The following is a 57,671-nucleotide window of genomic DNA, read 5'->3' as shown; positions in this document are numbered from 1 at the left end:
AGTGTGGCTAAAGTGGTGGGCAAATAAATCAAATCTTCCCTGGAAAGGAAAATTAAGATGAGCCGCTGGCACCTTTTTCCCATTTGGGGGAAAAGTAGAAAGTAAAATTCCTTCACTTTTCACCCATTCTGGGCTGTTACTGTTAAACATCGGCACTTTATCCAGTTGTCCGGGTAAAGGCAAAACTGGGTGGGGTTGCACAATCTCTTGAGGAGCGGGCTTAGGTGGCGGTGCTGGTGTCTGGGCAAGGGGTAAAATCGGCAAGAATGGCAGCATTGGAAGATTGATAAAAAATGATAACGACCCTATCCAAAAAAATAGTTAGTCAGACTGTCATCCTGAACAACAGCAAAATATTTCCGAGATTTTAGCTATTGCTGAGAATGCCATCCTAATACTTTCCGGATGGGTGCTAAGACATAAAGGACTTTAAGAAAGTGCCAGGTTCTTAAGAATACATAAAAAATCTCCCATGACTTCCGAAGAATTTTCGGGAGTTAGGATGGGAACGTGAACGAAAATACAGCGGCTGTTGAGTTGGCGTTCTTGCAAGTAGTTTAATACTGAGTAATACAGCCCTTCGCAGACAAATTTACCAGCATCATGGCTAATTTCTGTTGCCGTTGAGCCTGTTAATAGTTTTTCTAGATTCACTGATGTTTTCAGAAGCGTGGTTCCACAAGCTGCACAGGATTCCACGCTTAATTGAGTGCGAGACTCTGCCATTCCGCAGCAGATAATCGCATCGGGCTGTAGTTCGTTGATTTTGGCAAAGACGCGATCGCTTGCTTGAGCAACATCAACGGGTAGCTGTCTTAAAAAATTTAATGATAGCGATAAAGAATCGAGTTTGGCAACTTCCAGCAATAGATCGTCGGAAGCATTAGATTTTTGATGGGGAAGCCAAGTCGTAAATGACGTTAGCAGGAGCTGTTGCATAAAGAATCTTGTCGAATGCACGGATTAGCTCAATTCTAAGTTAGCCGTCTGAAAGCAACAAATGTTTCGCTAGCTACGTCTTTCATCTAATAGAAGCCAATGTAAAAAATGCTGATATGAGATTGAGGTGGAAAATGAGACGATTGTTTCCTCTTTTAATAGTAGTGTTTATGGTATCGGGATGCAACTTAGAAAAAGCTGCCCAAACTCAGACACTTAACTCTCTTGGTTCTCAGGATAACATTTCACCGCAAGCAAAGAAGTTACTGGTGCAGTTAAAGAAAGATAAGTCGTTAAAAGTAATTGAATGTTTTCCCAGCGGCAATTCGATGAGCCTTTCTGAAAACAACGAAACTAAGTCCTTGTTGAGTTGGGTATTCAAGTTAAAACAAGGAAATATGGGAGCAAAGAAAGCTTGTATTACTCCAGAGGGGGATGCCGTCACAGAATACATAATTGTTGAAAATGATAAAATAAAGGTAGTTTTAGATTCTTCTGAAGATAAATTTGGCGCAAGGGATGTAGAAGTATACAATCCCACTCAAATTTATCGGGGATACTTTGAGGAAGATGGCAAAGAATCAAAAACTTTCAAGATTTCGGAATTACAACTGCCTGAAGGAAAAGAAATATTCATTCAGTATGAATTGCCGAACGGTGAAAAGAGATATTTTTGAAATTTTAAGCAAAAGAATGTAAAGTTAAAAGAAGGGAACTGGATACCCAACACAAACAACAAAAGTCAGCAAAGGCGCATATTAATGTCAGTCATTGCAGTCATAGACTACGACATGGGAAATCTGCACTCTGCCTGTAAGGGATTGGAAAAAGCGGGTGCAACCCCTAAAATCACGGATTCACCGATAGACATTGCACGGGCGGATGCTGTAGTTCTGCCTGGTGTGGGATCTTTCGATCCAGCAGTGCAACACTTGCGATCGCGGCACCTAGTCGAACCCATTAAAGAAGCGATCGCATCCGGCAAACCTTTCTTAGGGATCTGTCTGGGATTGCAAATTCTATTCGATTCCAGCGAAGAAGGCAAAGAACCCGGTTTAGGCATTATCCCCGGTGTGGTGCGACGATTTCGCCCCGAACCTGAGTTGACGATTCCCCATATGGGTTGGAATCAACTGGAAATTGCCCAACCAGATGCCCCAATATGGCAGCAGTTACCTTCTCAGCCTTGGGTTTATTTTGTCCATTCCTACTACGTCGATCCCGTCGATCCTCAAATCCGCGCCGCCACTATCACCCACGGAAGTCAAACGGTGACGGCTGCGATCGCGCGTGATAATTTGATGGCTGTGCAGTTCCACCCGGAAAAATCCTCCACCAGCGGACTGCAAATATTATCCAACTTTGTCGCCCAGGTACGAACCGAAGTTGCCGCATAGTAAAGTTGCGTTAGCGTAGCGGCACGTCTGACCTAATTATGAGCCTCAGAATCTACGGCAATCGCTTGCTTAAAACCTTACCAGGTCAAGAAACCCGACCCACTCTAGGGCGAGTGCGGGAAGCAGTATTTAATATTTGGCAGGGCAGCATCAGCGGCTGTCGCTGGCTGGATTTGTGTGCCGGTAGTGGTTCGATGGGCGCAGAGGCATTGTGTCGCGGTGCCAGCTACGTCGTCGGAATTGAACAGTGGAGTCGCGCCTGCGCCATTATCCAGGAAAACTGGCAGCAAGTCGCTCAAGATGACCAAAAATTTCAGGTGTTGCGAGGAGATGTCGTTCAGCGATTGAAAACCCTGACGGGTCAACAGTTCGACCGAATATATTTTGACCCGCCCTATGCGAGTGAATTATATCAGCCGGTGCTGGAAGCGATCGCGCAATATCAACTACTGGCTGAAGGCGGTGAATTCGCAGTAGAACATAGTCCTAACAACTGGACGGTTGAACCCGTTCCCGCACTGGAAATCTGTCGCCAAAAGGTTTACGGCAATACTGCCCTTACCTTCTATTGCCCAGCAATCATCTAAAACCTTGAAAAAGGTGGGCAGTGCCCACCCTACAAGAGGTAGAGACGCGAAATTATGGGGGACTGCGCGGTACTAACGTGCCGCTACGCCCAAGCGTCTCTACATTAACTTCTACAGCCCCAGTTGATTACCGCGCTTAAACTGCATATAAGCAGCGAAAAATAGTCCCGATAGGGTAACTAAGATCAAGCCAAGCACAATGCCAGAAAGCAGGGGTTCTACCACGTCAGTACTCCTTTGTTAATGTTTTTTGCCTGTTTCTCATCCTACAAGCTAGAGAGGAAGAACGGGTGAGCCTGTAGCGACACAATTTCAAGGCATCTCCGATTCCGGTAGCAAGCTGGAGGAAACTAAGCTTGCCTCGACTCTCTAGAAAATTTAAGCTATGTATATGAATCGAAATCTTTATCGATACACAACCACACATATCGCTATACTCGTTCATTGCATAGCGATCGCCTGCACCCAGATAAAAAACTGCCCTTACATCTCACCTTCAGAAACCTTTGGATAACCAGCTACCTAAACCTGAAACCCAGATGCAGCGCCTCAGCTTGATGGCATTGGCTGCTTTCCTGGTCATCCTCTTGGCACTTGTGGGGGTTAGCCTGTTTCACGTCTCCGATCCTTATGTCAAGACAGTTTTGAACCGAACTGGCGACCCTGTGAAGGGACACGCGATTTTTCAAATGAACTGTGCGGGGTGTCATGGATTGGAAGCACACGGTCGAGTGGGTCCCAGTCTAGAAGCCATCTCTAAGCGCAAATCTCGCGTAAGAATCATTCACCAAGTCATCAGTGGGGATACCCCGCCCATGCCCCAGTTCCAGCCCAGTACCCAAGAAATGGCGGATTTACTGCGTTATTTAGAGAAATTGTAGATGGGGGCGGACATGGATAATCGATCATTCATAATCAGCCTAGACCTGACTGACTAGACCTGACTGAACTGTTGTGCGTAAAACCGGGCATAGCGATCGCCTTTTTGCAGCAACTGTTCGTGGGTTCCCGATTCCATAATCTGCCCCTGTTCCACAACCAGAATTCGGTCAGCGCGGCGCACCGTGGCGAGGCGGTGGGCGATGATAAAAACAGTCCGGTCTTGCATAATCCGTTCTAGGGCTTCCTGCACCAAGGCTTCTGATTCCGAATCCAGGGCGGAGGTTGCTTCATCCAGGATGAGGATTCTAGGATTGAGCAAAACAGCACGGGCGATCGCAATTCTCTGCTTCTGCCCCCCCGATAAATTTACTCCTCTCTCCCCCACCCAGGTATGATAGCCCTGTGTAAATTGGGTAATGAACTGATGGGCGTTGGCTATTTCTGCCGCCACCTGCACGTCCTTGAGGTCAAACTCCGCTTGTCCAAAAGCAATATTTTGAGCAATCGTCCCAGAAAATAGAATCGTTTCCTGCGGGACAATCCCAATTTGCCGCCGCAGACTCCGCAGGGTCACATCCTGAATATTAATCCCATCAATCAGAATTTCACCCGCTTGGGTGTCATAAAAGCGGGGAAGAAGATTCACCAAAGTCGTTTTACCCGCACCCGACGCACCCACCAAGGCAATCATTTCTCCGGAGTGTGCCAGCAAATTCAAATTTTGCAGCACCGGAGTTCCTCCTTGCACCAACTTAGAAAGAGGTTGCACCCTATCTAAGTCATCCTCTAAGAAGGTAGGACTTGGGGAATTTAGTGGAGGATAGGCAAAGGTAACGTTAAAGTATTCCACTTTACCTGTGACCGCCGGGAGGTCAACGGCACCCGGCTTTTCCACCACAGTTGGCTGAATCGCCATCAGTTCAAAAATCCGATCGACCGATGCCTGACCCTGTTTAAATTCGTTGTAATTGCTGGTGAGATGGGCAATCGGGTCAATCAGTAACGCCACCGCTGCGATATAGCTTACAAATTCTGCCCCAGTCAGATTATTAATCGAAATTTGCCAGCCGCCGAGGAAAAACAGCAGTAAAACGCTCATCGCGTACAAGAATCCAACCACAGGGTTCTGAATCGCCTTTAGCCGTTCAGTTGCATACTTCGCTTTCCGGTTTTCTTCTGCTTCCTGGGCAAAACGGGCAATTTCATAATCTTGAGCGGCGAAAGCTTGTACCAGACGAATTCCGCTAAACACCTCTGTCAACAACGCCGATAAATTAGAGACGCGATTTTGGCTACGGCGAGAAAACTTCAACATCTGTTCGCCAAACCAGCCAATTAAAACGCCCATCAGCGGTGCAACGATAAACGTTGCCAGCGTCAGCTGCCAGTTGAGATAAATCATGTAACCCAGCACAACGATTAGCTGCAACACGCAGGGAATAAAGTCATGGAAAACTTTATTTACGACTTCCCCAACTCGGTCAATATCCTCGGTGAGACGGTAAGTTAAATCGCCGGTTTGTGCAGTTTCAAAGTAGCCAAAGTTGAGACGATGTAGGTGAGTATAAACTTGCTTGCGTAAGTTAAAGGCAACGAAAAGAGCGGCTTTCGCCATCAGCGAATCCTGTCCATACATCAGGATTTTCTGCACAAGAAAAACGACTGCCAGCACTCCTGCTAACTGGGCAAGTGCTGCCATATCGCCTTGTCCAATGAAATTGGCGATTTTGCCTGCAAGTGCCGCCTGGATGGGCCAGAATACTGTAACCCCTAACGTGCAAGCGAAAGCTTGCGCGATGGTTTTCCACTGAGGGCGGATGTATGGCAGTAGATGCCAGTAACTAGAGCGCGTTTTCAAACCTTAACGTCCTGTAATAATCTTCTCCTTTGTCTGACGCTACCAGTTTTCGGTTGTTTCTGAGCGATTATTCTTCAGCCTATTTTAAGGATAGGAAGCGATCGCTTCCCCCGTCGGCAAGGGAAACAAGGACAATCGCGCCTTCTGTCTGATAGCTGGGAGGTTTTCATTCCAGCTTGCGTGTATCGACGGGCTAGACGAAGTAGCGATCGCTCAAGGTCAGTACCCACAATGTCACTATTCAAAAGACCAACACTCACATACAATTTTTTTATGACTTTTGATTGCCAAACATCATCTTTTGTGATTTCTCCATCAAATCAGAAACCACAATCAATAAAGTTGCCAAAATCTCAAGAATTGCTAATCCTGAAATCGCTAATACTTTCAGGATTCCAAAAACGAATAGCCACATCAGTCCAATAATTTTTGACTCAGTTAATACAATTCTTAAAGCACGTAAAACTATCCTAGCAATCCTAATCTTTTGACTGAGCTTTAAATCGGAAGGTTGCGGATCTCGTTCTAGCAGATATTTCTTACTTTGTCTTACTATCGTATCCACTTCCGCTTCGGTAATTTCTACATCGCAGTATTGGTGTAACCAAGTAATCCCACAAATTCGACCTAATAAAAAATCATGGTCTCGATATCGTTTATCAAAAAAGCCACCAAACGCACCTAGAAAATCTGATGCAAGTAGTTCGGCGACACTTCCTTCTTGTAAAGAATTTTTAATATTTTTGGGTAGATTATCGTAAATTGGTTTCAGCTTGCTTATCGTATTACTACTTTCAGAATTAGCAATTTCACCCAAAATTGCTGGAGTAATGGGGCGAAGCTTTATGTGCCGATAAGGGATTGCTTCTTCGATAATTTGCTTAACTTGATTCATATCTTCAAGATTTTTCTTCTCAATGGCTTCTAGTAATTTTCTCTTGGCTAAGGCTAATTGATTTTGTTCTTGAATTTCTCTTAATCGGAGCGAGTCATGTTCGGCTTTCGGCAGTGTTAAGCCACTCAATCCAACTTCTAGTGTAGAAAATTGCCCTTGGGTTAACCGTTTTGCACTATTCAAATTTTCTACAGGAACTGGACGGATATACACGTGCAATCGTTCTGTATTAATTGATGGCTGTTGTGCCGTAAATTTTTCCTGAAACTGGCTTGAACGCTCGTTATTTGGTATTTGTTTAGAACGCAAATTATTTTCCAGTTCAATTCCTTTTAAGATGGGCAAACCATCTAGAATTCCTCCATCCGTATACAGAAATACTAAATGTGTATTATCTGCTATGCTTTCACGTACAGCGCCTAGCCCTTCTTCCTTCAGTTCTTGTTTTTTAGGAGTTTTAAAGTAGTCATCACTGAGGTCTTTAAGATTAATACTACTAATATCAGAATGATCCCAAATGGGTGGAAAAGCGACCGGGAAAGCACCAGAAGCACGACCTCCCATTACTGCCTTCCCCCACATCTTATTCATTTTTTCTTGAGGAATCCCTGCATGAAACAGAAACTGACGAGTTTCTGAACTGGTAATCGTTTCAATTTCTTGTTCTAAATTTCCTTGTGAGTCAGTGAGGTTTATTTCTTCCAGAATCCCTTGCAAGTTTGTAAGTGTCATTAAAAGCGCCAAGGGTTTCGTATTTTCTGTAATCTGAGGCGGCTTTATGACAAGTTCAGCAATTTTCTCAATTGCCTCACCAGAAAGAACACTTAGGGTGGTTTTCTTACGTTTTGCTTCGGGAGTAAGTTTAGAGGATATAGAACGATGCAAAAGCTTATGAATCCCTCTCCTAAGTGGATTAGAACTCCTTTTATACCTTTCAATTGTTGCCTCAAAGCTGTCGGTAAAACTTTCTATAGTTGCTTGAAATCCATCTTTAAAACTAGAGAACATGACGGAAAAGCTATCTATTTTTTGAATATCTGCTTGTTGAACCCATGCTTGATACAAAGGGCTTTTATGCTCTTCTTCTGCAAATTTGAGCAGTTGATTCGATTGAAAAGGTGGATCGACCTTTCCTTGAAGTAAGCAATAGGCGGCGATGACCCCAGACATTGCTCCGGCTGAAGATCCAGTAATAATATCAATAATAACTTTAGGTTCGCTTTTAACAGATTCTTTTGTTAATTCATAAAAAACTCCTGCCATATAAGCACCCAATGAAATGCCACCAGAGCAGTTGAGGGTGATGAGTTTGGGAGCTTGTGCAGATTGTGTTTCGGTTTTCATGACGATATACTTGGCGGTGAAAATACCTTGGAATCAAGTTCAATTCAGCGGAATTCTATTATGAGGGAGTTGACACAAGGGTGTTACTGAGGCTTGCATAAAAATTATTTTACTTGATAGCGGAAGGTAGAAAAGCTGGGATCTGGTTGTATGTAAGCATTGAGCAAACGAGTTAATATCACTAAGCGGCATTTTGAGCAAGCGTCTCGCTTCTCTAACGACAGCCATTCCGATAAATAGGCGGATGCTGCTCTAAGTCGCCACTCGTTTCTACGACAACTTTACTATTTTATAGTGGACAGAGAATAATTAACACTTTTTAGAAAAACAATTATCAGCAGCTTCCCTTCTGCTTGTAACTCAATATGGGTTTTGTTTCCGAGCTACCTATTTGACAGATAATTAAGTGAGCCTATTTAAGAGCAATGGCTTTCTTTAAGCGAACAATGTAATGAGCGATCGCTGTTTTATTTAATAATTAAGAAAAATTAAATTTCCCCTTTACTGCTTTTTACTACAGAATGTAAATCTATTAGTTTATAAATAATGGCATTTTAAAAGAAAGGTGGTTAGAATAAAAGAAAAATTACCAGATAAGTTTTTCCTGCATTCAAGAAGCTCTCCTCAAGTTAGTTTCAGCTTAGCCAGGAATAAAGATAAAGAAATAAAGACTTTTAGTCATTGCTCAAACTGCAATGGCTTCCTCACTAGGAAAAAATAAAGTTCAGAGCTTAAAATTCGGGCAGCAGCTTCAGAGAAAGCCTTGTTTCCGCCTGAAAATCCATGCGCCCAATTGCCGCCTATCGGTAGCGATCGCTAACGATCTTCTACTAACTTCCTGGCAAAATACAATACACTCACAAACCCAACATCTTTACAACAACCGATTTATACAGGCTAAATCTATGCAGACACTCAACATTCCTATCAACATTCCCCAACCACCGACCTTTGCTTCTATCGAAGAGGAACGCTGCAATCGCAAGCAACGCCTAGCTGCTGCATTTCGTCTGTTTGCCCGCTTCGGCTTTTCTGAAGGTATCGCCGGTCACATCACCGCCCGCGACCCCGAACACCCAGATCGCTTTTGGGTGAATCCTTTCGGGATGCACTTCAGTCTTATCCGAGCCAGCGACCTGCTTTTAGTCAATGAGCAAGGTGAGGTCATTGAGGGGAATAAGCCTGTCAATCAGGCAGCCTTTGCCATCCACTCCCGTATCCACGCCGCCCGTCCCGACGTTGTAGCAGCCGCACACTCCCATTCAACCTACGGCAAAAGCTGGTCAAGCCTGGGTCGCCTCCTCGACCCCCTCACGCAAGATGCTTGTAGCTTCTACGAAGACCACGGGCTGTTTGATGACTACACGGGCGTCGTTCTCAAACTAGAAGAGGGCAAGCGGATTGCTGAAGCTTTAGGCGACAAAAAAGCCCTCATCCTCCGCAACCACGGGCTGCTCACAGTCGGGCACTCAGTCGATGAAGCTGCCTGGTGGTTTATCACAATGGATCGCTCCTGTCAGGCACAGCTGATGGCAGAGGCAGCGGGTAAGCCTGTCCTGATTGACTCGGATATGGCTCGTTTGACGTCTCGCCAAGTGGGATCGCACCACATGGGATGGTTTAGCTTTCAACCTCTCTACGACATGATTGTGCGTCAACAACCGGATCTGCTGGAGTAAGTGTTTTCAAAAGTGTGGAAAGGTGAGGAAGCTTCTAATCAAGGCTGGAGTTGAAAACCAGCATCTACCGATTGTATTTAAGAAAAATTGAGGGTAGATAAATGACGAAATTAGAGCTGCATAAAGAAAAGTTCAATAGAACTTTGAACTCTAACCTAGACTCACCTTTTTGCGAAAAAGATGGCTTGCTGGAGTTCAAGGCGGAATTGATCGAGCCAGAGTTTTTTAAACACTGGTCATTTGTTACTAATGTGTATGGTGAACGAGTGCAAGTGGATCACTGCGTTCTGACCCTGCCTGATTTTCCACGTCTCAAAAATTACGCTGAAGCTTTGTGTCAATTGGGCGGTCGGATTGTTGAAGGACCAGGACTCTTCCCTATCGAATTTTGTCCCGAAACTTATGTAATTATCGACGATCTATGGTTGCATTTGTTGACCATATTGATGCCGTTAGGGGGGTTAGTGGTTCTGGCTGCGCCCCACGCACCAGACGATCAACTTGACCGATTTCTACATGAGCGGGGAAACACTGGCGTTCATCATGTTGCAATTCGCGTTGATGATGTGCATCGTGTTGGTTTAGTTTGGCAGAAAAAAGGTTTTCATCCATTGTCTCGCGAACCGCTGAATGGTGATTCCCTATGTCAATGGTTTTGGCAAAATTCGGCAGGACAAATTATCGAGCTGATTGGTCGTAGCGCTGAAAATAACGCAACCTTCTACTGCCAGAATATCGGCGGTCTTCGCCTCTCGGAGGTGACAGAGGTTAACTAAAAATGAGTGTGTTTGAATAGGGACAGGAGCGGCTGCTCCCCCTGTGCGTTCAGAAGTCCTCACTATAGATGATGATGCGATCGCTTTTAGGATGAAATTGCAGAAAAGCGATCGCTCATTCGCTTCCTGATGCCTGACTATGAAAACAAGAGCCGCCTAAGCCCATAATTCTCCTATCCAATCATCCTCCGCTTCCCAATCCCGGCAAGGTTCTTCTTTAGGACCAGAAGGATGAACAGCGCAGATAATTTCGCACTGTCCGTAATAGAAACGGCATCTCCGACAGGTTTGGAGAGCTTCTATATGGACAGTTTCAATGACTCCACCCACCGAGGGGATCGTGTCCCGAAGCTCTTGCTGACAGGAAAAGGTGGGTAGCCACACGCCAATCGAGAGTTGGTCGTTAATTCCCTCCGGTTCCCCGAAAAAGTGGTCGTTAATAGTGCCGGGTACGCATTGGCAACCCGTAATTTTACCTCCGACTCGACTAATAGCCTGACGAATGACCTTAAGAGTACCCTTAACTTCAACCGTAAAGTAACCACATATATCAATCCGTTGCGTTCCCGCCGTGGCTACGAGAGTCAGACTGGTGCGAACAAATCCTGCCTGAATAACCATCAACCTTAAGTGATGGTCGAGTTCTTCAAAAACTGGCTCAACCTCCGACATGATTTTGCCAGTTATTTCTTCAGTCAGACCAAGCGTTCTTTTTAACTGTTGCCAAAGTGCCTGTAGCGTTTTCAAAAGCCGTAATAATAGGGAATCTAACTTTTGATCAACGTGAATTGAATACTCTTTTATTACCTGGAATCCCTTTTCTAAATGGCGGGCTGTTTCTTGAATACTGGTGATTCCCAACATGGCTGCTCCGCTTTTGATGGAATGAGCAGCACAAAAGAGCTGATTAATTTCTTCTGAATTTTTAATAGTGCTTTTTCCAGACAGCAAACCTTGCTCAATTGTCTGGAGATATTCTTTCGTTCCCTCAATAAATAAATGATTGAGGTGATTGTTGAGTTCTTCAAAAACTGGCTCAACTTTCGACATAATCTTGTGAGTCAGCTCATCATTTAACCCCGAAGACCAAGCAAGCTGCTGCATCAGAGCTTTTAGGGTATCAAAAACTCGTTGCAAGAGTGACTCTAGTTTTTGATCGATCCTAATAGGACAAGCATTGAAAACTTGGAAACATCTTTCTATGCGGTAAGCGGTTTTCTGAATACTGAGGAATCCCAGCATTGCTGCACCACCTTTAATACAATGGGCAGCTCGAAAAACTTCATTTGTCTTTTCTGGGTCTTCAAGAGTGCTTTGTAGATCCAGGAGACCTTGCTCAAGTGTATTGAGGTGGTCGATTGCCTCTTCAATAAAGTAATCAATCATTCGCTGATGTTGTCCCGACATCATTCTCTTGTCTCCTTGTTTTCGCGTAGGGTAGGTTGTACCGCAACGCGCTAGGCTTCGCTCAAGGGTAAACTCCGGACGGGTCGCATACATTATGCGTTCTCTGTGCGGCTCTCCCCGGTTTTAACACAGCTTGAGGCTAATTGAGGATTTTTCAAGAATTGTTGTCAGCGATTTGGTGATCGCTTGCTTGTTTCTAAAGTTTTAACAATACCGGCTTTAGCTGTAAGCCAAAAATGCTCTCGATTGCACAGCATTAATAGGGCAATCTCGGCGCAAAAGTGCGAAAATTTTGTGGAAAGCGAGCTAGCATAGCTTCTTTCTTGCTTATAACAATCTTGGTATAGAGACAAGGTTTATCTCGTCTCTACAGGGGTTTGCGAATCATTTAGGATGGCGATATACCCTTTCACGTTATTAAAACTTACGCAGATATCCCCCTAAATTCTCTGATGAATCGGGGGATTTTTCCGATTCCCCCTAATAGATTGGTGGTTTAGGGGGATTCAGATATGTAGCATCAAAAAAGTGATTGGGATTAGGAAGTTTTTAATGTTCTTATAAAAAAATGCCGTTTGTAACGAAATTTCCCTGAGCGAGTGGATAAATAACCAATTTCTTCCTCCTCACACTTGCTTTTTACCTTTGTTTTTCTGCCTTTTTCTGAGTAGCCAGAGAACAAAAGCGACAATAAGCACCACAAACACGATTTTAGAAACAGGGCCAAGATACTTCTCTACAAGCTCATAGTTTTCGCCCAATGCGTATCCGGCATAAGTCAGCAAACTCACCCATAATGTAGTGCCAAGGGTTGAGTAGAGTAAAAAAGGCAGCAAAGGCATCCCGCTAATGCCTGCCGGAAGCGAAATTAAAGTGCGAACTCCAGGCACTAAACGACAGAAAAATACAGCTTTATCGCCGTGCTTATCAAACCAATTATCTGCCTTGTCAATATCCTTGCTGGATAACCCGATCCACCTACCATACTTATTCGCTAATCGCTTTAAGTTTTCTTCGCCTACGAGTTTACCCACGTAGTACCACGGCAATGCACCTAGCATCGTGCCGATTACTCCCGCTGCGATCGCTCCAAAAAATTGGATCTTGCTATTTGGTTGCGTTGAGACATACCCGGCTAAGGGCATAATCAGTTCTGAAGGGATGGGGGGAAAAAGATTTTCCAAAAACATCAGCAGTCCAATTCCCAAGTGACCGAGGGAATTCATGGTGTTCGTTATCCATTCCTGCATAAGTCAGTGTTGGGTATTAGGGGGCAGTTATTTTAATTGAAAATTCCAATACTTCTCGCGATCGCTCTGTCTTAACGTCACAATCAAACTGTTAAGTTTAGTGAACAAGCTAAGTTTGCTTAACTCTATCAGGTTTTCGAGAATCTGAGAATTGATTTATCTAAATCTTCATCGTAAATTTGTAATATCCAAATTTCTGTCGTAAAAGTTTTATTGGCGATTTGAAGTAGCAATCATTTTTCTATGCTCCTTTTTTACTAAAGACTGGTTTCAGTTTTTGGCAAGTTCAGCTTGACTACATTAAGTCTGAGGTTGAAAAGCTGTTGGGTAAACCTCCCGTTTCTCCGGGTCTATTTCTACAACTTAGACTTTCTTTGCAAAATTTTCGGTAACACAAACAAACAATCCGGATAAGCGGCAATCGTTACTTGTTACCGGATGATGACGAAGGGTGGGCAATGCCCACCCTTACCGATTTAGGTTCCAGAAGTCCAAGAGTTGATGTACTCGATTTGATCTGGGGTCAGACTATCAATTTGAACGCCCATTGCTTGCAACTTCAGCCGTGCAATTTCTTTGTCAACCTCGACTGGAATGGAGTGCAAACCGGGTTCTAGCTTGCCTTTGTTCTTGACGAGGTGTTCGCAAGCTAAAGCTTGGTTGGCAAAACTCATATCCATCACAGCGCTGGGATGTCCTTCCGCAGCTGCCAGATTAATCAAACGTCCTTCGCCCAGCACAATCACAGATTTACCATTCTGGAGGCGGTATTCCTGGGTGAAGTTCCGCGCTTCCTTGACTTCAGTCGCTTTGGCACCTAATGACTTTAGGTCAATTTCGATGTCGAAGTGACCGGAGTTGCAAACCATTGCCCCGTCTTTCATAACATCGAAATGTTCGGCGCGAATGACGTGCTTGTTGCCGGTGACAGTAATAAACAAATCGCCTAGGGGGGCGGCTTCTGCCATTGGCAGCACTCGGAAGCCATCCATCACCGCTTCAATTGCTTTGGTGGGGTCAATTTCGGTGACAATCACGTTGCCGCCCATTCCCCGCGCCCGGAGTGCCGTGCCTTTGCCACACCAGCCATAACCAGCAACGACAATCGTTTTACCAGCTAGCAGGACGTTGGTAGCGCGAATAATACCATCCAGGGTTGATTGCCCAGTGCCGTAGCGGTTATCAAAGAAGTGCTTGGTGTCAGCGTCGTTGACATTGATAGCGGGGAAAGTTAGAACGCCATCTTTGAACATGGCACGTAGGCGGACAATGCCCGTTGTGGTTTCTTCAGTGGTGCCGATCAAATCGGCAATCTGGTGTTGACGTTCCTGAATCAGGGTAGCAACCACATCGCTACCATCGTCAATGATGATGTTGGGTTTGTGATCGAGGGCGATTTGCACGTGGCGAGTGTAAGTCTCGGCGTCTTCGCCTTTGATGGCAAATACGGGGATGCCATGATCGGCAACGAGGCTAGCAGCCACGTCATCTTGAGTGGAGAGGGGGTTGCTGGCAATGAGGAGGGCGTCGGCACCCGCAGCTTTGAGGGCGATCGCTAAATGGGCAGTCTCGGTTGTGACGTGGCAGCACGCAACTAACCGGATACCGGCGAGGGGTTTTTCTTGGGCAAAGCGATCGCGTATTTGCTTCAACACGGGCATCTCTCTACCTGCCCATTCAATGCGTTGTTTGCCAGAGGGCGCGAGGGAGAGGTCTTTGATTTCGTGCTTGGGCTGAGTAACGGTTGCAGTCATGAGATTGCTTGCTCAACAAATATTTAAGTTGCAGGTTTTTACTAGGGTACTCGACTAGACCGCTAAAACGGTAGCCTCATTTTTTAGCCCCACGCCACCACCTATATACCACCACCTATATACAGGTTTGACAAGTTTGAGGTTGAAAGAAATTCGGAATCGAGTCAGAACCCCTACCCTGTCAAGTTGCTGCTTAACTTCTAGCTATGGCGTGAAGTTAGTTGAGAAAGGGGTTGTTAGGCTGGGTGGGGATTATTTGGGTAAGCAAATGTACTTAAGTTTACCCAAATACCTGTGTTTAATGCATTTCGGAGGTTTGAAATGCCTTCTCAATCTTCTTGGGCGATCGCTGGAACAATTCTATTGACTGGTTGGGTAGCATCTCCAATCCAAGCTCAAATTCCACTTCCGCAGAATTTGGAACTGCCTGCACTTAGCCTACCCAGTAGCGATGCACAAAGCAGAATGATGTCTGGGTGCATCCGCTTGGATGGTCGCTGTCTGTTTCAAGTAGCCGCACCCCAGTCGGAATTACCCGCGCGTATCCAAGATATTCAGCAGAGATTAGAAACGATTAGTAGCGAATATTTGCAGGAGGATGCCTCAAAACTCCAAATTGAAAGCAAAAAGCAAAATAATTTGCCAGTCATCTATGTCAATGACCAACCCCTGTTGACGGTGACGCGACCCGATGCCGATTTACAAGGGGGAGACTTAGATACAAGGGCAGAAAAGCTCAAAGAATCCTTGCAAGAAGGGCTGAAACGGGCGAAACGAGAACGACAACCCCAATTTTTAACTCGTCGAGGTGCGATCGCGGGTGGGATTTTGGTAGCAATGATTGTGAGTAGCTGCGCGATTCACAGTACTTCCAAGCGATCGCGACAACGGTTAACCGGCACCACCACTACACCGACAGGTCATCCGGTCACAACCCAGCTGGCTCAACAACAACAAGGAAATTTACAAGAAGTTCAACACCGCTTGTATCAAATGGCGCAAGCCAGTATTTGGGGCGGGGGAACCCTCATCGGGCTTGGTTTATTTCCCTACACCCGCATCCTACAGGTTTTGATGCTCAACGTTCTCCAAATCCCATTGCGACTGGGGATTGTAGGACTAGGGACTTATGTTGTCATTCGTTTGAGCTACGTCTTGATCGACCGCTTCGCTAGCGCTTTAGCCAGCAGTTATTTACTCACGCCGGAAGCCTCCCGCCGTTTGCAACTGCGAGTTTCGACAATTTCCGGTGTCACCAAAAGTATTACTACCCTAGTCTTCCTAGGAGTAGGTAGCTTGGTCGCCCTAACAACATTAGGCGTGGAGATTGCCCCCTTACTTGCCGGTGCTGGCTTGGTTGGCGTTGCGGTGTCTCTTGCCTCCCAAAACCTGATTAAGGACGCGATTAATGGGTTTTTAATCATTGTGGAAGACCAGTATGCGGTTGGCGATGTCATCAATGTGGGAGACGTAGGCGGTTTGGTGGAAAACATCAATCTGCGGATTACCCAGGTGCGCGATGCGGAAGGCCGATTGATTACGATCCCCAACAGCGAAATCAAAATTGTTGCTAATCTTTCCAGCAACTGGTCGCGGGCAGATTTAAATATACCTGTTGCTTACCATGCCGATGTCGATCAGGCACTGAAGCTGATTGATACGATTGCTCAAGAAATGAGCCGTGACGTGACATGGCAAGAGCAGATTCTGGAAAAACCCCAAGTTCTGGGAGTCGATAATTTTGGAGAACGGGGCGTCACAATTCGGGTATGGATTAAAACCCAGCCCTTGAAGCAATGGGACGTGGCGCGAGAGTTCCGCCGCCGTCTAAAAATCGCCTTTGATGACACGGGCGTGCCAATTCCGCTACCCCAGCAGGAGATTTGGTTTAACCGTTTGCCTGGAAAAGCTCAGATGGATGAACACGAATCAAAGCTCCCACTTTAGTACAGATGTACTATAATAGAGGGGTAGGCAAATTTAATCCTTGCATTCGCTCTAACCCCAGATGGAGTCAAGTATTTAAGCCATGACAAAGCACTACATTCTCAGCCTGAATCCGACCGCTCAGCATGACTGGGATCGTTGCACACTCAGAAATCCCATTACTGCTGAACGCCCAGACTTGGCGAGTTTGATTGCCGAAGCGGTGGGAGCGGATGCCGGGTCTTACCTGGTGGCTGTCCATATTGAAGTTCAAGTTTTGGAAAAAGCCGCAAATCTGCAACCAGAGCGCGTTCACTTGGATCTGTCAGTGACGCCGAAACAGCTCAAGGAATTAGTTGCCTAGGGGCGGAATCCTTCATTAGCTCGCCATTTTAGCCATCGTTATTGTCAATCCGCCCTCTGGTTTGAAGTCGATATCTGGTGAGGGTGGGTGACAAAACCACAGCCTCCTTTCATGAGGGCTAGTACAGATTTTTCTCTAGCTTCTCATGTCCAGAGGGTTGTGGAAGGCAGCACTGTGCCCTTACCGATGACACGAACGAAGTCCGTTTTCTGCGGGCTAGTACAGATTTTTTTACACCGAGTATTCTTCAAGAAGAAGATGCAAATGAAACTGAGTCAATATCCCTCTGCGATCGCCCAAGCTGCCCATACGGTGAATGAAGTGGATGCTCAGCTTGCCGCCGCACATCTGGTGATTAACCGCATGGAAGGCAATGCAGATAAAACGGTGGCATTTGAGCAAGATTTGAAAAATGACAATCAACGCAAGGCGCGTCGCTTTGAATTACTGATGGTGAATTTGGAGTATCAGCAGGCGCTGAATACGATGATGCGTTTAAGTGCTGAGAAAGCGAATGCGGTGGCTCACCTGGAGTATCTCCGCAACCAGTTTAGCGTTGCCAAGCTGGAAACACGTCTTGCGATCGCCCGACAGCTTGCCGGTTCGGAAGCCTTGGAACTGGTGGGTGTCTAAGCGAGAAAAGCTTCACCGATGACCAGAAGATGGGATAAGTCGGTGTTTCTACAAACAAGTGGGGGTGGGCAATGCCCACCCTTTTTTTGTCGCTCCACAATGGCAATGCTTTGGCACAATAGTTGTAATTGCCTATCTGAGTTCCAGATGGACTACCTTTAACAACAATCTCATGACTATCGTTACATCGGCAGAAATTGAAAATTTTCGCTCCGAATTGGCAGATTATCCAGACGCTCTGGCAGCTTTGGATGTAATCGAGGATTGTGAAGGAGATTTAGAAGATGCGGCGATGGTGCTGGCAATTCGAGTCGGACAGCAACCAGAGATAGCGAACGCCGAATGGTTGCCGATTCTAACTAAAAAATGCCGCGCTGTTATCTGCCAAGAAGAATTTCGCGACGATCTAATGAATGGAAAATTTGCCCCAATGATGGGACATTTGGCAGCAACAAAACTTTGCCCCAGTCTTTTGGTGACTCCCGTTTTGATGGATGTGGCTCAGCAGGGTGTGGAAAATTTTTGCGAACCTTTCGATCCGGTATCCTAGCCACACAAGCATGTTTTTAAGCGCAAAAAATTAAACGCAAAAAAACCAGAAGTTCATAACGCCAAGGTACGCAGAAGAAGGATTCTCTTGGCGCTATTGTTGACGTTTAAATAAAACTCTAGGAATGCGGTTTAAGGTTTTGGGGAATCTGGAAATTGACGCGATCGCACTTCGCTACTATAAGCCTGCACTGCCTGAGTAATCGTTTCTCGCAGATTGGCGTAAGATTTGGCAAAGGGCGGCTGTCGTTCGGAGAGTCCTAGCAAATCGGCGGTAACAAGTACCTGTCCATCGCAATGCACCCCCGCACCTATTCCTATTGTAGGAATCGATAATTTTTGGGTGATCTGCAATCCTAAATCCGGCGGGATATGCTCCAAAAGCATCGCAAAAGCACCCGCTTGTTCCAGCGCGATCGCTTCTTGTAAAATTTTCTCTGCCGCTTCTGGTGTTTTTCCCTGCTGTCGGTAGCCTAACTGATGTACCGATTGGGGAGTTAGACCCACATGACCCATTACTGGAATACCCGCTTGCACGACTCTGGTAATCGTTTCCACCATTGCCGGGTATCCTCCCTCCATTTTCACCGCCTGAGCGCCAGTTTCTTTTAATACTCTCCCGGCTGAGCGAATCGCTTGCTGGGGACTTTCTTGATAACTCAAGAAGGGTAAATCGCACACGACTAACGCCCGATTGGCACCGCGACGCACGGATGAGGCATGGTGTAGGATTTCATCAAGTGTCACTGGCAGCGTTGTCTGATAGCCGAGGGCTACCATTGCCAGAGAATCCCCCACCAGAATTACATCCACTCCAGCGGCGTCTAAAAGTTGCGCGATCGCATAATCCCAAGCTGTCAACACGACAATGGGACGCCCCTGTTGTTTCCACTGGATTAATTGCTGGGTGGTGACTGCCATTTTTTAGATGCGATTTTGAGAAGGTTGTTAATCATTAGTAGGGATAGGCACCGCCCACCCTACTTGTAAAAATTAACAACTATTTCAGCGCTCCGGTTTCATCGTTTGCACAAATCTTAGAAAATCCTCAGTTTCCCAGCCATCTTCAATATCTAGAGTCTCTACGTTAAAAACTCCTACAGAACCGTCAGTCAGTTCGACTTCCATTGGCACTGTTCCACCAAGACCATAGGTATTCACTACCTGTTCTACCAGAGTACAAGGCATATTGAACGTACCCATTTCAATTCTGCCGTTGTTGGCTCGGTAGTCCCAAACAACAACCTTTTCAATTCTGGCAGAGTAGGGTTGCTGACAGTAAAATCGATGACTCAAGGCGATCATCCGCGCCATGTGAACATCGTAGCGGCGCAACTCACCCCCAAAAGCAGAAACCGTTGTGTTTCGATCGGGAACTTCAAAGTAACCCAGTCGCACGTTAGCACTGGCATCCAGGGTATTTTCTAGCCGGATAGTATTGATCCGGATGTCTGATGGACGAGCAGCTTGAGCGATCGCAGAGAAAGCAGTAACAGCGATCGCTGCACTCACAACGGTTTGGGCAAATTTTTTCAGCATGGAAGTGTCAATCTGTTAATGACTCAAACAACCTGTAACAGACTTCAACTTCTGGCTGACTTATTCCGTCAAACTAGCGGTTGACCATTGTTCATTCTTCTCCCCGAACGAAAGCTAAGTGCGGGGTGACGCGCCCTGTAGTTAAGCTGATCCAAGCGAGTCCTTCGCTGGTTCCTACCCACAACTTATCGGCGACATCCGTGGATAAAGAAAGAATCCGACTGGAGGGGAGACCTGCAACTCGATCCAGCACCGCACCCGTCTCCGGATTTAATCTCAATAAACCATTATCCGTCCCTACCCAAACGCTGCGATCTTGGGCAAAGCGCACGGCGGTAACGTTGCTCCCCCTGAGTGGCGTCACCGACCGCAGTACGTCTCCGGTTTTGGGGTCAATTACTAACAAACTGCTAGGTGTTCCCGCCCAAACCCGTCCCTGTGGATCTAGGGCGAGGGCTTGCACTGTAGTACCAGGAATATCCCTCAGTCGCTTCATCACCAAGGCATTGGCGGTATTAATTCGCACTAATCCTTCTAGGGTTCCAACCCATAGCTGACCTTGTCGGTCGAGGGTGAGGGCATTCGCAGAGACTCCGGGAAGCTTTTGCACCGTTGTCATTAACAATCCCTGGTCGGGGCTGATCATGGCAAGACCGCGATCGCTCCCTACCCACAGATAACCCCGCTGGTCAGTCAATAGCGACAACACCCGGTTAGACGGTAAGGTGAAATTTTGCGCCGTCACTTCATTGCTGCGGGGGTCTACACGCAGCAGTCCTTCGTAAGTTCCCACCCAAACCCGTCCTACCCGGTCTTGGGCTAACGCGCCGATGGTGTAGTTGGGCAGAGCAATCCGAGCCAAAACGTTGCCTGTCCTCGGATTGATCCGCGCTAAACTCTGCCAGGAACCGACCCAAAGACTGCCGGTATAACCTGGTTGCAAGGAGGTGACGCGATAATCTGCGGGTAGGGGGGTGGCTTCTTGTCGTCGGCGTTCGGGAGGCAAGGGACGACCTCCTGGCGGCGGCGATGAGGGTGGATAGGTGCGGAGGTCATCTCCCCGGTCTATCTCAGTGGATTGTTGAGCCAGGACGCTGCCACTACTAGGGGTCTGCGGATCTGAGTTTTGGATGATTCCCCAGACGGGTACGCTCAAAGAAAGCAGTGTCGCACTAATAAACAAACCAATACGTGCACTCAAGAATGCCATCGCTAATCTCCTTAAAAGAGGCTTTGTTAACGCGCCTCTGGTCATTTAGCTGAAATATAAGATTTTCTTACTATATTTAAGCCTGTGTTCGCGACAGAGTGAAAAATTAGAACAAAAGGAGCGATCGCAGATTCGCTTAACTTGAGTATATGTACTCAAGAAATTAATCGCAAACACCAAATGTTTTGAGTTTGCCATCGACAAAGTAAAACGCATTTGAACAGTATGCAAGGGTGCCAATTTCTAAATATTGAGCTACACCTGCTGAATCAGTTGGTAGTGCTTTCCAGAGTTCAATTGCTGGTTTTGCTTTAAAAATTTGCTGTTCGGATGTTCCATATTTCAAAGGAGAATATTCGCGGGCGGCTGGTCCTAGCTCTCCGGGTGGTTTGAAGCTAATCGCTGTGTAAATAATACCTTCTGAGGACTCTGGAAGATGGCTGAAATCCTTAACCACGGCTGGGTTGAACTGCCCGTTTCTCTGGTTAATGGCAATAAAAAATCGGAAATTATTATTTTTAGGGTTGACTAATAATAGAGCGTAATCTTTTTGCCTATCTTCGTTAAAGTCAGCGGTGAAAATGCTACAAGTCGTTCGCTGTCCGGGATTTTCTCGCTCGTATGCCCGAATCGAAGCGACAAAGTCCGATTCTTGCGCCAAGCGATACTCGCTCAAGCTTGCTTTGAGGGATGGGGGGATTTCACCTTGGCACTGAGGTTCTGGTAGCGCTGCCACGGGTGGAAATGATTGAGTCTCCCTGGAAGCGGGATCGGGGCGAGAGGACGTCAAATCATTTAAGGTACTTACCGGCAGATGGTTGGATACAGCGATCGCACTACACGCTGCCAGCATCAAGGATGCGGCTAGGAGAGAAACTTTTTTTAGCATTCCCAACAAAAAACAACGACCCTATAACATTCGGTGCGCGATCGCTATTTTCAGGGATTTTTATTCGTTTACTAATTGTTTCCAAAAGTCAAGTCTTTATTTGTAACAAAACCTATAGATTTACAGGCAATAAGTAAAGCTTATGTTTACAAAAAGAAGATTAGAATATGAACTTATTACCTTGCTGGTATAGTTAAAAATTAATAAAGAAAAAAGTTATGGGATCGCTTAAACCCGTAACAACATTCAGGATTCCCTCAGGAAGGAAGACATGTCTTACTCTCAAACAAAAACTCAGACGAAGACTGGGTATAAGGCCGGAGTTCAAGATTACAAACTCACCTATTACACCCCAGACTATACCCCCAAAGATACTGATGTCTTGGCGGCTTTCCGGGTTACGCCTCAGCCTGGTGTTCCTCCAGAAGAAGCTGGAGCTGCGGTTGCTGCTGAATCTTCCACAGGTACCTGGACAACAGTATGGACAGACCTGCTGACAGACCTGGATCGTTACAAGGGTCGTTGCTACAACATCGAGCCAGTACCAGGCGAAGACAACCAATATTTTTGCTATATTGCTTATCCCCTGGATTTGTTTGAAGAAGGTTCTGTTACCAACTTGTTGACCTCTCTGGTGGGCAACGTGTTTGGTTTCAAAGCCTTACGTGCGCTGCGCTTGGAAGACTTAAGAATTCCTGTTGCGTACCTCAAAACCTTCCAAGGCCCTCCTCATGGGATTACCGTTGAGCGCGACAAACTGAACAAGTACGGTCGTCCTTTGCTGGGTTGTACGATTAAGCCGAAGCTCGGTTTATCAGCTAAGAACTACGGTCGTGCCGTCTATGAAGTCCTGCGCGGTGGTTTGGACTTCACCAAAGACGACGAAAACATTAACTCCCAGCCTTTCATGCGCTGGCGCGATCGCTTCCTGTTCGTTCAAGAAGCCATCGAAAAAGCTCAAGCTGAAACAGGTGAAATCAAAGGTCACTACCTAAACGTGACTGCTCCCACCTGCGAAGAAATGATGGAACGGGCTGAATTCGCTAAGGAAATCGGCACACCGATCATCATGCACGACTACCTGACGGGTGGCTTCACCGCTAACACCACCCTCGCTAAGTGGTGCCGCCGCAACGGTATCCTACTGCACATTCACCGCGCGATGCACGCTGTGATTGACCGTCAAAAGAACCACGGTATTCACTTCCGCGTTCTCGCCAAGTGTCTGCGGATGTCTGGTGGAGACCACCTGCACTCCGGTACCGTCGTTGGTAAACTGGAAGGCGAAAAAGGCATCACGATGGGCTTCGTTGACCTGATGCGCGAAGACCACATTGAAGAAGATCGTTCTCGCGGTATTTTCTTCACCCAAGACTGGGCGTCTATGCCTGGTGTAATGCCCGTGGCTTCTGGTGGTATCCACATTTGGCACATGCCTGCTCTGGTGGAAATCTTTGGTGACGACTCCTGCTTGCAGTTCGGTGGTGGAACCCTTGGGCACCCCTGGGGTAACGCACCTGGTGCAACCGCCAACCGTGTTGCTTTGGAAGCTTGTGTCCAAGCTCGTAACGAAGGTCGCAACCTGATGCGCGAAGGCGGCGACGTGATCCGCGAAGCTTGTAAGTGGAGTCCTGAGTTGGCGGTTGCTTGCGAACTTTGGAAGGAAATCAAGTTCGAGTTCGAGGCAATGGATACTCTGTAATCTAACGACAGAGTCATGACTGTTGAGTGCTGAGTTAAACTTAAACGAACTCAACACTCAAAATTCAGAACTCTTTAGGTCTGGGGTCAAATATGGATCTCAAGCAAATTGCCAAAGACACGGCTAAGACACTGATTAGCTACCTGACTTATCAGGCAGTGAAAAATATCGTGGCTCAGTTGAGCGAAACAAATCCTCCTTTGGCAATTTGGCTGAGTAACTTTTCTAAAACGGGCGTCATCCAAGATGGAGAAGCCTACGTCAAGGAATTACTCAAAGAAAATCCAGAGTTAGCGCTTCGGATTATGACTGTGCGCCAGCATCTTGCAGAGGAAGTAGCAGACTTTTTACCTGAGATGACTCGCACTGGTATTGAGAAATCTAATATCGAATATCGGCGTCAACATCTGGAGCGAATTACGCTACTTACTTTACCTGACCCCAGCTTCCAGCCGGAACAACAAACTGAATCACCAGGCGAGTCTGGATAACCTCGACCGTCATCTGACAGAACTCTTCAACTTTGGACGTTAGACCGCATCAAGCGTCCACTTAGCAGACATACCTAAAAGGAAGATCACACAACTATGAGAACTCTGCCTAAAGAGATTCGTTTCGAGACTCTTTCCTATTTGCCAGCGCTTACCGACGCGCAAATCAACAAGCAAATCCAATACATCCTCGACCAAGGCTATATTGCAGGGGTTGAATTCAGCGATAGTTCTGCACCGGAACAGCACTACTGGACACTGTGGAAACTGCCTCTGTTCAATGCTACGACAACCCAAGAAGTTCTCACTGAAATTAAAGCTTGCCGTTCTGAGAACCCCAACGCCTACGTCCGAGTCATGGGCTTTGATAACATCAAGCAGTGCCAAGTTCTCAGCTTTATCGTTGGGAAACCAAACCAAAGAGGTTACTAAACCTTAATTAGTCAGCTGGGCGCTGCCTTACTGACTCACCGTTAACTCGTTCGGGCAAAATTGGAGAGGCAGAGCAATCTACCTCTCCAATTTGTTTGTTTAATGCCTAGCAATCGGAGTATTCACTTTAACAGACTATGACCTACTACATTTCTCCGCGCTTTTTAGATAAGCTAGCGGTTCATATCACCAAAAATTTTCTTGACCTCCCTGGCGTCAGAGTTCCTCTAATTCTTGGAGTTCACGGACGGAAGGGAGAGGGAAAATCTTTTCAATGTGAATTAGTATTTGAGCGGATGGGCATCGAAGCCGTCCATATGTCGGCAGGAGAACTGGAAAGTCCAGATGCAGGAGATCCAGGGCGTTTGATCCGTCTGCGCTATCGGGAAGCAGCAGACTTGATCAAGGTGCGCGGCAAAATGTGCGTACTGATGATCAATGATTTGGATGCTGGAGCGGGGCGCTTCGATCAAGGCACTCAATACACGGTGAATACTCAGCTGGTGAATGGCACGCTGATGAATATTGCCGATAAACCCACAGATGTGCAACTTCCTGGCAGTTATGATTCAACGCCCTTACCCAGGGTGCCGATTATTGTTACTGGTAATGACTTCGCCACACTGTATGCGCCATTGATTCGGGATGGTCGGATGGAGAAGTTCCACTGGGAACCTGACAGAGAGGACAAGATTGGTATCGTCGGAGGCATTTTTGAGCCTGATGGACTGTCTCGCAGTCAGATTGAACAGTTAGTTGATAGCTTCCCCGATCAAGCGATTGATTTCTTTGGTGCGGTGCGATCGCGCGTTTATGATGAACAGATCCGCTCTTTTATCCACGATATTGGGATTAATCGGGTTTCTACTAGAGTGGTAAATAGTACTGAAGGACCACCAGTTTTTAAAAAGCCTGATTTCACCCTTTCTCGCTTAATGGAGTTTGGCAACCTAATGGTTCAAGAACAGCAGCGAGTTCAGAATTCACGGTTGGTACAGGAGTACAATACAGGGCGACGCTCCGTGACTCCAGAAGCTGGGGATGTGCCTCGGACGCCATCCATACCTCAGGAAAATCGGAAGACCGTCGTCCGTAATGAACTGGCGAATGAGCCATCCCACTCCCATGAGTCCGACCGAGGTAACGGTCACAGCAGCAACACTCAGGTAAATAGTGCCCGAATTAGCCCTGAGGTGCAGCAACAGATCCGGGATCTACTCGCCCAAGGGTATCGCATTGGTATGGAACACGCAAATGCACGTCGGTTCCGTAGCCAATCCTGGCAAAGCGGCGATTCCATTCAGACAACAAATGCATCGGAAGCGATCGCTGCTTTGGAAGCTGGCTTGAGCGAACACAGTGGTGAATACGTGCGCTTAATTGGCATCGATCCCAAAGCCAAGCGGCGTGTTGCCGAAACGATTATCCAACGCCCGAATAGCTAACGTTTCTAGTCCAGTTATTTGCTGGGAAAGCGATCGCCCCAAGAGGGCGATCGCTTTTTGTTTATCCTGGTAAATCAACGATCCAACAACAGAGAATGGGAACCTAAACCTGTTAATTTCGTCGCCCTTTACGGGTATGGATTTACAATTGCGAAGTAAGCGATCGCCCCAAAATGTAGAGGCTCATCTGAATCATAAATTCAATTCGATTTCTGTAAAGTTTAGGTAAAGTTGCCTCGTTTTTTTGCGATTTTTTTATGAAGTTTTCATGACGGAAATAGCGATTGTGTTCCAGTCCGCTATTTCCAGGCTTTGGCATACATTACAACACTGTATAGACAAAATGCCAACCGCTAAAATACAATTATCTTGCTCTGAAACCACCGATACGTCAGTGATCCAGGAGATTTCGATAATTTTTAAATTGCATAAGGTATAAGGCTTCTTTCCAGGGATACAAACCCCTAGTGTGCTTAATCATCCTCAAGGCTGATGGAGAGCCATCTAAAATGTTTTAAAATTGGAGTGCTAGTTTATAAGGTGAGGTAAAATGCTGTAGAAAAATCATTAATTTCACTCCTGCAAAAAGTAAAGTTAATTACCCACAAAATTAATTTTTCTCGGAATTATGTTTGAATCCTAAAAAATAACGTTTGGCAAACAAACAAACTTAAAGCTTAAAGGTTTATTTAAGCAGATTAAAATGTGATGGTGCCAGAAATAAAAACGCTCTCAAGGTTCTCGAAAGCTGGATATTAAAAACCTCTTTGAGTCAGAGGAAACCAGAAGTCTATAAACTCCATCCTTTCTTAAGAATACTCACTTTTGAGGTATTAAGTCTAAATCTGAGATAGTGTAGCTCATCCTAGCGCAAATCCTAAGGCTTTAACTTATGAAACGTTCCATTTTTTCTACCAATGAGGATTTTCAGAATAACGGTTCATTAGCTATCTCTAAATCTTCGTCTTCCCCAAAAGTAACCCACTCTTCATCAGTATCTAAAGGAGGTTGGAAATTTTACTTATTCCTAGGCCTACTAGGTTTGGCGATTAATTCAGCTCTTTGGGCAGCAGTTTTATTTTATTTAAAAACCGCAAAGCCTAATTATGTAAGTGAGATGGTTCTTGCCTTACCGGGAGCAGGTTCAGATGCGAGAGTTTCTTTGCCGAATCTGGGAAATGCCTCCTATGAAAATCAGTCTCCCTACGCAAATAGTGCTGTCCAAGATCCCAGAGAAGTCTACAAAGTTATTGCCGCAAGCGAACCAGTAATTAAGTTAGCGGCTAAAAATCTCAATGTACCGCTAGAAGACTTCGGTAGCCCCCGAATAAAATTAGTGCAAAATACTACACTGATGATGTTTGAATTTCAGGGCGACACTCCCGAAGAAGCTTACAAGAAAAACTTAGCTCTTCTAGAAGCTTTTCAAGAAAGGCTTAACAAACTCAGAAATCAAGAGATTAGTCAACGAGATGCCGGGTTGCAATCTTCTCTAATTGCTTCGCAAAGAAAGTTGGAAGTTGCTCAAAAGCGACTTTCTGATTACAAATCTCGTTCAGGATTAAGCGGTAACGAGCAAGTTACAAGTCTCGCAACTAATATTGAACTACTACGTAAGCAACGAGCTGAAATAGTTGCTCAGCAGCAACAAGCTACGGCTCGTCTGCAACAGCTATCAGGTAATCTAAATCTATCAGCTCAGCAAGCAGCAGACGCTTTTGCTCTTCAAACAGATCAGCTATTTCAGCAATACTTGCAAACTTATAATGAAGCTAGTTCTGCCCTGGTAGTTTTAGAATCCAAATTTTTGTCTGAAAATCCTACAGTAGCCAGAGAGCAGGCCAGACGAGATGCTGCAAAAGTTGCCTTATTACAGCGAAGCCAGTCTGTTCTGGGCCGGCCGGTGACCGAGGAAACCTTAGCACAACTCAACCTTAGCAGTACTACAAGTGGTGCCGCTAGAGAAAAGCTGTTCCAGGATTTAGTAGTCGTTCAGACAGAACAACAAGGGTTACAAGCTCAAGCTCAGGAACTAGACCGACAGATTAATCAGTTCGCAAGTAGACTCAAGGTTTTAGCTCAACAGGAAACTACTTTGGAAGCTCTCAAACGAGATATGCAGGTAGCCGAAGCAGTTTTCTCCTCTACCGTAACTAGATTAGACATTGGCAGATCAAATGCTTTAGGATCTTATCCTTTAATTCAAATGCTTGCAGAGCCTACGTTACCCGATGCTCCCTTTGCACCTAAAAAGAAATTTGCTTTACTAGGCGCAGGTCTAGGCTCTCTATTTTTAACTACCGGGTTGGTAACTTTGGGGCTTTATAAACACAAAAATCAAATGTACAAAGACCAAAAGATACCTTTACAATCGAAAACTATCTAGTTAAAAGCATACCTGAGTCAAAATCTCTTAAGGATAAAAAAGGCATTTTCTAAATGCAGTTTGTTGTGATGGGATTAAACTTATGAAACCTCAAAATTTTGAGGAAAAAGTAGTTTGGTATACCATGATAGGAACCTATGGGCTTTACTTCTTAGGCGCACAGTTTCCCTGGATATCGGCGATGTCCTGGTTTCTAACTATATATTTATGCAAGAAGCTTTGGAATCAACCGGAAAATACTCCAAATGAAGAAAGGATTTTTATTCCCTCAGGAATATGGGTATGGATTCTTTCCATGTTGGTTATGGCTGTTGCTTTAGTTGTTGGTCACTTGGACTTCAAACTAGGAAATTTTCAACTTATTGCCTCATTAGTTGAATTTACAAGGAGCTGGGCATTACTTGCATTAATTCCTCTTATTGGTTGTCTGAATATCCGACCCCAATTAATTTATCGAGCCGCCTGCATTATTTGTCTTCACAGTCTCATTGCCATTGCAATTAGCTTTGTGGCAATTAAATTGAATTTCACAATTTCATACCTTTCTCCCTTGCAACTTATAGGAAAAGGGGGAAGAACTTATTATCGGGTATTAATCGGAGCAGGCGGTTACGATCCTATGGCGGCGGGTGATGAACTTCGTATGCAGTTATTTACACCGTGGGCCCCGGCTCTGGGGCTGGCTGGCAATGTTTATTTTTTCCTGGCACGTGAAGAATCCAACATAAAATGGCGGTGGATTGGCATGATTGGTGCCGTAGCGATGGTTTGGGTTTCGGTCTCAAGAGCAGGTCTTGTATGCCTTCCAGCGGTCGCATTAATCACTTGGATATTGACAGTAATATTTAATAAACCGAAATACCAAATTGCATTTGGTATTGGAAGTTTCTTTTCAGGTATTGTTGCACCTGTAGTTATCGATTTTTTTAACAGTGCACGGGATAGTTTTACTAATGCTCGCGCTGGATCTTCAAGAGTTAGAAAAGTTTTAAAAGAGATAGAACTATATCGTTGGAAAGAAGCACCCATTTGGGGTCATGGAATCTCCGAATATCCAGGCCCTAAAGTAACAGAACATATGCCTATTGGATCTCACGACACTTGGATTGCTCTACTCTATGTAAGGGGAGCTGTAGGTTGTGCGGCCTTAGCATTTCCTATGTTATGGAGCTTTGTAACTTTACTTATTAAGGCACAAAGTAGTACTACTGCTAGGGCAGGATTAAGTATAGTCTTAGTTTTATGTATTTTTGGGTTTTCCGAAGGCATAGAAATACTTGCTTATACCTACTGGCCTGGGTTATTAATGATGGGTATTGCATTGAAAGAAAAAGTACCTTATCAAATGAAGGCTACTGAAGAATATGCCTTACTTTAATTCTAAAAATATTTTGAAACCTATGCATCTTATTGTTCTAGAAAATGAGCCATCTTCTTTACGTGGTGGACAAGAGTTGAGCCTTTTTGAGGTCTGCCGTGGACTCTCTCAAAGGGGACATACGATTAGCCTACTCTATCTAAAAGAAGGAAATCTACTTAAGCAATATCAAGAGTTTTGTGCCCAAGTAGTAAATATTAGCAGCTATATGCTAGACAGGAGTACAATTAATCAGACTTTTAATTTTTTTACTGATATTTTGAAAATTTCGAGAGGTAAAAATAGTGTAGTTTATAGCAATCGATATCATGACGTTTTCTTTGGTTATATTTTAGCTTTGTTCAAAAATATTCCATTTGTTTGCCATCTTCGGTTACCTCCTCCTGATGGATTTGGTCGTCCGCATACGATAGGATTGAACGGGGTAAAACAGTTTATTACAATCTCAAATCAAACGAAGCTGGATTGGATTAAAAGCGGCTTTAAAGCGGAAAAAATTGATGTTGTATACAACGCAATCAACTCAGAAGTATTTAAGCCCACAGCCAATTTTTCTTTATTGAGAAAAGAATGGAATATTTCTAAAGATATTCAAGTGATTTCATATGTAGGAAGATTAGATAAAGAAAAAGGACTGGAAACGCTGATTAAAGCATTTGCTTTACTTATAAAAAGTGGTAATAATAGTAAGCTATTGATTGCAGGAAAACCTTTAAGCACTGAGCCGGAATACAAAAACTCCCTAGAACAACTAGCAACTAATTTGGGTGTAGAAAAATCTGTGAGCTTTCTGGGTCATGTAACAGATACCCCTTCTCTCTATCAGGTTAGCGATATTACGGTCTTACCTAGTACATGGCCCGAACCTTTTGGGAGAACGATTATTGAGTCAATGGCTTGTGGAACTCCTGCGCTAGCTAGCCGAATAGGGGGAATTCCTGAAATCTTAACAGGAGAATTCCAAGCTGGGCTTTTTGAGCCGGGAAATGAAAGAGATTTATCAAATACTATAAATAAAATTATAAATTGGAGAGAGCGAGATCCTGAACTTGACCAAAGGTGCCGCGCTCATGTTCTAAGCAACTTCGATCAAGAAAAAATGATTGATAGTATTGAAAAAATTATAATGAAAATCGTAAAAGAATGAATGGTTAAAATCAGGAAGGTTTCAAAAACTAAAAAGCTAATACAGGTTGCCCTAATAGACTTATCTACAAATGCAAATTAGCAGAGGATACTATATATGGAGTTCTATCCTCCTCAATTAGCCAATCAATTTTCTACATATAGGCGGACTAAATATTTTCTAGATAGGTCTAATGGTTGAAAACTTAGTTAGGCAATATTGAATAAGAATTTTGCAAGAGGGTGAAAATCAAGATGGCAAGCATATCTGTTATTGTTCCGGCTTACAATGCCGAACGAACAATTTTGAAAACGATTGAATCAGTTCAGCAACAAACGTTTTCGGACTTTGAGCTAATTGTGGTTAATGATGGCTCAAGCGATCGCACTCTCGAATTGCTTAATACTGTGAAAGACCCTCGTCTAAAAGTTTTTTCTTACAGTAACGGGGGCTTGCCAGTGGCACGCAATCGCGGTATATCTCAAGCTGCTGGAGATTTTATTACATTTCTTGATGCAGATGACTTGTGGACTCCAGATAAATTAGAACTACAATTTTTAGCTTTGCAAGAGAATCCAGAAGCCGGAGCTGTTTATAGCTGGACGCGATTTATGGATGACAAAGGACTGTCCTTTCATGGATGTAAGCCAGTATTTTATAATGGGAATGTTTATGCAGATTTGTTGTTGGGGAATTTCATTGACAGCGGTTCTAATGTGATGATTCGCCGGGAAGCGATCGCGTCAGTAGGAGATTTCGATCCTACCCTAGCCTCCTGTGAAGATTGGGAATATTGGCTGCGGCTGGCTGCAAAGTGGCATTTCGTAGTAGTTGCCAAACCACAGATATTCTATCGGCAATCTTCAGGCGCAATGTCCTCAAAAATTGAGGTAATGAAAAAATATCATCTAATTGTCATTGAAAAAGCATTTAAAGCAGCTCCTGCTGAATTGCAATATCTAAAAAATCAAAGCTTAGCAAATACCTACCAGTTTTTAGCGCATCTGGGGTTAACGCGGATTCCCGGTTCCACTGGCGCTAAACAGGCTGCGGAAAATTTGCAGAGGGCAATTCATTCGTATCCGAAAATTTTGTTAGGCAAAACAGCCTGGACTTTAATGACAAAGCTGCTCTTGATCCGACTTCTCTCCCCTAGAATTGCTAGTCATCTTCTCCAGCTCATTAGTAAAGTTCGCGCTACTCGTATTCCAAACACTAATGAAGAAAAAGCTCTTATATCTTCTTAAGCTAACAATTAATCTCGATATAAAACTTTTAAAAAGAATCATCTAGCTGTAATTAATCTGTCCACAGTATCCCCCAAGGTACCAATTTGCCAGAATCCATAAAAAATATCCCTCCTGCCGATCCTAGCCAGCACTTTCGCACCGACCATTTGAAGGCTGACCTTAAGGGGCGCTCTGTTCGCGGCGGCGCGGTGACTATGATTACCCAGGCAAGCAAGTTTGTTCTCAACATGGGATCGACTGCTATTCTTGCTCGCCTGCTCACCCCCCAAGACTACGGATTAATCGGCATGGTAACGGCCGTGACTGGCTTAGTGGCTCTGTTCAATGATATGGGTCTGTCAACCGCAACGGTTCAAAGGGCAGAGATTAACCACAAACAGGTCAGCACCCTGTTTTGGGTTAATGTGGCGCTAAGTGCCTCAATTATGCTGCTGACGGCGGTTCTGGCACCCGCGATCGCTTGGTTCTACAAGGAACCTCGCTTGAGCGGAATTACCCTCGTCGTGGCGATCGCATTCATCTTCGCGGGGCTGTCTGTCCAACACCAAGCCTTACTTACCAGGCAGATGCGCTTTAAGGACTTAGCCGCCGTAGACCTCACGTCTATGTTTGTTGGCGTTACTACCGCCATTATTAGTGCTAGGTACGGCGCTGGCTACTGGTCACTGGCGTTTATGCAAGTGGCAATGGCGATCGCTTACACCGTGGGAGTTTGGACTATGTGTGGTTGGCGTCCCGGTCCCCCCGTTCAAGGCTCCGGTGTCCGTTCCATGCTAGCTTTCGGCGGCAACCTCACGGGTTTTAGTGTCTTTAACTACTTTGCCCGAAACCTTGACAATATCCTAATCGGGCGCGTATGGGGTGCTGGGGCTTTAGGTATCTACTCAAAAGCCTACGGTCTAATGATGCTGCCTTTGCAACAAATCAATGGCCCTATTACCGCCGTCGCTGTCCCCGGCCTTAGTCGTTTGCATTCTGAACCAGGGCAATTCCGAAGTCACTATCTCAAAGCGCTATCGCTGATCACAGGGACTACGATGCCTGTGGTTCTGCTGATGCTCATCCTATCTGATCAGATTGTCGGACTACTCCTTGGCCCACAATGGCGCGAGGTAGGCGTCATCTTCCAGCTTCTGGGTATATCTGCCTTTTTTCAACCAATCACCAACACCTCTGGCTGGCTCTACATTTCTACAGGTAGAGCCGACCGGATGTTCAAGTGGGGAATATTTAGTTCTGTGTTTTTGGTGATTTCTTTCTGGCTTGGTCTGCCTTATGGCGCACGGGGCATTGCCTTAAGCTACTCGATCGCCAAGCTTTTGCAGACCGCGCCATGTATGTACTATGCAACCCGCGACACCTCCATCACCATGCTAGATATAATCAATGCCGTAAAGCAACCTTTGATTGCTTCTCTTGTCGCAGGAGCGTTCGCTTTCGGCGTTCAGTTTGCTATCGGTTCTAGCTTGCCTGTGTGGGCGACAACAATTATCAGCGCGATCGCAATGGGTTTAATATACTTGCTGATCATGTTTTACATATTTGGTGCCAAAGAGCTTTACTCGTCTGTTCTTCAGCAATTCAAACGACGATAGGCGAAAAAATACTAGCTTTAGTTTAGGAGATTTGTATGAGAGTAGCTATGATCGTCGGACGCTTCCCTGTTTTGTCGGAAACGTTTGTCTTAAATCAAGTTACAGGTCTGATTGATCGCGGACACGAAGTTGATATCTACACGGAGGCACCGGGCGAGACTGCCAAGATGCATCCGAACGTAGAAAAATATCAACTTCTGGAGCGCACCCAGTGTATGGGAATGCCACTAAATCGCTTCTTGCGGTTGCTGAAGGGTATTTGGCTGTTTAGCATCAATTACCAAAAAAATCCAGCACTCTTGATGCAAAGTCTCAACGTTTTTAAATACGGCAAAGACGCTGCTTCACTCAGGCTATTGTACGCAGTAGTATCGGCACTTCCATCACTCGACAATGGCACATACGACATCGTCCATTGCCAATTTGGAACCTTCGGATTTTTAGGTCTTGCCTTTCGGATTATGACTGCTCCCAAAGGTAAGCTAATCGTGTCATTTCGCGGCTACGATATCAGCTGGTATCTTCAGTGGGCAGGTGATGATGTTTACAACCGACTGTTTAAGGTGGTAGACGTTTGCCTCCCCAACTGCGATTATTTCAAACAGCGATTAATCAAATTAGGTGCAGACGAGAATAAAATTGTCATCATGCGATCGGGAATTGATTGTTCCAAGTTTATTTTTACCACACGTCATCTACCCACTGATGGTCACATTCGGATTGTCACTACAGGCCGTCTCGTAGAAAAAAAAGGTTTGGAATATGGTATTCGTGCCGTTGCTAAGTTAATAACACTTCACCCGAATATCGAGTACAACATCATTGGTGATGGCCCTTTAGGAGAAGACTTACAGCAACTCATTCAGGAACTGAATGTTGGCGAAACCGTAAAGCTGCTCGGTCGTATGCAGCAGCAGGAACTGATTAAAATTCTCGATAACTCCCATATCTTTATAGCTCCATGCGTGACCGCTACAAACGGCGACCAAGACGCACCTGTAAACGTCTTAAAAGAGGCAATGGCTATGGGTTTGCCAGTCATCGGTACTCAACACGGTGGCATCCCAGAACTTATTGAAGATGGTATTTCAGGCTTTCTGGTTCCTGAGCGGGATGCCGATACTCTGGCTGAAAAATTGGGCTATTTAATCGAGCATTCAGAGATTTGGCCGGAAATGGGTCGAGCTGGTCGTGCCTACGTGGAAAAACACTACGACCTTAACAAACTCAACGATCTGCTGGTGGAAACCTATCAATAGATAAAGATTGATAGACTGCTTTAATTATTAACTATTGGCAATATACCATTAGGACTATATATTTATGTAGAGTCCACAATGGCTTGTACGGGTATTGCTTATGTAAAAAGTGGTTTATGGCATTAGAAATCTGAATCTTATGCTGTAGCGAATCTACAATTAGATAGAGATGAGATGAAATACATTAGTTAAAAATCCCCCATTAGGAGTATGTCTTCTGTAAATAATTAATGATAAAAGCTGGATTTTTTTCGAGTAAGAGAGAAAAATAAAAAAAGTTAAGCTTAAAGGGTTTTTAACGATTAAAACTTCACAATAACTTCACACAAACAGGAGTAGTACTCGAGATTTATTGAGTTATTATTTAAAAAACTTGGCTAAGTATTTACTTGAGTGAATGAAAATAAAATGCTAGCTCTGTACTGCCTGAAGAAATAAACATTTATTAGCTTGCTAAAAGCACAGTAAAATCATCATGCAAATCTTATTTTTAAGAAGGAAATTCATTGTGCAATTTTCCTTGTAAAGAAGAATAGGTAAAAATAAGTAATCGCGATTGATTGTTAAAAGGTTCAATTCTTGGGTAGGAAATATGAGTCGAAGTCAAACACTCGGTCGGGAAAACAGGTTGTTGGGAGCTAAAGCAAGAGTAAAATTTAGCTTAATGAAGCGATTCGGGAAATTTGATGAATTGGTGTCCCTGATTTTTCAAGTTCCTAAAAACTTTCTCTATCTAGGTTTGGGAGCGATGGTGTTATCGTCTGTGCTAGATGCGGTAGGCATTGGATTGATGATTCCATTTCTTAAGGTGCTTTTAGATGAAGGGGGTATTTTTGTTCTTCCTCGAATGGCTTTGACAGAGGGGATAAACAGTTGGTTAGTCCAGCAGAGCAAAGGAGTTATCGTCACATTATTTGCCTTGGTACTCATGGGTTCTTTGATACTTAAGGCTTATTTTTACTATTTGTCTCAAGCCTTGACTTCAATTTATAGAGAAGGTGTCATCAAACGGTTGAGAAAAAGTCTATATAAAACTTACCTATATTCTCCTATAGAATTTTTTGATAATGTGCAGTTGGGAAAAGTAACCAGCACTCTCCATACAGAGGTAATGGAGACAAATAGGCTACTAACGGCTATATTTTTTGGTCTAACGAACCTACTGATATTAATAGCGTATTTGGGAACGCTGGTGATAGTGTCTTGGAAAATGACTATTATGACTACCTTTTTAATAACGGGGGTTGGTTTAGGGCTAAATTATTTATTAAAGAAAATTGAAAAATCTGGAGGGTTAGTTGTATCTGCAAAACGTGGTTTGAACGCTTTGGCTCTAGATACTTTAGGAGGTGTTCGTGTAGTTAAATCCTATGGTGCAGAGGATTTTGAACTCAGTCGATTTAATAAGATATCTACAAATTACATGGAAGCGAGTACCGGATTAGCTAAGAAGCTTAGCTTGATAGATCCGATCACTGAGTTGGCGACTTTGGCGGCGGCTATGGTGGTGCTTGTAGGTAGCTACACTTTATTCATCTCCAAGGGTCTTCTTACTACTTCAGAGCTGCTGGTATTCATGCTAGTTCTGATTAAGATTGTTCCGGTACTTAAAAAGGTAAACACTTCCAGGGGTTCTATTCAAGAAGCAGTACCAGCTTTGACGAAAGTCACAGAGGCTCTGTCTTTGCCAGAAAAATATCCGGTTCCCACTGGAAGTCACCAATTTACAGGATTGCGCGATCGCATTGTTTTCCATGATGTAAAATTTGCCTACAGCGGACGTTCTTATGTCCTCAACGGCTTGGATATAGAAATTCCAAGAGGTAAAACAGTCGCGTTGGTTGGAGGTTCCGGAGCCGGGAAATCGACCGTTGCAGCTTTAATTACACGTTTCTACGAAGTTACCGAAGGCGTAATTGAAATCGACGGTCAAGATATCCGTAACTACGATCCTGTTTCCCTACGCCAGCACATTGGAGTTGTTAGCCAAGATACCTACATATTCAACGCTTCACTTCTCGATAACATTGCTTACGGTTTAGAAGAAATCAGCAGAGAAAGGGTTATAGAAGCAGCTCGCCTTGCCAACGCCCACGAATTTATCTCTCAATTGCCCAACCAGTACGACACAATAGTTGGAGATAGAGGTGTCAGGCTTTCTGGAGGGCAACGGCAGAGAATTTCAATTGCAAGAGCAATGCTCCGTGACCCAGAAATTATGATTCTCGATGAAGCAACGAGTGCCTTAGATTCCCAGTCAGAACACTTAGTGCAAGAGGCACTGGAACGCTTACGAGCAAACCGGACGGCAATCGTAATTGCCCACCGTTTAGCTACAGTCCGCAACGCTGACAAAATTGTGGTCATGGAGAAAGGTCGAATTGTTGAACAGGGGAATCATGACGAGTTAATTGTCAAGCGCGGACACTACTGGTCTTATCACAATCTTCAGTCTTTACCTGTGTGAAGAGGACTGGTTACTAGCGACTAGCAAAGAAAAGGGGCTGGGATTGGGTTAAAGAATTTAAACCTGAGACAAACAAACTACCGACCACCAATCCCGATAAAGGTTTTTTCCAGTAAACGGCGAAGTTGATGAAGATAAAACAGCCGAAAAACCGTTGATTAATTAGTAAGGAGTTTCTGATGCTAGAACCACAAATTACGATTGTTGTTGTACCCCGCGAGCGTTTCAGCTTCACCCGCGAGTCGTTGGAGAGCATCTACGAACATACACAAATGCCCTTCAAGTTAGTCTACGTAGATGGAAATTCACCGTCTCATATCAAGCGGTATTTAGAAGAAGAGGCGCGTAAGAGAAACTTTGAAATCATTCGGACTGATTACTACCTGTCTCCAAATCAAGGCAGAAATATCGGTCTGCGTCAGGTCAAAACCAAGTATCTTGTCTTCATTGATAACGACGTGCTAGTTACCCCGGGCTGGCTAGAGCGTATGTTTGAGTGTGCTGAAGAAACGGAAGCCTCGGTAGTCACGCCTCTTACTTGTGAAGGTACCCCCGCACACGAACACATTCACTGTGCAGGCGGACAAGTCCACGTGCGAGAGGAAATTAAAGACGGTACAGTTCGACGGCGGATGCGCGAGAAAATGTACAAACAAGGTAAAAAAGTCGAGCAGGTACGCAACCAGCTTAAGCGGGAACAAACTGAGCTTGCAGAATTTCACTGTATGTTCGTTCGCACCGAAATATTTGAGCGGATTGGTGGTCAGCTTGATGAAGGCATGATGAATACCAAGGAACACCTGGATTTTTGTATGACGGTAATTCAGGCTGGGGGTACTGTGTACTTTGAGCCTGACTCCCTAGTGACATATGTTCCCGGTCCGCCACTAGAGTTGTCAGATATGACCTTTTATATGCTTCGTTGGAGTGATGCTTGGGAACTTGCTAGCTTGCACCGCTTGCGCGACAAGTGGAATGTAGAAGAGGATCAATATTTCACAAATCGCTATCGACGGGTAGGATGGCGGCGACACATGACCATTACCAGACCTCTAGCTGCTCGTATTGGCGACCTTGGCAACCGCCTGGTCATTTTTGGCAAGAAAAAAACCAGACTTGAGAAAATATTGGTGCCTATGGATAAGGCGCTAAACCGTTATCTCACTACTAGTCAGGCTCGCCGTCTATCTCAGATAAAAAAAGAAGCTCAAACCCTAAAAGAGCCGGAAAAAACTCCAATGGGAGCATCCTCACGTTAGGTTAGCGTGTAAGCGTGTAGAACGAAGAAACGAAGGTGCAGGGCGATCGATTCGACGAGAAATACACTTACACAGCTAAAACCTAAGTCTCCATCCATATAGAGAACAAATGGGGAACTCGACAGCAAACCATAAACTGTTTAGTTGTTAAGTGGTTCTCCGCTTTTTCAGTAACGCACTTGTTGAAATTAGAAATGCTGTTGTTGGGTTTTTGCTTCTTAAGAGAGATGTTTTGCCTAAGCAGTTGAATGATTGTTGATTTTTGTAAATGCACTAAAACAGGCAAAATCAATGGAATTTGCCTAAGCGAAGTGCAACAAAAATGAAGCATTCGAATCAAAAGCAAAACTATGCACTCTTTTTCCCAAACAAACATCCAACTCTTCAACCAGCTACGCGCAGAAGGCTACTCAAGCAACGATCTTAGCTGCATCCGCGATGCTTATCAGCTAACAATGCAGCTTTTCACAGGTGCCTTTCGAGCCTCTGGTAAGACGTTTATCGCCCATCTAGTTAGTACTGCGAGTATCCTAGCTTCTCTTCGTGTACCTGTGGAGGTAGTAGCGGCAGGCCTGCTTCATGCTACCTATACTCATGGCGACTTTGGAGACGGGAAAAAAGGCATTTCCGATGCCAAACGGGAACAGGTAAAACGTGCTGTTGGCAAAGAGGTCGAGGAGTATCTTGCTAGATATGCCATGTTCTCCTGGAATAAAAAAACAATTCCCGCTATTTTTCACCGCTTTGATACGCTCGATCCGCTTGACCGCAATATTCTTTTAGTACGCTTAGCCAATGAGCTAGAAGAATACTTAGATTTTGGTATTGTTTATTGCGGAGATTTCAAACATCAACAATACATTAATTATGACGGTCATCTCATCATAGAAATGGCACAAAAGCTAGGTTTTCCTAATTTAGCTAATCATCTGGCAGAAGCGGTTAAAGAAACTGCACTTGCTGAAATACCCAGCGAGTTCTGCAACACAAACGCTCAAGATGTTTCGTTTCGTATTGCTCCAAAGTCCTACCAGAAGAGGCTGTCACTCACCTTTCATAGCTGGTTGATTCGTAAACCGCGCCGTTTAGTTTCTGCAATTGTTCGTAAGTTTGGTAGCTTACATCTCAGTATCTCCTTGAAGAGAAATGCTGCGGCTGGAAGCCAGCCAGACTAAGCCAGAGATTCGTACAGGCTGGCTCTCTAGTTATAAAATGTTGGCCGTAGCAGATATAAAATCAAATCAGTTTTTAAAATGAAAAAGGTTTCTGTCATCATTCCAGTGTATGGCGTTGAAAAATATATAGCTGCTACAGTGCAATCGGTTCTCGATCAGAGTTATAAAGAGTTTGAGGTTCTGATTGTTGATGATGGCTCTCCTGACCGAAGTGTAGAAATTTGCCAGCAATTCACAGATCCTCGAATTAAAATTATTCGCCAGCCAAATAGCGGAGTCTGCGCCGCTCGAAATACAGGGATTCGCCATGCCCAAGGAGAATATCTGGCTTTTTTAGATGGGGATGACCTGTGGTTGTCAGAAAAGCTAGAAAAACATATTGAGCATCTAGAAAATTCGCCAAGTGTAGGGCTTAGCTTTAGCCGCTCTGCTTTCATTGATGAAGCGGGACAGCCATTAGGTATCTATCAAATGCCTAAACTTAAGGAGATTGCCCCACCCTTGATCCTCTGCCGCAACCCAATTGGAAATGGCTCAGTTCCAGTGATTCGGCGAGAGGTTTTTGAAACCATTAAATTTCAAGATGATCCTCAGGGTAATGCTAAAGATTGTTATTTTGATGAGCGATTGCGACATTTTGAGGATGTCGAATGCTGGCTTCGCATTTCCTTGAAGACTGATTGGCAAATCGAAGGCATTCCTGAAGCTTTGACGCTGTACCGAGTAAATTCTGGGGGCGCTTCAGCCAACCTACTCAAGCAGTTAGAGGACTTGGAAAAGGTGCTGGAAAAAACTCGCTCCTACGCTCCTGCTTTGATTGCTCAGTATGGAAAACCAGCCAAAGCGTACGAGTTGCGGAAATTAGCTCGCTGGGCAGTCCGGCTGAAAGCTGCGCCAACCGCTGTAGACATGACTCACCGAGCCTTATCTACCCACTGGCGCATGATTCTTGATGAACCCCAGCGGACACTTTTAACTTTGGGCGCTGCCTATTCGCTCTGGTTACTGCCACGCCCTCTCTACCGCCAGATAGAAAGTTTCGCCTTAAAAATGACAGGAGCCGCCCAAAAACGGCGCATTCTTCGAGATCGCTCCCGTCAATTAGTATTATGATCCACAAACCCAATTTTTTATAAACACCTAATTCCTATCAAAACAGGTTGCAGACTATGAGGGTTATCTACCTAATCCAAACCCATACTAATCCAGAACAAATTTATCGACTGATTAAAGTTATCAAAAAATCAAGTGATAACGCTTACATAGTTATCAGCCATAACTTCAATGCTAGTGAATTAGATGTAGAATGCTTCGAGAGTATATCTAATGTTAAGGTGCTAAGGGCTAAGAAAGTTGGAAGAGGCGACTTCTCTATTACCCAAGCTTATTTAGATGTTGTTGAATGGATTTTAAACCAGAAGATTCAATTTGATTGGCTAACTAATCTCACAGGTCAAGACTATCCGACTCAACCGCTCTCAAAACTTGAAAAATTCCTGGCTACAACCGAGTACGATGGATTTTTTGATTATTTTAATGTACTTTCTGACAAGTGTACTTGGGGAGTCAAGGATGGGCGCGATCGCTACTTCTATCAATACTGGTGGTCAGGTATAGAAGTAGCTAAGTGGCAGAGAGGATTATTCAAGCCTTTTCGATTATTTATTAATAATGTTCAGCCCTTCGTTCGGATTGATTTTTCCTATGGACTCATCATTGGACAGCGGGCTACTTCAACTCCATTTAACGAAAATTTCTTGTGCTACGGAGGCTCTTATTTTAAAACAATTTCTAGAGATTGCGTTCAATACCTTCATGCTTTTTATTCTGCCACTCCTGATTTGGTGAACTACTACAAGAAAGTTCGTCTTCCCGATGAATCTTTTATGCAAAGCATCTTAGTGAATAGTGGATTATTTAATTTTCATCCTCGCAATATGCGCTATATTGAGTGGAAAAATAGCCGTCACGGTCATCCCCGAATCCTGACATCTGAAGACTTTCCCACTTTAATTAAAGACAAATATTACTTTGCGAGAAAATTTGACATGAACCGAGATAGCAAAGTGTTAGATTTGCTTGATGAAAGAATTTTCCAAGCGACTTAAAAAAATGGTGTTGTCCATGAAAAAGTTTTCGGTTATTATTCCAGCCTATCGAGTAGAAAAGTATATAGCTGCTGCGATTGAATCAGTTTTAGCTCAAACCTACCAAAATTTTGAAATTATTGTAGTTGATGATGAATCTCCCGATAGAACTGTAGAAATTTGCCAGCAATTTATAGACCCTAGAATAAAAATTGCTAGCCAAAAAAATAGAGGACTTGCTGGGGCAAGAAACACCGGAATTCGTCATGCTCATGGTGACTATTTAGCTTTTTTAGATGGCGATGACCTTTGGCTACCAGAAAAATTAGAGAAACATCTTGAACATTTAGAAAAGTCTTCTAAAGTAGGGATCAGTTTTAGTCGCTCTGCTTTTATAGATGAAATGGGAAATTCCTTAGGTACATATTTGATGCCTAAGTTCAAAGACATTACACCTTCTGATTTACTTCGTGACAATCCAGTTGGAAATGGTTCGGCTGTCGTAGTACGGCGAGAGGTAGTTGAAGCAATTAAATTTCAAGATAATCTTTACGGGACTGTTGAAGAGTTTTATTTTGATGATAACTTTCGTCAAGCTGAGGATATAGAATGCTGGCTTCGCATCCTCCTTCAAACAAACTGGCAAATTGAGGGCATTCCTGAAGCACTGACACTGTATCGAGTAAATGCAGGGGGTCTTTCAGCTAGTTTGCTGAAGCAATTAGAAGCCCTCGAAAGGGTAATTGAAAAAACACGCTTCTACGCTCCAGAATTAATTGCTGAGTGGGAAAATCCTACTAAAGCATATCAACTGCGATATTTAGCTAGAAGTGCAGTACGTTTAAAAGCAGGCTCAATGGCTGTGCAGCTAATGCACCGAGCCTTAGCCGCTCACTGGCGTATTATTTTGGAGCAGCCCCGTCGTACGCTAATGACTTTAGCGGCTGCCTACTTGCTTTACTTTTTACCGAATCCTGTTTATTACCAAATAGAAGCTCTTGCTAGCAAAATGACTGGGCTTATTCAAAGACGCCGCATTCTTCAAGACCAGTCTAGGCAATCTTTATAATCACTGACCTTTTTTTCCTATTAATAAAGTTAACTCAATTGCTCCATCAAAGACTTGACATGGCAAGAATTGATGTTATTATGATGGCGTTCTAGCAACTGGAGCAACCATCCATGAAAGTATTGTTGGAATTAAAAAATTTTTTCAAAGAAACAATCAAAGGTTCATTCCTCGATCCTTTTGTTAGACCAATTTTAGATATAGTCACTCCTCCAAAGCGCAGCGATATTCTTAACAGGCAAGACAATGCTTTCACAATTGAAATCATGTCTCGTGTTTTAGCAAAAGACTCAAACTGTATTGATGTTGGTTGTAATACGGGAGATTTGCTTGGTCAAATTTTACACTATTCACCTCTAGGGTTTCACTACGCATTTGAGCCAATACCTAGGTTAGCGAATAGGCTGAGAAAAAAATTTCCAAATGTTGAAGTTAAACAAACAGCTTTAAGTGATTCAGAGACAGAAGCAACTTTTTGGTATGTGGTTAATGCTCCTGCTGTAAGTAGTCTAGATAAGGAATGCTGTGAAAGCCATATTCCTAATGCACTAATGGAACCAATTATTGTTAAAACGCAGAAACTTGATGATGTACTAGCTCCAGAGCTTAAAATTCATTTTATCAAGGTAGATGTAGAAGGGGTAGAATTGCAAGTTTTCAGGGGTGCCAGCAGAACATTAAAAACTTATAAACCTTACTTAATCTTCGAGAGTGGCTTAATTAATTCTCAAGAATGGGTTGATGGTACATTGAAAGATGGTAAATGGCACGATAGCAGAATTTATGACCTGCTTGTAAATGAGTGCGGGCTAAAAATTTTCAAGCTGAAGAATTGGATTGAAGGTTTAGCCCCCTTGAGCCAGGATGAATTTCTTAAGTGTTCTGCCTGGAATTTTGTAGCCACCCCTTAGAGGTTATCTATTTTTTAAAGATTCAATTACTGTAGGGTGCGTTAGGCGCATTCCATAACCGTGTTTTTTAAGACTCTGTTAATTTTTGTACCTAACTCACCCTTTTCAAGAGTGACAATAAAGCAGCCTATGAATTTAATTGGATGTTGGATGTTAGTAAAGTACATTTTAGTGTCATCATATAGCTGGCTTCTTGAAGGATACGCAGCTAAGCTTAGTAAAGTATCTCAGTCAATTAGGTAAAACCCTAAATTCTTAGAGCATCCGCGCCGCGAGAGCGCCTCCACTTTGTTGCGCTCAGAATGGGAAAGCATACCCTCTTTAACTTTTAAAATATCCTCTAACAGTTACTTTATAAATCAGCTTTTAATGACAATCAATCTTATTTAAGTAATTATTCGAGTAATTGTTGTATAGATACACAGTACCGATTGGATGATTTCATGGTACTCCGTAAACATACCACTTTTGTACGTGCAAAATTGGTATTATTTGTTACGATTAATATTTTCTGTAAAAAAATATATTAACTATAACTGTAGGTAAGAAAAACATGATATTGAAAGTCTACCTTAAGGAGGACGCACCTAAGTAAGCAGTATAACAAGATGTTAAGCGTAAACATTGCTACCAGGGTTGTAAAAGGTAACTTCAGCCTCTTAAAGGGTTCTTTAAGCTGGAATTTTAACGATGACCATAGCTCTAACTGTAAAAAACTGGATAGATGTAACAAAAACGTCACAGCCAGTTGCTACGACCCTAGATTTTGTAAACCATTACTAAATTTGGACATGGTCAAAGAAAAGATTTTTTTCCTGCGTTGCAGAGTTTTGCATCTATCTAGGTTGGTTAAACCACAAAATTAATATTCGTTGAGAACCTGGAACAAAATAAACCCACATTTCGTCTATATACAACAGGTTTGGCATTTACCATTTTGGACTTAATAATCTAGAGTGCTTGGTTTGTGGTGAAAGCACCTATGGATCTCTGTTTCACTTTCGTGAATGCTATTGCAGTTAAGCCGTTGTAGTTAAGTTTCTGAGCCAAAGTTTTTCTGTCAGCCCATAGCCTTGGTTATCAAGAATTACCAATACTGCTTATACAGGCAGTGCTAGTTTTTCAATTATTGCAAATTTTGTTGCTACCGCATAGAGAGCAAATCATCAGTTTTTTCTATTACCGTGACTGGTTGATCTTAGCTATCTCTTCTTGTAGTATGCCCAAGCGATCTCAACAACAATTGGGCAAATAACCCCTGTCCTTCTGTTTTTGTACAGTTTTTTCCTGGAGGTCAAAAATCATGAAAGTTCTATATCTGATTCAAAGCCATAAGAATTCCGAGCAGATTTGTAGACTGGTACAAACTATTAAGAGATCAAGCTCTAAAGCTCAAATATTGATCAGTCATGATTTCAATAGCTGTCAGTTAGACGTAAAAAATCTAGAAATTCAGCCAGGAGTTTATGTCATTAAAAAGAATACCAAGGGAGTACGGGGAGATTTTTCTTTAGTGCAAGCTTACTTGGATGCTCTGGAATGGTTGTTTACTCATAAGATTGACTTTGATTGGCTGATCAATCTATCTGGTCAAGACTACCCAACTCAACCACTTTGTAGATTTGAACAGTTTCTTGAAGAAACGAAGTTTGATGGTTTTTTACAATACTCTGCTCTATTATCAAAAGATAGCTATTACGGTCTAAAAGAGAGCCGCGATCGCTACTTATATCAATACTGGCACTCTGGCGTACAATTTTCCAAGTGGCAGCGGGGATTAGTTAAGCCTTTCCGCATCTTGTTGAATAATATTCAGCCTTTTATCAAGCTAGATTCTTCTTACCAATTTTCTTTAGGAATCCGGGCTTATTCCAATCCATTCAACAAAGATTTTATTGGCTACGGTGGCTCTTATTTTAAAATTCTATCTAAAAATTGTATTAGCTATCTCTACGAGTTCTTAAAGAATGACGAAACCCTTATTAATTATTATAAAAAGACGCGAAATCCAGATGAGTCCTTTATACAAACTATATTAGTAAATAGTGGTTTATTTAATTTATGTAACAATTATAAATTTTACATTGATTGGACTGGCAGCCGCCACGGTCATCCTCGTACCCTGACTTCTGAAGATTACTCAGCAATCATTAAAAGGGATGTATACTTTGCCCGAAAATTCGATATGGCGAAGGACAGCATGATTTTAGATATGCTTGATGCGAGAGTTTTAAAAGAAAGCAGCCCAGTTACCTTAAGCATTAGTTAAGACACAATCCATCAAATCTCTATAGTCAGCTATAATTCCTTAGTTGGAAGTAGCTGATTCTGGGATTTGAGGCTCAACGATGTTTAATGCTGCTATTAATCATTGGTTAACTATTGAAGCGATCGCTAATGTTACATTTGCCGGACTGGCAAGCGTCCAGCCAGTTTTGACAAGCTTATTAGTCTTCGCTATCGGAGTATGCTTCGCCCATATCGCCTTCAAGCTAATTACCAAATTTACCCCGCAACAAAGCCTTTCGTTAGCTCGAACGGTTCGCCTTGCCGTCATTGCTCTGTTTGCCACAGTATCACTTCAACACATCTGGATGGTTAGCAGCATTCTTGAAAGTGCATCAGGGCAGGCAGAAGTCGCCATTTCCCGAAATTATCAAACCGATGTGTCTCTAGGAGAGACTAATGTGGCAGTGGGGGGAGGGGGTTTTGTTACGGGTATTTTTCTGCATCCTCTACAGAAGGATCTCGTTTACATCAAAACTGATGTGGGTGGTTTCTACCGTTGGAATTCAGTCGATAAAAGTTGGATACCACTAACTGACCACTTTCCACTAGATAAGAGCCACTATTACGGCGGAGAAGCCCTCGCCCTCGATCCAAAAGATCCAAATATTGTTTATATTGCTGCAGGCAAATACGTTTGGGATGAGCCTGGAACTATCTTTAAGTCTACCGATCGAGGTGCAACCTGGAAAAGGCTGGATTTGGACTTGCCAATGGGCGGCAACCAAGATAGACGGGATGTAGGCGAAAGACTCGTCGTCAATCCATTTAATTCCAAGATGATTTTATTTGGTTCACGGCGCGATGGACTTTGGAAATCTTTGAATGCTGGCGCGAATTGGACTAAAGTGACTTCTTTTCCCGGAAAGCCGGAAAAAGATATTGGCATCGCAGCAATTGTCTTTGACAAAGATAAGCCTGGCTTAGTCTACGCCAACGCCTACGGCGATGGGATTTATAAGTCTACTAACACAGGTGTTACCTGGAGCAAGATTGACGGAAGCCCAAAAAAAGCGATGCGACTCGCCACAAGCCCCAGCAACACTCTCTACATAACCATTAATGGAAGTCCTGGCGTCAAAAAGTATGTAGATGGCGATTGGAAAAACATTACTCCACAAGACTCCAAAGCGGATTTTAATGGATTGAGCATTAACCCTGCCAATCCTAAAGATATTCTTGTTTCTACGAAAGAGAGAAAAAATACTAAGATTTACCGTTCATTGGATGGCGGAACTACGTGGAAGGAGCAGATACGCTCGATCAACAATAGCGTTCCTTGGTGGTCTAGCTATATGCTCTCCAATCCCTCTGTATCTGCGATTGAGTTTGATCCCCAAGTTTCTGGAAGAGTTTGGTTCACCGATTGGTACGGAATATGGCGGACAGATAATGTTAACAAACAGCCGTCTATCTGGGTAAACTATCAAAAAGGACATGAAGAGATTGTCACCTTTAGCTTGGTTGCGCCTCCGAGTGGGGCTTTGTTGTTGAGCGGGATGGCAGACGTAGACGGCTTTTACCACAACAAGGGACTAGACACTTATCCATCTAAAACCTTCGGTGGCAATGGTCCCGGCTTCCAGGACACCTACAGCATTGCTTACTCTGAAAAAGTTCCGTTGCAGATGGTGCGCGTTGGCGGAAATCGCTGGAACAATATTTATTCGGGAGCCACTTCGAGCGATGGCGGCTTAACTTGGAAAGAATTTGCTTCATTTCCAAAAGACACCATGCCGATGCGCGTCGCGATGTCAGCGACTAATCCAAAGCTATTTGTTGTTACTGTTAGTGGAGATAAAGCTCTCCGCACAGATGATGGTGGCGCTTCCTGGAAAGAAGTTGCTGGCTTACCCAAGGGTTCCAAGGGGCCTTGGAATTGGTCTTTGCCACTGGTAGCAGACAAAGTGGATGGTGACACGTTTTATTACTATAAGAATGGCAAATTCTATCAAAGTACCGATGGAGGTTTGTCTTTTAAAGTAGTGAATTCGTCACTTCCCGATGAAAGTTGGCACTCGCTGAGAACTGTATCTGGAGTTAAAGGTGAAATTTGGCTGAGTCTCGATAAGAAAAAACTTTACCGTTCGATAGACGGTGGCAAGAAGTTCTCCAAAATAGATGCAGTTAAGAGATCCTATTTGTTTGCTATAGGAAAGCCACAGCAGGGAAGCACGATTCCGGCGATGTATTTGTATGGAGAAATTGATGATATGGGCAAAGGAATTTTCCGTTCTCTAGACAGAGGGAAGACATGGATCAGGATTGGGAATCCAAAAAATCCGATTGGTAATGGTCCGAATGCGATGGAGGCAAGTATGCAGCAGTTCGGCTTAGTTTTTATTGGTACGAATGGTAGAGGAATTTACTATGGCAATCGGTAATTCAGTAGCAATATCCTCCTAAAGCAGCAAGCAAATACATCTTGTGGGGATATCCTGTGAGGCAGTTGTAGCGGAGGAATTTGGAATGCGATGGACTCTTACAACATATTTTCAACCCCATTCCAACATTCCCCGTTTACAAAGAAGAGATTTGAGGGAAGTTGGAACAATTGTTTAAGCTGTCTAATCGCCTGCGAAGATATCTAGGTGCAAAAATAGACGTTCCAACGGAAAGTCGTCTATCTATACGACAAAGGCATTGACCTAAGCTCCAAACTAAATTTAGGGCTAAAAGCTAAAACCCATGAAACGGGTTCTAAAGTTGGCCTAGGGCATAAATTTGAGCCGAGAATTCGTTTTCCGGCTCTTTGCATCAGTGAAATTCATTTACACGGCAATAAATATTAAAATTTATTGCCACTTAACTCTTTCTAATTTCACAGCTTTCTTTTGCCTTTGAAAGGGCTTTTTGTAAAGATTAAGCTTTTGTTTCAAAACTAACCAGAAGAAAGGCATATCGTCTATTAAATACCTTTTCCACAGTCTTTGTGGCTCGGATAAAAGTCTATGTAACCACTCTATCCCAGCGTCACTCATCCACTGTGGGGATCTTGGTTTATGACCTGCTTCAAAGTCAAGAGATGCACCAATAGACAAGAAAACTTTGATATTGGGTAGCTTATTCTTATACTTCAATATCCACTTTTCTTGTTTAGGCGCACCTACGCCTATCGCTAATACCGTGGCACCTGACTTATTAATCAGATCAATAATTGCTAGGCATTCTTTTTCGCTCTTTTCAAATCCAAAAGATGGAGAATGAGAAGCAACTATAATATTTCTGCCTACTTGACTATTGATTCGCTCTTGAGCTTTACTCGCCACTCCTTCAGCGGCACCTAGCAAGAAAATCTTAACGCTTCCATTATCCTTGTGGTGCATATAGAAAGCGGGAAACAAATCGGAACCCGAAAGCTTTTCTTTAATCGGTGTACCCAAAAACTTTGAAGCGTACAATACTATTTGACTGTCACACACTTTATAGGTAGCGATATTGTAAGCCTTATAGAAATCCCGATCGGTTTGTAGCTTCATCAGGTGGTCTACATTTGGCGTAAATACAATACCACCTTCCTGATCGAGTTTTGTTAGTAGTTCTGCCCTTGACAAGTTGTCAATGGATACATTAAGTACATTAACTTTTTTCATTGACTTCTCTTACCTTAGCAATCTACTCGTGTGGGCACAGCACAGTAATAACGAAAAGAATAGTCAGAGTCTGGCTATTCCCACCTCTACCGTGGGACAGGATGAATCCCTATAAAGATTTATGACTCTGGATAGATTTAAAAATCAAGTGAAAAAGCTTCGCTATCATTGACAGGTCTTGCCTGATTGAAAAAGCAAGGTTGCGATCGCGCACACCATAACTAGCCACAACCCCCTTGGTGAAAGGATTCCCAGTTCACATCTGACGCGCTAAGCAAGGAAATTCGCTACTTACTTCCCATCGTTCGCCAGAATGAATCAGTAGCGTTAGCTGACCAGATGTAAACTCAAACTGTAATGGTCGCTGCTGAAATTCAGTCCAAGCTAGCTTAAAGTTCTGCCGGGTCAAGTCTCTAAAAGCAACAGTCATGTGAGGAGCAAAGGGACGCTGCTTGGAAACCGAATCGGCAATTCCCAAGTTTGTCTCCATCTCGGTCATTAAATCAGCTTGTAACGCTAGCAGTTCCGGCGTCTTAAGAACATTGATGAAAATAACCCGCGGTGGAAATGCTCCAAACCCTTCCAGGGTAATGGAGACAGGTGAACGATGGGAAGCAAACGTTCTCAAGGATTCTTCCAGCACTGGTACTGCCTCTACCTGCCATTCAAACGGCGGTTGCAGCGTGATATGCGGGGGAGATTTCTGGGCACCTTTGCTAGCAAAGGTTTGGGCGAAGTGCTGCTGAATCTCTTTGGCGTAGTCTTGAATCTCTTGCGGCGGCAAGAGAGCGATAAAGAAGCGGCGTTTTGTATTGTCCAAGAACTTCCAGGGGTAGTTTACTTGTTAAATAGATATAGCCAGATAAGGGAAGAAAGTGAATGCCCTGGTTTGTAAAGATTGAAGAAGGCATCGTTGATAAACCTATCTTTGACAAATCTGTACCGGCGCACAAAGCTTATGTCCAGGATTTGATTGCCAAGGGATACCAGGCGCGTAGCGGCTACTGGCTGGAGCGGCGAGGCGGCATGATGCTATTTGAGGCGTCTTCAATGGAGGAGGCGCGTGCCATTGTCTCCCAAGATCCCCTAGTGCAAAACGGCTGCGTCAAGTATGAACTCTATGAGTGGCGAGTCGTTGCCGAATAAAGGCTAATGCATAAAGGCTAATTGCTGATTGCCGCCAGAGTTTTGAGTTTTCACTGAATGATGTTATGCTATAGATGATCTGGACCCACGCGATCGCAACGCCTAAACCTTGTCAGAACCGGAAGGTAGCAGCAACACGGGATGCTTGTGATAGGCGTGGTATCCGGATCACTCGAATCGCCACATCGTCCTCGTTGGTCTTGTAATTGGTGGGCAGTTTCTGGATTTCACGCTTATGCTGGAATCAGCAGATACTTGCAGATTCAAGGAGCGACTCATTGCGATGGCTGGTTTTGGAGATATTGTTCAAAAAGCGTTTTTCTTAGGAGTCGGCTTAGCTGCCTCTGCGGGTGAGAGAGCTGGGGGAAAATTATCGGAGTTGCGATCGCAAGCTCAAAAGCTAGCCGATGAAATGGTGGCAAAAGGCGAGATGACAACAGACGAAGCCCGCCGGTTTGTCGATGAGATGATGAAACAAGCCCAGCAGGCACCCGTTGAGCCGTCCAGCAGCACCCAATCCGGTGAGCCGCGGCGGATTGAAATTCTCTCAGATGATGAAGAGCCAAAGCCAGCAGGGTCTCCAAATAACGATGTGGACGCGATGCGCCAACAGGTGCAAGCACTACAAGACGAACTGCGTCGGCTAAAGCGCGATTAGCTTTCTAGTCATGAACGGCAAACCGCGAACAGCCGAATCACCGATGCGTCGGTACAGAGGAAAGAGCGATTCGCTGCAAGGTGCATCATATCGCCTTGTGCGATCGCGCAAGGCAACGGGTGCAAATTTACCCATTGCGATCGCATCATTGATTCGCACTATTTAGAATAGAATTGCAGATTAATTGGCGTCATCGTGTCGCCGGTCAAAACTAAGCCTTTTGTGCTGAGTATCCAAAATGGAAGAGTGGCAAAAAGATTTTTTCGAGATGATGGAAGCGGTTGCTGATGAAGTAGAGCAATTCTTCATTGGCATCGCAGAAGTAGTAGACGCTGTTGCCGAAAGCGTGCAAACTACAATTGCAACCGATCTCAATCAGGGTTTGCAAGAATTATTTGAGCCAATCGCTGAAATTTATTTAGAATTTGAAGAAATTATGGGCGAAGGTGAGCAGCCTTTTTCCTATATGGTGGATACTGTTGAACCAACCCCACAAAAAAATCCTGCGTGTATGGGTTGTCACCATTATCACGGACAAGCTTATGGGGGAAACTTATTAGTCTGCGCCATGCATCCCTACGGCTGGGACGATAAAAATTGTCCAGATTGGGACGGTAGCACAGACCCGTTCAACTCTAGAGATATTTTCTGAACAAAGCAGGTGAAGAAGGCTAAAAAAGCTTGACCTGCATTCATATTCAAAAGTTCTTAGTCCTTTGTTTGTTATAAATGACTAATAACGAATGCCTAATGTCCCACGTTTGCTAACCACTACTGATGAGTCAGTCGCCACTACAGCAGCAATTATCACCTGAAACGCCGCTCTCGGAAATGAAATACGGTGAGCGCAATATTGCTGAAGGACAATTAATTACCTTCCCCAATCCGCGAGTCGGACGCCGCTACGACATTCACATTACTCTACCAGAGTTTACCTGTAAGTGTCCGTTTTCTGGCTATCCTGACTTTGCGACCATCCATATTACCTATGTTCCCGATCAAAGGGTGGTGGAACTGAAGGCGATCAAGCTTTATATCAACAGTTACCGCGATCGCTACATCTCCCACGAAGAATCTATCAATCAAATTCTGGATGACTTTGTAGCAGCTTGCGAACCTTTAGAAGCCACTATCAAAGGGGATTTTGCACCGCGCGGTAACGTCCACACCGTTATTGAAGTGCGTCATCAGAAGTCGCTTGACGCCTAGATAGCAGCCCAAAGACTCACTTATTACTGCTAACTCTACTTAGGTTAAAACTTATCTTTTTCAAAAAGCCCGTTGGACGGGCTTTTTGCTTTATGTCATCAAAAGCCTATTTATCGGTTCAAAATATAGATACAAAATCAGTCTATAGGTGAGTGATAACTTCTCTTGCCTCCCCTAAAATTTCGCACAGCTTCGCAGCTTTTTCGATTGCGAAATGGAGGGTTTATGACAGTTGCACAAACTCTTAATCATGTTAAGAATAGGTTAAGTCAAACAAGGCTACTTCCTCCAACTTGGTTAAAATTTTTTATTATTGTCTTGCTGGTACTAGGAATATTCTTTCGAGTCGTCAACCTAGACCGAAAAGTTTACTGGGGCGATGAGACTCTGACTTCATTACGAATTGCTGGTTACACCAAAGCAGAATTAACCCAAGAACTCTTTGATGGGCATCTGATTGGGGTCGAGGATTTGCAGAAGTTTCAACAACCCAATCAGGAAAAAGGTGTAAGCGGAACTATCAACTCGATAGTAGTCGATACCCCCCAGCATCCGCCCCTCTATTTTTTGATGGCAAGATTTTGGGTGCAATGGTTTGGTTCTTCACCAGGCACAGTCAGAAGCTTGTCTGCATTCATTAGCTTGTTAGTATTCCCCTGTATTTATTGGCTATGCCGAGAATTATTTGGATCTTCCTTAGTAGGATGGGTAGTAATCGCACTCATTGCAGTCTCCCCCTTTCAAGTTCTCTACGCCCAAGAAGCACGGCCTTATAGTCTGTGGAGTGTGGCAATCTTATTATCGAGTGTAGCGCTGCTACGAGCGATGCGGCTGGGAAATAGAGACACTAAAACCCTTATTTCTACTTGGGGAGTGTATGCAGCAACGCTAACGCTGGGGATGTATACGCAGCTATTTTTCGTGCTGGTTGCGATTGGGCATGGAATTTATCTATTGACAATCGAGAAATTCCGATTTTCCAAAACTGTCTTTGCCTATTTGCTAGCATCTTTAGTTGGGTTTCTCACTTTTGTGCCTTGGGTTTTGGTGATTCTTAGCAACTTGTCTACTGTTGAAAATACAACAGGTTGGTCTCGCCAGAAAGAAAGCCTGTTTTCTTGGGTGAAAGCTTGGACTCGCAATATTACTCGAACGTTTCTTGATGCAGACCCAGAGGGAGGAGCGATCGCGTTTGGATTTGACAATCAATGGACAGAATTAATCCGCCTGACCTTGGTAGGATTGATTGTATTTCTGACAGGATATTCAGTCTATTTCCTGTGCCGCAAAACTTCTAAACGAGCTTGGCTATTTGTCTTAACATTAATTGGAGTTAGTTGCTTACCGTTTATCTTAAAAGATTTAATTTCAGGAGGAGGATTATCAGGTTCAACTCGGCATCTCGTACCATTATTTTTAGGGATTGAGATAGCAGTTGCTTACTTGCTGGCGAGTAAAATTAGCTGGGTTTCCATGAGTGCCAGAACACAAAAATTATGGCAAATTGTCCTGATTGCGGTGGTTTCAAGTGGTGTTATCTCCTGCGCTATCAGTTTTCAACAAGAAGTTTGGTGGAATAAAACCCTCTCTCAAACTAAATACAATCCCCAGATAGCCAGAATTCTCAACCAAGCAACTCAGCCGCTTTTGGTAAGCGATGAGTTGTTAACCATGATTCTGCCTTTGAGTCATGCACTCAACCCTGAAGTGCGGCTTCAATTAGTAGTTAAGCCAGATGTGCCTCAGATTCCAGATGGGTTCAGGGATGTGTTTTTATATCGGAGTTCCCAGAAATTAAAAAATGCACTGAAAACGCAGAACTACACAATAGAGCCTGCATATCAATCGGGTGAAGTTTGGCTTTGGAAACTAGAAAAAAAGGCGTGAGTGGAAGATATGATTTCTTGGTAGAGACGTGATCGCCCGCGCCTCTACAACCCAAAATCAAAAATCAAAAATGGTTTAGGACTGGGTAGCGATCGCTTCTATCTCAACAACGGGCACTTCATCCGGGGATTGTTGACTGACTCGATCCAAAATTTCCAACAGTTCCCGTTCAAAAGCAACCTGTGCGCGGTTAGTTCTGCCGCCGACATAGAAGCGAATCTCCTTGTGAGACGCTGCGCTAACTCCTTCTTGCAGTGCCCAAATTTGCGAATGAGAAAAATAACTCATAACCACACCCAGCATTAACAAACCAAACCCCGCATAAACAAACGGGATACCCGGATCGGCTTTTATTTGCAAGCCAGTGCTGCCGATCACTTCATCAATGCTCAGCCTGACTTCATTCACGGGTACTGACATCCCAGCACGAATAGTATTGATTAGCTCACCCTTTGGGTTATAAAGCATCAGTGTTCCCTGCAAATCCTTGGCAATTAAGGCAACTCCCTCACTCAAATCTGGTTTAGTGGGAATCCAAGTTCCCCAGATTCGACCCTTGCCGCCAGTATTTAATGACGCCATCGGCAACTGTAAAACTGGGCTATTATTCAGCCGCACCTGGATACCTGCAATACCCCAATCCGTTTGATAAAGTGTCACGCCTCGGTAACGCAACGGCTGATTGACGTGAATCGTTTGCCGATCAACTTCTTGTCCTTGTTGATCCAAAACCGACAAATCGGAATAAAACTGGTCGATTCTGCCTTCAGGTGTATAGTCGATCCAAAAGCGATTTACCCGCACCGACCAATCTTTGGGAACTTGTGGCAGCGCCCAAGTACCAGCTTCGATGATGTTTTTTATCTGAAACGTATCGCCGCTGGCAACCATTTCCTGGGCGACAAAACCCGTGATACTCCCCCAAATTGCGCCCCCCAGAATAATTAACATACTGGCATGAACAACAATCGGGCCAATCCGCCCCACCAGTCCTTTTCGAGCGTAAAGTTTATCTCCTTCTTGAAAAACTTTATAGCGCCGCTGCTGCAATAACTCGGTAAGTTTGTTTAGCGAACCTTTTTCTAGTTCCGCACTCAGGGCGAGTTTCTGAAATTGGCGCGGTTGGTCGTAAAACTTCCAGTGCTGTGCTGCTTTTAAAGCTGGAAACTGGCGGGTGAAGGTACAGGCAGTTAAACTGCTGCCAAACAAAATTAGGAGTGATAAAAACCACCAGGTGCGATAAACATGATCCAATCCGACTACCTGGATTACCTTCCAGGTCAGGAAACCAAACAAAGCGGGATGCTCCGGATAGTTAGCTTGATAAAAAGCGGGCGACTGACCCTGCTCAATGACCGTGCCAGAGATGCTAAAAAGCGCGATCGCTAATAGCAATGCGATCGCTAACCGCAAATCTGCCAGTAATGGCAACAACTCCTGTCGCCAAAACCGATAGGATGTTGCTCCAAAGTTTGAGAAAAAAGAATTTTTTGCAGTCATTTTTTGATAATTAATAATTGGTAATTGGTAATAGCGAGTGCTTTTGATTACCTTTAACCAATTGGAATCCGAGACAGCAGCGAAAATACCCCAAAGCCAACTAAAAGCACACCACTAACGGGTGTAATCCAACTCGACCACTGGCGCAACTCCAGCAACTTCTTAATCGAGGCTGTAAAAGTTCCTGCCACAATCAACGGTGCCACATAACCTGCTGTGTAGGATAGCAGCAAGACTGCACCTAACACCATGTCTTGCGTTGTGGCAACCCAACCCAGTAAGGTTCCTAACACGGGAGTACTGCACGGGGACGCAACCATCCCAAAAGTTAGACCAATCAGATAGGAACGCACTCCCTCTGGTAATTCTTTGGAAATCCACTCTATCCCACCCCACGCAGGCAACGGAAGGGGCAAAGCTTCTAGTAAATTTAGCCCCATTGCGATCGCGAGAATGCTCACAAGGATCGGCAAACCAAATCCCACTTGACCGTAGACGTTCCCTAGCAACGCCGCTAAGATACCAAGCCCTGCCAACGTTGTTGCTAATCCTAAGGAAAACCAGGTTGCTTGGGCAGCTGCTTGGAGGCGGCTTTTAGTTTCATAGCCCCCAATGTAGCCAAGGGTGATGGGCAACATGGAAAGCATACAGGGGGTCAAACTGGTGAGCAACCCGGCTGCAAAGATAATGCCAATACTGATAATGCTGAGATGTTGCAGCTGGATGAAAACGAGACTGTTGGCAAATTCACTGAGTTCGTAAAGCTGGGTTTGCAGACTTTCAATCATGAGGAGGCTAGTTCGTGGAATGCTGATTCTGCTTGAATTCTAGCTTACTTGGAAGGGCAGAATCGGCGTGAAGGACGGCGTCCGCACAGTCTGCTTGACAATACCACCCATCAGTGTATTTTTATCAACGCCGGTTTCTCAAAAAATTTTTAAGGCTGTTTCCACGAACTCCCCCATTAAGCTTGCAGAGAGTCTTTTATTCAAATGTTTTTAATAATTGTCAAGTCTCAAAGCGAAACCTTTTATTCTTTTTAGAAAGTAAGACTAAAAAATTTGTTTTTCTTAACATTAAACAGCATTTAAGGTTAGCGTTTTTTTCCAAATTTAGGGAACTCTAAATACGGACACATATTCGGGAGCCTCTATTGTGCCTCCTTCCCCTAGCAGACGGATGGCTTAGCCAGCGCACAAGATAAGCGCCTCATTGACTATTTAATTGGGAACTCCAAGAAAGTCGAAGAGAGTGCTATGTCTGTGTTGAATGTTGAATTTGAGCAATTTAACTTAGTTTCGATATATCTGAAACAAAGAGGTAAGTAGCTGGGACTAATTAAATATAAGATGGGATAGGTTCTCTAAACGGAGTGTTCCATTATTTATGCCAGCTCCGATTCGGATTATCTTAAGCGAAGCAGAGGACTCGATGTTGAGCGAGTTGCGAGTTGCCCAAACAGTGCCGCAACGCACTCGTGAC

General features: G+C 44.1%; 53 protein-coding genes and 1 other RNA gene (1 of these 54 running past the window's edge). 36 read left to right on the top strand and 18 right to left on the bottom strand.

The genetic code is table 11. The features are described from left to right. On the bottom strand, positions 1-276 hold the start of the coding sequence (locus H6H02_RS04205; protein WP_190814974.1) for a DUF3370 domain-containing protein. The gene continues 1,152 nt to the left of window position 1, outside the view; only the first 276 of its 1,428 coding nucleotides appear in the window; its start codon is at positions 274-276; its stop codon lies beyond the left edge, outside the window. Positions 277-429: 153 nt separating this feature from the next. Continuing rightward, a complete protein-coding gene (locus tag H6H02_RS04200; protein WP_190814972.1) occupies positions 430-939 on the bottom strand; it encodes a peptidase C15 in 510 nt (169 codons plus the stop codon). 134 nt (positions 940-1,073) lie between these two features. On the opposite strand from H6H02_RS04200, the gene H6H02_RS04195 reads away from it, so the two are divergent. The 3 genes from H6H02_RS04195 to rsmD all read left to right on the top strand — a co-directional run bounded on the left by H6H02_RS04195 (position 1,074) and on the right by rsmD (position 2,923). Then, positions 1,074-1,616, top strand: a complete 543-nt coding sequence (locus H6H02_RS04195; RefSeq protein WP_190814970.1) for a DUF4362 domain-containing protein — start codon at positions 1,074-1,076, stop codon at positions 1,614-1,616. 84 nt (positions 1,617-1,700) lie between these two features. Beyond that, the gene (gene hisH, locus H6H02_RS04190; RefSeq protein ID WP_190814968.1) at positions 1,701-2,336 is read left to right on the top strand and encodes an imidazole glycerol phosphate synthase subunit HisH; all 636 of its coding nucleotides are present in this window, start codon (positions 1,701-1,703) and stop codon (positions 2,334-2,336) included. A gap of 38 nt (positions 2,337-2,374) precedes the next feature. Continuing rightward, on the top strand, positions 2,375-2,923 hold the full coding sequence (gene rsmD / locus H6H02_RS04185; protein WP_190814967.1) for a 16S rRNA (guanine(966)-N(2))-methyltransferase RsmD: 549 nt from the start codon (positions 2,375-2,377) through the stop codon (positions 2,921-2,923). 111 nt (positions 2,924-3,034) lie between these two features. Here rsmD and petG read toward each other — a convergent pair whose 3' ends face one another. Further along, positions 3,035-3,148: a cytochrome b6-f complex subunit V gene (gene petG, locus H6H02_RS04180; RefSeq protein ID WP_190814966.1), complete on the bottom strand. Its 114-nt coding sequence runs from the start codon at positions 3,146-3,148 to the stop codon at positions 3,035-3,037. Positions 3,149-3,429: 281 nt separating this feature from the next. Between petG and H6H02_RS04175 the strand changes: the two genes are divergently transcribed. Beyond that, a complete protein-coding gene (locus tag H6H02_RS04175) occupies positions 3,430-3,804 on the top strand; it encodes a cytochrome c (protein WP_190814965.1) in 375 nt (124 codons plus the stop codon). A gap of 53 nt (positions 3,805-3,857) precedes the next feature. Here the strand turns inward: H6H02_RS04175 and H6H02_RS04170 are convergent, their stop codons facing one another. From H6H02_RS04170 to H6H02_RS04160, 3 genes are all read right to left on the bottom strand, one after another. After that, on the bottom strand, positions 3,858-5,663 hold the full coding sequence (locus tag H6H02_RS04170) for an ABC transporter ATP-binding protein (RefSeq protein ID WP_190814964.1): 1,806 nt from the start codon (positions 5,661-5,663) through the stop codon (positions 3,858-3,860). Between the two features lie 74 nt (positions 5,664-5,737). Beyond that, a complete protein-coding gene (locus tag H6H02_RS04165; RefSeq protein ID WP_190814962.1) occupies positions 5,738-5,923 on the bottom strand; it encodes a hypothetical protein in 186 nt (61 codons plus the stop codon). An 11-nt stretch (positions 5,924-5,934) separates the two neighbouring features. Next, positions 5,935-7,902 carry a patatin-like phospholipase family protein gene (locus tag H6H02_RS04160; protein ID WP_190814960.1) on the bottom strand — a complete coding sequence of 656 codons (1,968 nt, stop codon included), beginning with the start codon at positions 7,900-7,902 and terminating at the stop codon, positions 5,935-5,937. A gap of 905 nt (positions 7,903-8,807) precedes the next feature. Here H6H02_RS04160 and H6H02_RS04155 point away from each other — a divergent pair. Next, positions 8,808-9,581 (top strand): class II aldolase/adducin family protein, encoded by a 774-nt coding sequence (locus tag H6H02_RS04155; RefSeq protein ID WP_190815432.1) that lies wholly within the window; start codon positions 8,808-8,810, stop codon positions 9,579-9,581. Positions 9,582-9,682: 101 nt separating this feature from the next. Then, positions 9,683-10,357: a hypothetical protein gene (locus H6H02_RS04150; RefSeq protein WP_190814957.1), complete on the top strand. Its 675-nt coding sequence runs from the start codon at positions 9,683-9,685 to the stop codon at positions 10,355-10,357. A 156-nt stretch (positions 10,358-10,513) separates the two neighbouring features. Here the strand turns inward: H6H02_RS04150 and H6H02_RS04145 are convergent, their stop codons facing one another. From H6H02_RS04145 to ahcY, 3 genes are all read right to left on the bottom strand, one after another. Next, positions 10,514-11,857, bottom strand: coding sequence for an Hpt domain-containing protein (locus H6H02_RS04145; protein WP_199328983.1), 1,344 nt, complete (start codon positions 11,855-11,857; stop codon positions 10,514-10,516). A 533-nt stretch (positions 11,858-12,390) separates the two neighbouring features. After that, positions 12,391-13,014 (bottom strand): DedA family protein, encoded by a 624-nt coding sequence (locus tag H6H02_RS04140; protein WP_190814955.1) that lies wholly within the window; start codon positions 13,012-13,014, stop codon positions 12,391-12,393. Positions 13,015-13,490: 476 nt separating this feature from the next. Then, complete coding sequence (gene ahcY, locus H6H02_RS04135) at positions 13,491-14,768, bottom strand: adenosylhomocysteinase (RefSeq protein WP_190814952.1); 1,278 nt, start codon at positions 14,766-14,768, stop codon at positions 13,491-13,493. 321 nt (positions 14,769-15,089) lie between these two features. Here ahcY and H6H02_RS04130 point away from each other — a divergent pair, with 321 nt between their 5' ends. From H6H02_RS04130 to H6H02_RS04115, 4 genes are all read left to right on the top strand, one after another. After that, a complete protein-coding gene (locus tag H6H02_RS04130) occupies positions 15,090-16,715 on the top strand; it encodes a mechanosensitive ion channel family protein (protein ID WP_190814950.1) in 1,626 nt (541 codons plus the stop codon). An 82-nt stretch (positions 16,716-16,797) separates the two neighbouring features. Then, complete coding sequence (locus H6H02_RS04125) at positions 16,798-17,058, top strand: hypothetical protein (RefSeq protein WP_190814948.1); 261 nt, start codon at positions 16,798-16,800, stop codon at positions 17,056-17,058. A 264-nt stretch (positions 17,059-17,322) separates the two neighbouring features. Then, positions 17,323-17,691 carry a hypothetical protein gene (locus H6H02_RS04120; RefSeq protein WP_190814945.1) on the top strand — a complete coding sequence of 123 codons (369 nt, stop codon included), beginning with the start codon at positions 17,323-17,325 and terminating at the stop codon, positions 17,689-17,691. Between the two features lie 172 nt (positions 17,692-17,863). Further along, entirely contained in the window at positions 17,864-18,241 is a 378-nt protein-coding gene (locus H6H02_RS04115; RefSeq protein ID WP_190814943.1) for a hypothetical protein, read from the top strand. Positions 18,242-18,372: 131 nt separating this feature from the next. Here H6H02_RS04115 and panB read toward each other — a convergent pair whose 3' ends face one another. The 4 genes from panB to H6H02_RS04095 form a co-directional block, all read right to left on the bottom strand. Continuing rightward, positions 18,373-19,161 (bottom strand): 3-methyl-2-oxobutanoate hydroxymethyltransferase, encoded by a 789-nt coding sequence (gene panB, locus H6H02_RS04110; protein WP_190814940.1) that lies wholly within the window; start codon positions 19,159-19,161, stop codon positions 18,373-18,375. 84 nt (positions 19,162-19,245) lie between these two features. Then, positions 19,246-19,779: a hypothetical protein gene (locus H6H02_RS04105; protein WP_190814938.1), complete on the bottom strand. Its 534-nt coding sequence runs from the start codon at positions 19,777-19,779 to the stop codon at positions 19,246-19,248. Between the two features lie 91 nt (positions 19,780-19,870). Continuing rightward, complete coding sequence (locus tag H6H02_RS04100; RefSeq protein WP_190814936.1) at positions 19,871-20,989, bottom strand: two-component regulator propeller domain-containing protein; 1,119 nt, start codon at positions 20,987-20,989, stop codon at positions 19,871-19,873. A gap of 163 nt (positions 20,990-21,152) precedes the next feature. Further along, positions 21,153-21,878: a hypothetical protein gene (locus H6H02_RS04095; RefSeq protein ID WP_190814934.1), complete on the bottom strand. Its 726-nt coding sequence runs from the start codon at positions 21,876-21,878 to the stop codon at positions 21,153-21,155. Between the two features lie 271 nt (positions 21,879-22,149). On the opposite strand from H6H02_RS04095, the gene H6H02_RS04090 reads away from it, so the two are divergent. The 4 genes from H6H02_RS04090 to H6H02_RS04075 all read left to right on the top strand — a co-directional run bounded on the left by H6H02_RS04090 (position 22,150) and on the right by H6H02_RS04075 (position 25,948). Beyond that, complete coding sequence (locus H6H02_RS04090; protein WP_190411163.1) at positions 22,150-23,580, top strand: form I ribulose bisphosphate carboxylase large subunit; 1,431 nt, start codon at positions 22,150-22,152, stop codon at positions 23,578-23,580. Positions 23,581-23,672: 92 nt separating this feature from the next. Beyond that, entirely contained in the window at positions 23,673-24,071 is a 399-nt protein-coding gene (locus H6H02_RS04085; protein WP_190411164.1) for a chaperonin family protein RbcX, read from the top strand. Positions 24,072-24,167: 96 nt separating this feature from the next. Then, positions 24,168-24,503 (top strand): ribulose bisphosphate carboxylase small subunit, encoded by a 336-nt coding sequence (locus H6H02_RS04080; protein WP_190411165.1) that lies wholly within the window; start codon positions 24,168-24,170, stop codon positions 24,501-24,503. 137 nt (positions 24,504-24,640) lie between these two features. Next, positions 24,641-25,948, top strand: coding sequence for a ribulose bisphosphate carboxylase small subunit (locus H6H02_RS04075; protein ID WP_190814931.1), 1,308 nt, complete (start codon positions 24,641-24,643; stop codon positions 25,946-25,948). Between the two features lie 142 nt (positions 25,949-26,090). On the opposite strand, the gene H6H02_RS04070 is transcribed toward H6H02_RS04075, so the two are convergent. Next, entirely contained in the window at positions 26,091-26,267 is a 177-nt protein-coding gene (locus H6H02_RS04070; protein WP_190814929.1) for a hypothetical protein, read from the bottom strand. A 798-nt stretch (positions 26,268-27,065) separates the two neighbouring features. On the opposite strand from H6H02_RS04070, the gene H6H02_RS04065 reads away from it, so the two are divergent. From H6H02_RS04065 to H6H02_RS03995, 15 genes are all read left to right on the top strand, one after another. Then, on the top strand, positions 27,066-28,334 hold the full coding sequence (locus tag H6H02_RS04065) for a hypothetical protein (RefSeq protein ID WP_206757262.1): 1,269 nt from the start codon (positions 27,066-27,068) through the stop codon (positions 28,332-28,334). An 82-nt stretch (positions 28,335-28,416) separates the two neighbouring features. Further along, entirely contained in the window at positions 28,417-29,712 is a 1,296-nt protein-coding gene (locus H6H02_RS04060; RefSeq protein WP_190814927.1) for an O-antigen ligase domain-containing protein, read from the top strand. A 22-nt stretch (positions 29,713-29,734) separates the two neighbouring features. Beyond that, positions 29,735-30,859: a glycosyltransferase gene (locus H6H02_RS04055; protein ID WP_190815426.1), complete on the top strand. Its 1,125-nt coding sequence runs from the start codon at positions 29,735-29,737 to the stop codon at positions 30,857-30,859. Between the two features lie 233 nt (positions 30,860-31,092). Further along, the gene (locus tag H6H02_RS04050) at positions 31,093-32,085 is read left to right on the top strand and encodes a glycosyltransferase (protein ID WP_190814925.1); all 993 of its coding nucleotides are present in this window, start codon (positions 31,093-31,095) and stop codon (positions 32,083-32,085) included. Positions 32,086-32,171: 86 nt separating this feature from the next. Next, a complete protein-coding gene (locus tag H6H02_RS04045) occupies positions 32,172-33,683 on the top strand; it encodes a lipopolysaccharide biosynthesis protein (RefSeq protein ID WP_199328980.1) in 1,512 nt (503 codons plus the stop codon). A 35-nt stretch (positions 33,684-33,718) separates the two neighbouring features. Further along, a complete protein-coding gene (locus tag H6H02_RS04040; protein WP_190814923.1) occupies positions 33,719-34,942 on the top strand; it encodes a glycosyltransferase in 1,224 nt (407 codons plus the stop codon). Positions 34,943-35,534: 592 nt separating this feature from the next. Then, complete coding sequence (locus H6H02_RS04035) at positions 35,535-37,409, top strand: ABC transporter ATP-binding protein (protein WP_190814921.1); 1,875 nt, start codon at positions 35,535-35,537, stop codon at positions 37,407-37,409. A gap of 179 nt (positions 37,410-37,588) precedes the next feature. Further along, entirely contained in the window at positions 37,589-38,668 is a 1,080-nt protein-coding gene (locus H6H02_RS04030) for a glycosyltransferase (RefSeq protein ID WP_190814918.1), read from the top strand. Between the two features lie 350 nt (positions 38,669-39,018). Then, positions 39,019-39,843: a DUF6817 domain-containing protein gene (locus H6H02_RS04025; RefSeq protein ID WP_190814916.1), complete on the top strand. Its 825-nt coding sequence runs from the start codon at positions 39,019-39,021 to the stop codon at positions 39,841-39,843. Between the two features lie 78 nt (positions 39,844-39,921). Continuing rightward, complete coding sequence (locus tag H6H02_RS04020; RefSeq protein ID WP_190814914.1) at positions 39,922-40,956, top strand: glycosyltransferase family 2 protein; 1,035 nt, start codon at positions 39,922-39,924, stop codon at positions 40,954-40,956. 56 nt (positions 40,957-41,012) lie between these two features. Then, positions 41,013-41,951, top strand: a complete 939-nt coding sequence (locus tag H6H02_RS04015) for a beta-1,6-N-acetylglucosaminyltransferase (RefSeq protein WP_190814912.1) — start codon at positions 41,013-41,015, stop codon at positions 41,949-41,951. A gap of 16 nt (positions 41,952-41,967) precedes the next feature. After that, positions 41,968-42,999 (top strand): glycosyltransferase family 2 protein, encoded by a 1,032-nt coding sequence (locus tag H6H02_RS04010; protein WP_190815421.1) that lies wholly within the window; start codon positions 41,968-41,970, stop codon positions 42,997-42,999. A 113-nt stretch (positions 43,000-43,112) separates the two neighbouring features. Next, positions 43,113-43,910 carry an FkbM family methyltransferase gene (locus H6H02_RS04005; protein WP_190814910.1) on the top strand — a complete coding sequence of 266 codons (798 nt, stop codon included), beginning with the start codon at positions 43,113-43,115 and terminating at the stop codon, positions 43,908-43,910. Between the two features lie 1,303 nt (positions 43,911-45,213). Then, positions 45,214-46,179, top strand: coding sequence for a beta-1,6-N-acetylglucosaminyltransferase (locus H6H02_RS04000; protein WP_190814908.1), 966 nt, complete (start codon positions 45,214-45,216; stop codon positions 46,177-46,179). Between the two features lie 79 nt (positions 46,180-46,258). Continuing rightward, positions 46,259-48,580 (top strand): sialidase family protein, encoded by a 2,322-nt coding sequence (locus tag H6H02_RS03995; RefSeq protein WP_190814906.1) that lies wholly within the window; start codon positions 46,259-46,261, stop codon positions 48,578-48,580. Positions 48,581-48,991: 411 nt separating this feature from the next. Here the strand turns inward: H6H02_RS03995 and H6H02_RS03990 are convergent, their stop codons facing one another. Together H6H02_RS03990 and H6H02_RS03985 are read right to left on the bottom strand one after the other, a co-directional pair. Then, positions 48,992-49,789, bottom strand: a complete 798-nt coding sequence (locus H6H02_RS03990; protein WP_190814904.1) for a WecB/TagA/CpsF family glycosyltransferase — start codon at positions 49,787-49,789, stop codon at positions 48,992-48,994. Positions 49,790-50,045: 256 nt separating this feature from the next. Further along, a complete protein-coding gene (locus tag H6H02_RS03985) occupies positions 50,046-50,609 on the bottom strand; it encodes a 2'-5' RNA ligase family protein (protein ID WP_190814902.1) in 564 nt (187 codons plus the stop codon). A gap of 59 nt (positions 50,610-50,668) precedes the next feature. On the opposite strand from H6H02_RS03985, the gene H6H02_RS03980 reads away from it, so the two are divergent. From H6H02_RS03980 to H6H02_RS03950, 7 genes are all read left to right on the top strand, one after another. Continuing rightward, positions 50,669-50,935 carry a YciI family protein gene (locus H6H02_RS03980; protein WP_190814900.1) on the top strand — a complete coding sequence of 89 codons (267 nt, stop codon included), beginning with the start codon at positions 50,669-50,671 and terminating at the stop codon, positions 50,933-50,935. Positions 50,936-51,011: 76 nt separating this feature from the next. Next, positions 51,012-51,108, top strand: an RNA gene (gene ffs / locus H6H02_RS03975) — signal recognition particle sRNA small type. Positions 51,109-51,218: 110 nt separating this feature from the next. Continuing rightward, positions 51,219-51,593, top strand: a complete 375-nt coding sequence (locus H6H02_RS03970) for a phasin family protein (protein ID WP_190815419.1) — start codon at positions 51,219-51,221, stop codon at positions 51,591-51,593. 10 nt (positions 51,594-51,603) lie between these two features. After that, entirely contained in the window at positions 51,604-51,759 is a 156-nt protein-coding gene (locus H6H02_RS03965) for a hypothetical protein (RefSeq protein WP_190814898.1), read from the top strand. 72 nt (positions 51,760-51,831) lie between these two features. Further along, positions 51,832-52,245: a hypothetical protein gene (locus H6H02_RS03960; protein WP_190814896.1), complete on the top strand. Its 414-nt coding sequence runs from the start codon at positions 51,832-51,834 to the stop codon at positions 52,243-52,245. 125 nt (positions 52,246-52,370) lie between these two features. Then, a complete protein-coding gene (queF, locus tag H6H02_RS03955) occupies positions 52,371-52,802 on the top strand; it encodes a preQ(1) synthase (RefSeq protein ID WP_190814894.1) in 432 nt (143 codons plus the stop codon). Positions 52,803-53,027: 225 nt separating this feature from the next. Beyond that, entirely contained in the window at positions 53,028-54,689 is a 1,662-nt protein-coding gene (locus H6H02_RS03950) for a glycosyltransferase family 39 protein (protein WP_190814892.1), read from the top strand. A 75-nt stretch (positions 54,690-54,764) separates the two neighbouring features. Here H6H02_RS03950 and H6H02_RS03945 read toward each other — a convergent pair whose 3' ends face one another. Together H6H02_RS03945 and H6H02_RS03940 are read right to left on the bottom strand one after the other, a co-directional pair. Continuing rightward, positions 54,765-56,189: a cytochrome c biogenesis protein gene (locus tag H6H02_RS03945; protein ID WP_190814890.1), complete on the bottom strand. Its 1,425-nt coding sequence runs from the start codon at positions 56,187-56,189 to the stop codon at positions 54,765-54,767. Positions 56,190-56,242: 53 nt separating this feature from the next. Beyond that, on the bottom strand, positions 56,243-56,977 hold the full coding sequence (locus H6H02_RS03940; protein ID WP_190814888.1) for a cytochrome c biogenesis protein CcdA: 735 nt from the start codon (positions 56,975-56,977) through the stop codon (positions 56,243-56,245). Between the last annotated feature and the right edge of the window lie 694 nt (positions 56,978-57,671).

It is taken from the genome of Coleofasciculus sp. FACHB-1120, from assembly GCF_014698845.1.
Classification (GTDB): Bacteria; Cyanobacteriota; Cyanobacteriia; order Cyanobacteriales; family FACHB-T130; genus FACHB-T130.
The sequence above is the reverse complement of the archived record's forward strand: the minus strand, read 5'-3'. Positions and strand labels throughout refer to the sequence as shown.

Bases quoted from the DNA above. Each gene is read 5' to 3' on its own strand.
- hisH (WP_190814968.1), top strand. From the start codon at position 1,701: ATGTCAGTCATTGCAGTCATAGACTACGACATGGGAAATCTGCACTCT.
- H6H02_RS04100 (WP_190814936.1), bottom strand. From the start codon at position 20,989: ATGGCATTCTTGAGTGCACGTATTGGTTTGTTTATTAGTGCGACACTG.
- H6H02_RS04115 (WP_190814943.1), top strand. From the start codon at position 17,864: ATGACTATCGTTACATCGGCAGAAATTGAAAATTTTCGCTCCGAATTG.
- H6H02_RS04060 (WP_190814927.1), top strand. From the start codon at position 28,417: ATGAAACCTCAAAATTTTGAGGAAAAAGTAGTTTGGTATACCATGATA.
- H6H02_RS04030 (WP_190814918.1), top strand. From the start codon at position 37,589: ATGCTAGAACCACAAATTACGATTGTTGTTGTACCCCGCGAGCGTTTC.
- rsmD (WP_190814967.1), top strand. From the start codon at position 2,375: ATGAGCCTCAGAATCTACGGCAATCGCTTGCTTAAAACCTTACCAGGT.
- H6H02_RS04130 (WP_190814950.1), top strand. From the start codon at position 15,090: ATGCCTTCTCAATCTTCTTGGGCGATCGCTGGAACAATTCTATTGACT.
- H6H02_RS03950 (WP_190814892.1), top strand. From the start codon at position 53,028: ATGACAGTTGCACAAACTCTTAATCATGTTAAGAATAGGTTAAGTCAA.
- H6H02_RS04000 (WP_190814908.1), top strand. From the start codon at position 45,214: ATGAAAGTTCTATATCTGATTCAAAGCCATAAGAATTCCGAGCAGATT.
- H6H02_RS04025 (WP_190814916.1), top strand. From the start codon at position 39,019: ATGCACTCTTTTTCCCAAACAAACATCCAACTCTTCAACCAGCTACGC.
- H6H02_RS04015 (WP_190814912.1), top strand. From the start codon at position 41,013: ATGAGGGTTATCTACCTAATCCAAACCCATACTAATCCAGAACAAATT.
- H6H02_RS03940 (WP_190814888.1), bottom strand. From the start codon at position 56,977: ATGATTGAAAGTCTGCAAACCCAGCTTTACGAACTCAGTGAATTTGCC.
- H6H02_RS04055 (WP_190815426.1), top strand. From the start codon at position 29,735: ATGCATCTTATTGTTCTAGAAAATGAGCCATCTTCTTTACGTGGTGGA.
- H6H02_RS04085 (WP_190411164.1), top strand. From the start codon at position 23,673: ATGGATCTCAAGCAAATTGCCAAAGACACGGCTAAGACACTGATTAGC.
- H6H02_RS04070 (WP_190814929.1), bottom strand. From the start codon at position 26,267: ATGCCAAAGCCTGGAAATAGCGGACTGGAACACAATCGCTATTTCCGT.
- queF (WP_190814894.1), top strand. From the start codon at position 52,371: ATGAGTCAGTCGCCACTACAGCAGCAATTATCACCTGAAACGCCGCTC.
- H6H02_RS04160 (WP_190814960.1), bottom strand. From the start codon at position 7,902: ATGAAAACCGAAACACAATCTGCACAAGCTCCCAAACTCATCACCCTC.
- H6H02_RS04195 (WP_190814970.1), top strand. From the start codon at position 1,074: ATGAGACGATTGTTTCCTCTTTTAATAGTAGTGTTTATGGTATCGGGA.
- H6H02_RS04140 (WP_190814955.1), bottom strand. From the start codon at position 13,014: ATGCAGGAATGGATAACGAACACCATGAATTCCCTCGGTCACTTGGGA.
- H6H02_RS04150 (WP_190814957.1), top strand. From the start codon at position 9,683: ATGACGAAATTAGAGCTGCATAAAGAAAAGTTCAATAGAACTTTGAAC.
- H6H02_RS04125 (WP_190814948.1), top strand. From the start codon at position 16,798: ATGACAAAGCACTACATTCTCAGCCTGAATCCGACCGCTCAGCATGAC.
- H6H02_RS03960 (WP_190814896.1), top strand. From the start codon at position 51,832: ATGGAAGAGTGGCAAAAAGATTTTTTCGAGATGATGGAAGCGGTTGCT.
- H6H02_RS04050 (WP_190814925.1), top strand. From the start codon at position 31,093: ATGGCAAGCATATCTGTTATTGTTCCGGCTTACAATGCCGAACGAACA.
- H6H02_RS03990 (WP_190814904.1), bottom strand. From the start codon at position 49,789: ATGAAAAAAGTTAATGTACTTAATGTATCCATTGACAACTTGTCAAGG.
- H6H02_RS04035 (WP_190814921.1), top strand. From the start codon at position 35,535: ATGAGTCGAAGTCAAACACTCGGTCGGGAAAACAGGTTGTTGGGAGCT.
- H6H02_RS03965 (WP_190814898.1), top strand. From the start codon at position 51,604: ATGAACGGCAAACCGCGAACAGCCGAATCACCGATGCGTCGGTACAGA.
- H6H02_RS04105 (WP_190814938.1), bottom strand. From the start codon at position 19,779: ATGCTGAAAAAATTTGCCCAAACCGTTGTGAGTGCAGCGATCGCTGTT.
- H6H02_RS04120 (WP_190814945.1), top strand. From the start codon at position 17,323: ATGAAACTGAGTCAATATCCCTCTGCGATCGCCCAAGCTGCCCATACG.
- panB (WP_190814940.1), bottom strand. From the start codon at position 19,161: ATGGCAGTCACCACCCAGCAATTAATCCAGTGGAAACAACAGGGGCGT.
- H6H02_RS04075 (WP_190814931.1), top strand. From the start codon at position 24,641: ATGACCTACTACATTTCTCCGCGCTTTTTAGATAAGCTAGCGGTTCAT.
- H6H02_RS03945 (WP_190814890.1), bottom strand. From the start codon at position 56,189: ATGACTGCAAAAAATTCTTTTTTCTCAAACTTTGGAGCAACATCCTAT.
- H6H02_RS04145 (WP_199328983.1), bottom strand. From the start codon at position 11,857: ATGTATGCGACCCGTCCGGAGTTTACCCTTGAGCGAAGCCTAGCGCGT.
- H6H02_RS04010 (WP_190815421.1), top strand. From the start codon at position 41,968: ATGAAAAAGTTTTCGGTTATTATTCCAGCCTATCGAGTAGAAAAGTAT.
- H6H02_RS04080 (WP_190411165.1), top strand. From the start codon at position 24,168: ATGAGAACTCTGCCTAAAGAGATTCGTTTCGAGACTCTTTCCTATTTG.
- H6H02_RS03980 (WP_190814900.1), top strand. From the start codon at position 50,669: ATGCCCTGGTTTGTAAAGATTGAAGAAGGCATCGTTGATAAACCTATC.
- H6H02_RS04200 (WP_190814972.1), bottom strand. From the start codon at position 939: ATGCAACAGCTCCTGCTAACGTCATTTACGACTTGGCTTCCCCATCAA.
- H6H02_RS04020 (WP_190814914.1), top strand. From the start codon at position 39,922: ATGAAAAAGGTTTCTGTCATCATTCCAGTGTATGGCGTTGAAAAATAT.
- H6H02_RS03970 (WP_190815419.1), top strand. From the start codon at position 51,219: ATGGCTGGTTTTGGAGATATTGTTCAAAAAGCGTTTTTCTTAGGAGTC.
- ahcY (WP_190814952.1), bottom strand. From the start codon at position 14,768: ATGACTGCAACCGTTACTCAGCCCAAGCACGAAATCAAAGACCTCTCC.
- H6H02_RS04095 (WP_190814934.1), bottom strand. From the start codon at position 21,878: ATGCTAAAAAAAGTTTCTCTCCTAGCCGCATCCTTGATGCTGGCAGCG.
- H6H02_RS03995 (WP_190814906.1), top strand. From the start codon at position 46,259: ATGTTTAATGCTGCTATTAATCATTGGTTAACTATTGAAGCGATCGCT.
- H6H02_RS04065 (WP_206757262.1), top strand. From the start codon at position 27,066: ATGGTTCTTGCCTTACCGGGAGCAGGTTCAGATGCGAGAGTTTCTTTG.
- H6H02_RS04005 (WP_190814910.1), top strand. From the start codon at position 43,113: ATGAAAGTATTGTTGGAATTAAAAAATTTTTTCAAAGAAACAATCAAA.
- H6H02_RS04040 (WP_190814923.1), top strand. From the start codon at position 33,719: ATGAGAGTAGCTATGATCGTCGGACGCTTCCCTGTTTTGTCGGAAACG.
- H6H02_RS04155 (WP_190815432.1), top strand. From the start codon at position 8,808: ATGCAGACACTCAACATTCCTATCAACATTCCCCAACCACCGACCTTT.
- H6H02_RS04090 (WP_190411163.1), top strand. From the start codon at position 22,150: ATGTCTTACTCTCAAACAAAAACTCAGACGAAGACTGGGTATAAGGCC.